Genomic DNA, 57,671 nt, shown 5'->3' with positions numbered 1-57,671 from the left:
TCCAAAGAAAAAGATTCCATGGATAACATAGAACATAAACATACTTGATTATTTTTCTGTAAACTGCTTTTAAACTGTTCTGTATACGCAGAAAGAACCTCTTCAAGAGAGTTAAGATGACAACATCTTTCATCTAAAGAAGCAAAAAAATGGTTAATATAATGTTCTAACACACTTTTTACAAGATCCAGTTTAGTTGGAAAGTAATAATGGATACTCGCTTTTCTGATACCAACTTTATTCGCAATATCAGCAAAGCTAAAACCATTTATTCCCCGTTCCTGAATCAGCTCTTCCCCTGCTTCAATAATTTTTGTTTCCGTATTTTCTTTTTTTGCCATTCAATCACCTTTATTTTTTTATTAACGCAGTCTTGCTGTAGCTCCGCCATCTACAGGCATCACTGTTCCTGTAACCCAGGAAGCTGATTCACTTGCTAAGAATAAAATAGCATTAGCAACATCTTCCGGCTGGCCATTTCTTTTTAAAGGATGGAATTCATTAAATGAATTTAAAACTTCCGGAACTTCCTCATCTGAAAGGAAATTATTATAAATTGGCGTTTCTACTACCGCAGGAGCTACTGCATTTACCCGAATATTATCTGCTGCTAATTCAACTGCCATATTTTTTGTCAGTGCATGTCTTCCAGCCATAGCAGCAGAGTAAGCAGCTGACGGTGTTGCTTCTACTGGTTGGATTGCCCACATAGAGCCAGTGTTAATAATTGCACCCTGGCCACGTTTCTTCATTTCCGGAATTACTGCCTGTGAAGTGAAAATGGTCCCTTTCACAATCACATCAAGATAAGACTGTACATCTTCCGGTGTATATTCGGTAAATGGAGTTGGAACAAACTTACCAGTATTGTTAACCAGTATATCAACTCCACCAAATAATTCAACTGCTTTTTGAACCAGCTCTTTAGAAGTTTCAGGGTTGCTAATATCACCTGCTACAAAGCTTACTTTTTGGCCGGTTGAATCAATTTCTGCGGCTGTTGTTTTCAATATCTCTTCTCTGCGGCCATTGATGATTACATTAGCGCCTTGATGATAGAATAATTCTGCCGCTTTTCGGCCAATTCCGGTACCTCCGCCTGTGATAATAACTGTTTTATTTTGAAATTGCATATTCGTTTCCTCTCTTTCATTTTATTTTTTCAATTGACATTCTACCTACCAGTAGATAGAATGTCAATTAAAAAAATTTACTATTAATGATAAGCTTATGCTTAACGTTATTTCTAAAGAAAGCTCATAATTCAAATGACTTATGAACTTTCTTACATTATAATTATAGACTATTTTTTTAATATCGCAATATTCAGAAAATAAATTTATGATTTTTATTTTGATACATTACTTGGTGAGAAGGTAATTTCTATTTTAAGTCATCAAATTTACGTTGGGTATTTCAATTAGAATAATTATTAAATCCTGCTTTTACAATAGATTCGGTAATCATAATACTATCTTTAACCGATTGAATCATACCACAATTTTTATGTGTTAATTCTAATGCTTTTTCTAACTTTTTATCGGTTGCGTCTGTCGCGATAACGGTAAATGTCAAATACATTTTTTCAATTCGATTAGCAACATTAGGATTACGTACAATGTTTGCTGTAACTTGAATATCGGAAAAAGTAATCCTCATTTTCTCTAATATTTTCTTTAATGCGAGACCACTACAGCCAGCAATAGAAGATACCATCATCTCGTAAGGCCGATACCCATGTTCACCTTGATTTGAAACTTGTAAATCCCCATATTCAGCAGACGTTTGAAATCCATGCTTATTCATGTTGTATTGAAGCATTTTATTTTCCCCCTTTTAATCTTAACGATAATGGTAGCTTAGCAATGTGAAAATTTAATGAAAATCAAAAGTATATGAGTAAGTTTTTCATAATTATAATGATCCCAAGAATCTAGACATGAAAAAACAACGCTAGGGCAGGCAATAACTCTTTCTTCCTGTTTGTAGCTTTCTATATCATGTTTCTGCTCCTAACACGAATAAAGGTTTAGAATTGTTTCAAAATAAAATATTTTTTCATTTTTCTGTCTGATGTCAGTTAGAATTAATATCTTCTTCTACTTGTTTCTCATCTAAAACTGAAATTTCTGTTTCTGTAATTATATGTCTTCCATCATTTATTGTAGCAAACCATGATATACTTAAATGTTTATGTATGGGAGAACCACAAATGATTAAGCAGCTGGAAATTGAATTAAAAGGTAACTTTCCTCATCTATCTGTGTATAAGTTAAAGGGTACTTATTTGGAAATTATGTCAGGTAATGCTTCAAAATCTAATGCGATTAAAAAGCTAGAAAAACAGTTTAACATTACCAGACAGGAGGTCATAGCTCTTGGAGATAACTTTAATGATATCGATATGTTAAAATATGCCGGTGTTGGGATTGCAATGGGAAATGCATCGGACGAAGTGAAATCAGCTGCAGATGAAATAACTTTAAGTAATGAGGAGGATGGGTTAAAACATGCTCTGAATAAGCATTTTGAATAACTCTCAGATTCATTTTGGAGCGGCTTGTCTTATAGGGCAGACTTATCTTAGTATTGATGTAAATAATAATGCTGTAACTCGTGATTAGCGCGCATCACGAGTTACAAAGGATTTCTATATAGTACTTAAAAACTGATTTGGCTTCAATCAAAATACAGAATTTAAATGGTGCTGCTAGGTCTTTAATACAACTTTAATGCAATTATCTTCCTTTTTATTAAAAATATGGTACCCATGAGAAGCCTCTTCTAAAGGCATCGTATGAGTAATAATTTTTGTCGGATCAATATTCCCGTTCTTTATCATATTGTACAAATCTGGCATATAGTGACGTGCAGGTGCCTGCCCCATTTTTATTGTAATGTTACGAGTGAAAAAAGGGCCTAATGGAAACATATTGTATAGTCCGCCATAAACACCTGTGATTTGTAAGACGCCACTCTTACGCACTGCTTTTGTAGCAATTTGAATCGGCCCTAAAGTTCCCCCTTGCAGCTTTAATTTCTGTTCTGCCCACTCTAGTGGAGACTTTTTACCGTCCATTCCTACACAATCAATAACAACATCTGCCCCGCCTTTAGTAAGCTCTTTTAGAGTCTCCCCCATATCATCATATTGAGTGAAGTCAAATGTTTCTGTTCTGTTTATCTTTTTGGAATGATGGAGCCGGTTGGTAATATAATCAACTGCAATGACACGTTCTGCCCCTTTATCCCATGCAAACTGTTGAGTCATTAATCCAACAGGCCCAGAGCCCAGGACAATAACTGTGTCTCCTTTTTTTACTCCTGCATGCTCCACACTCCAATAAGCAGTTGGAAGGACATCTGATAAAAATAATAAGGATTCATCTTCTAATTCACACTCTTTTGGAATTACAAAAGGAGTATAGTTGCCAAAAGGCACGCGCAGGTACTCTGCTTGTCCGCCCGGATAGTTGCCGAATTTTTCGGAATAACCGAAGTAACCTCCAGAATCATAATGGGGATTAGCGTTATCACACTGACTTTCTAAATCGTGTTCACAGTATTGACAGGTCCCGCAGGCTACGGTAAATGGAATGACAACACGGTCCCCTTTTTTTACTTTTGTAACATCGGGACCTACTTCTTCAACTATTCCCATTGGCTCATGTCCGATAATGTAGCCCTTTGGTAAAGGGAAGTTCCCTTGATATAAATGAAGATCAGAACCGCATATGGCTGTTGAAGTGACTTTTATAATCACATCTTCACGATCTTGTATTTTGGGAGCTTCTACTTTTTTGACGGCAACATCATATTTCCCCTGGTATGTGACTGCTTTCATAATATCCTCCTAACATGTATAAAAGAATGATTAGGGATCTCTTTTACTGCAGTATTCAAGTACTGCCTGAAATCATAATACCCTCCGCTTTAACCGTAACAAGGATTTGTATGCTTATTATTACAGATTTAAACGTTGTAGAGATCCAGCTTCTTTTATTATTCAATGTTAGCTTTCGTTATGTTTACATAGTTTATTCAAACAAACTATTCTGATCGTTGTATTGCTTTATTTTAACTGTTATATCCTTTAAAAATTGCCTGCAGATTTTATTATCTCTGCCAATCACCTTACTCCGGTTTTTTAATTCCTTTTAATATTTTAACTTTACTAATTTTATTCTTGTCGGCATCAAGAATCTCAAATGTTAAATTATCATGCTCAAAAACCTCTCCAATTTGTGGGATATACCCTAGTTGGCTCAGGCAAAAACCAGCTAAATTATCTTCTTCCTCTGGAATATTCGTTTGAAATATAGTGTTAAGGCGGCGTAATGAGATTTTACTGTCACAAATAATCTCATTCTCTGTTTGCTTTTCAATTATTATATCATCAACATCCGTTTCATCTTCAATATCTTGTCCGATCATTGCTTCAATCATTTCTTCCATTGTGATAATGCCTTCTGTACCGCCATATTCGTCATGGACAATTGCGAAGTGTTTTTTCTTTTGCAGCATCTGCTTGTACACATCGCTTACCTGCTGAAATTCATATACATGCAGAGGATTTAAATCAGCAAACGCTGTTACTTGCTTTTCCGGTTCTCGAAACCAGGAAACAAAAAATTTCGAATGAAAGACACCAATAATATTATCAAGATCGCCTTCGTAGACAGGATAACGGCTAAACTGATTTTGTAATAAAATTTTACCCGCTTCCTCAAAATTTGTATCTGCAATAATTCCCTGCACATCAATTCTGGGAGTCTGCAGTATGTCCGCAACATTTAAGTTGGAGAAGTCCAGCACTCCTTTTAAACCATAAACTTCTTCCCTTCCAAACGTTCCTTCTGTATGTCCGATATCCACCATCGCTCTCATATCTGCCTTAGAAATCGTTGTTTGATCATTATTATCTTGTCCAAGGAGTTTAATGGTTGTTTTGGTCAATAGATTTAATAAGAGGATGAATGGCTTTAATATCACGAGAATAATCATAGTTGGATAATAGACTATATGAGCAATTTTTTCAGGAAACGCTGCTGCAATTGATTTTGGCATTACTTCCGCCAGAATAATAATGAGTATTGTTAAAACGGCTGTGGTTATGCCTACATTCCAATTGTATTCGAGTGCCACAATTGTAACCAACGAAGGAAGTACAATGTTTGGTACATTATTTGCAATTAATATACCTGGAATAAATAAATCTGGGTTGTTAACCAGCTTCAATAAGCGTGCGGCTTTTTTATCTCCATTTGTTGCTTTTAGCTTCAGCTTCATTTCATTTGTTGCCGTCAACGCTGTTTCACTGCCAGAAAAATAACTGGAAGCGATAAATAGTAAAATAATTGCAATAATTAACATGGTCAAACTCTTTCACCTACTCTAATTCGATTGTTGTTTACATTTCAATAACTACTTTCTTTATCAAATTATATCAAAACAGGATAGGGATTCCAAAAATGATGATATGACTGTTCATATGTATAGAATGGCAAATCCAAAATGAAAGTTGACCTTTTCTCCATTAAGCGTGTTGTTTATCAAGAAATTTCATCTACGAAAGTCTTAATATGGACTCTTTATTTCAATAAACAAAGCAACGGTCTGGTTAAGCCGTTGCTCATTTACTTTTATTTAATTGTTTTCAACATTGTAGTAGTTTCTACAGACTTCTAGATCTTAATAACTTGTAGATATTTATTGCTTTACCCCAACAACAGATATCGAATCTATCTGAGTGTTTTCTGGAAGAAAAACTCGTATACAATACGAAAGCCAATTTGAATCAGATAGCATTCTGCTTCTATCGTTTTACTGATTGCCAGGATAATGCATATAGCAAGCTCCCGGTTTCACGTCTGATTTTATCCTTCTACAAACAATGGGAGCAATTGTTGTTTATTCACATCAACAAGGCCTAGATTGCTGATACGTATTTCCGGAATAACTGTGAGTGCTAGAGAAGACATTGCCATTGAAGGAGCCCGTCTGCCAACCTTAACGCCCATATCTATAGCTATATTATTAAAATTTATAATAGCAGGTGCGAGTGTTTCAACTGGGAGATCTGACATCAGTCCAGCCACGGGTAAATCTATCGCTGCTTTCACATCCCCATCATCGAATAGAACGAGTCCTCCGCCTGAGGATTCAAGATATTTAGCTGCATGATACATATCTTCTGCGTTTGTACCGACGACTACCAGATTATGGCTGTCATGAGATAATGTTGTCGCATATGCCCCTGTTTTCAGACCTGCATTCTTTAATATACCTACAAAAGGCTTTAGACCTTGACCATGCCGTCCGACTACTGAGGCAAAAACATATCCTTCTGGCAATTTATCGATTATTCCATTTTTCGCGGAAATTTCCAGTACTCCTTTTACTGTAGTGCCGATTGGGGTCATTTCTATCGTATTGATACGAACACTATCCATTCCATTTGGCATGCTGATATTAAAGTCATTCACTTCAATGTCGGGAATCTTTACAGTATCCTCTTTAAGAATTTCAGTTGTTGTCTTGATTCTATTGATTAGCTTGCCGCCTTTCACCTGATGAATACCTTTCGTAAATACATCTGTAACATCCATGTCTTCCAGTGTGTTTACCAGACAAAAATCAGCAATATATCCCGGACCTATACCGCCGCGATGTCTCAAATTAAAACGTTTCGCACCATTTAATGTTGCAAAACGCACGGCAAGCGGTGCGGGGATCCCTTCTTCAATGCATCTTCTGACAACACGATTCATCTGACCGCCCTGGTACATATCACTAGCTTCTATATCATCTGTGCACATAGCAAGGTTTGTTGTATATGGAACTTCACGCCATGCTTCAGCAGCGATATCCGCAAACTGGCTGACACTTGACTCGCGGATGTACACACACATGCCTTGGCGCAGCTTCTCAACAATTTCCTCCGTAGATCGGCTCTCATGATCAGAGTCGATACCTGCGGACATGTAAGCATCCAGATTCTGACCGGTTGTTCTTGGCAAATGCCCTTCATTATAGACACCCTTTTTCAACCCTTCTTCAACAATCCCCGTCATCCGTTCACTCTGGTTGATTACACCGATGTAATCCATAATTTCTGCTATACCGATGACACGCTCTTCCTCTAGCAGCATGCCAATTTCATCCGATCCAAACACAGCGCCGCTTGTTTCAAGACCTGGAACTGCCGGAACAGCAGAAGGTATTGTTACCAGAATATCAATTGGCAAGTTCTTCGTTGCTTCAATCATATATTTGACGCCATCCACACCGAGTACATTTGCAATTTCATGGGGATCAATAACTGCGGTGGTCGTGCCTCTTTCGATCAGCGCTTTGGCGAAGTTAGCCGGAGTCACCATAGTGCTTTCAATATGTACATGACAATCGATAAAACCGGGAACTGCAAATTTCCCACTGCCATCGATTTCCTTCTCTCCTGCAATTTCAAATATAGGGGCATTATCTGTATACCGTGCCACTGCAGCAAAGACATCTTCCTTAATGCCTATATCCGCTGTGTATATTTCAGCGGTAAACACATTCACAAGCTGAACACCGCGGATTACTGTGTCCATTGGAATATCTCCACGTGCAGCAGCAACTACCTGTTCTCTTGAATACATCATTATCTCTCCTCTTCTGCTTACCTATCGTGAAAAAAGATGGAGAGAATATCCCCACCTTTTAAAATTATCCATCTAATCTAATATTAATCCCCGGACCAATCGGCAGATCAAGCAGGAACCATACTATCATCAAGAGTATCCATCCTACCATCAGGGCAATCGTGTAAGGAATCATTGTTGAAATGATAGACCCAAGTCCAGACCTTTTATCATAACGCTTCATGAACCCAAGCACCATGATCAGGTACGGGTTTAAAGGTGTAAGTAGCGCTGTCGATGAATCACCGATTCGATATGCCAGCTGTGTAAACGCCGGATGGAAATCAAGCAGCATGAACATCGGTACAAAAACCGGAGCCATTAGCGCCCACTGGGCTGAACCGCTTGTGATGAACTGGTTCAACATCCCCATCACCAGAATGAATATAATAATCAGCGGTAAGCCGACAAAATTGACTGATTGGAGGTAATCAGCACTATTTACCGCGATAATTGTACTCAGATTCGTCCAGTTGAAGTATGCAATAAACTGCGCAATTGCAAAGACAAGTACAATATATGGCGCCATATCTTTAACTGCACTGGCCATGAAAACCGGGATATCTCCTGACTTCTTAATTGTTTTGGCTGATATTCCATATGTGACCGATACAACGATGAAAAATACAAATATAATCGGCACGATATTTGACAGAAATGGCGATGGAACCAGAACTCCGCCTTCCCCGCGCAAGACGGATGTTTCAGGCCAGATCAAGGCTAGGATAACGCCTATATAAACAAGTGCTGCAATCATGCTGTTCCTGAGTGCTTTTATTTCAATTCTGCCAACTTTCTCCTGCTTCTGTGCCAAAATACCTTCTTCAGCATACTTTGGATCATATTTTCCGAGCCTTGGCTCGATGACTTTCTCAGTTACGAGTCCAACCAGCAGGACAATCAGGAAGACGGATGTTGCCATAAAGAAATAGTTATCAATTGGTGTGATCAGCATATCCTGGTCAATTGCCCGTGCTGCTTCAGTGGTAATTCCGGCCAGCAGGGCATCTGTACCTGCGATAAGCAAATTCGCAGTAAAGCCGCCTACTGCACCGGCGAAACCGGCTGCAATACCGGCAACTGGATGCCTGCCCAAAGAGTAGAATACCATTGCTGCGAGCGGCGGAACAATGACAGCAGCAGCATCGGAAGCTATGTTACCCATAACCGCTACAAAAGCAATAGCATATGTAATCACTGCCCGGGGCGCTTTTTCAATGGTCAGCTTGATTGCTGTATCGAACAATCCAACCCCCTGGGCAACACCTATACCTAACATCATTGTAAGTACAAGCCCGAGCGGTGCAAATCCTGTAAAGTTCTCAAGCATTGTTTCCAAGGCAAACAATAGCCCTTCACCTGACAAAAGGCTCTTAGCCACAACTTCTTCCCCTGTACCCGGATGTGTAACTGAAATATCAAAGGAGGCAACGATTGCCGATATAATAATGATAATCGCTGCAAGATAAACGAATATTAAAAAGGGATGAGGTAACTTGTTACCGAAGCGCTCAATGAAATCCAGTACACGTTGGAACTTGCTTTGTTTATGGTTTGTATCTTCCATGGTACACCTCACTTGTTTAGTATCAATTTAATTTTGAAGGCACCACGCCTTGCGGGATAGGACATACATATTTCTTTCCACCCTTACGCCGGTCAAATTCCGCTTGAGCTTCTTTGATTTTCTCGGGATTATTTAAAACCGCCCCAGCAGTCTGTGCCATAACCTGCGCTGCATGCAACATTCCTTTCGCAGCATAGGTCGTCTTCCCCTGTGTAACTGTTTGCCACGTATGCATCTGTGTGCCGAATGCATAGCATGTTGCCAGGCACTGTACTGTTGGTGCTATCTGACTGACATCTCCGACATCCGTCGAACCGGGAAGAAGATTGTATGCCTTGGAATAAGGTATTGTATTCCCATATAATGCTCCCTCGGATTCAGGGGGTTCCTGTCCAGCTTTATGATATGCATCACTGATTTGTGATTCCGAATACTGGATTTCATCCGGAGTAAGTGATTCCTGAATCTTCTTAGCAAACTCAAGTTCATCAGCCGTGTATGACAGGCCGCCGATTTCTTGAAGCTGTTCCTCCATGACTTCTTCCAGCACATTATTGCGCAAAAAATTGGAGCATGCCTTTTCAAAGTGAATGCTGAGTTCGGTTTCTGTCATGAGTGCTGCGCCTTCAGCGATCTTCTTCACACGCTCATAGATGGCGCCAGCCTTCTCCACACTGACATCGCGCATCAAATATAGAACTTCGGCTTCTCCCTGAACCACATTAGGTGAAATGCCGCCTGTATTTGTAATGGCATAATGCAGCCGTGCAGTATCTTCTACGTGCTCTCTTAAATAATTTGCACCGACATTCATAAGTTCAACAGCATCAAGTGCGCTGCGTCCTAGATGTGGGCTCGATGCAGCATGTGTAGATACACCTTTGAACTTGAATGACACCTGATAGTTTGCTAGTGATTCATTCACCCATACTTGGGTGTATATCCACGGGTGCCAGCATATCGCAAGGTCAATATCATCAAAGACACCCTCACGTGCCATGAATGTTTTACCTGATCCGCCTTCTTCACCGGGACATCCATAAAAACGGATAGTACCTTCAAGATTATGCTCCACCATATAATCTCGTGCAGCAATAGCCGAAGCCATCGCACTTGTGCCAAGCATATGGTGACCGCAGCCATGTCCATTGCCGCCTTCTTCCATTGCTCGCTGTTCAGCAATTCCTGGTTCCTGACTGAGGTTGGACAGGGCATCAAATTCACCTAAAAACGCAATAACAGGACCACCGGACCCATATGAAGCTGCAAATGCAGTATCAATATCTGCAATGCCGCGCTCAACAGCAAAGCCTTTCTGTTCCAAATATGTTGCCAGCACTTCACTGGACTTTGTTTCTTCAAAGCGCAGCTCCGGATTATCCCAAATTTCTCTGGAAATTCTTATGTAATCTTCCTCACTATTTTTTATACTCTTCTGTACTGAATCATATAAAGACATACTTCATCTCCTTTTATTAATGTCATATCATTAAAATTTTTATGATTTCTCCGTCAAACTATTGGTATGGAGGATTTTTTCCACTCAAAGTCAAGCATACCCTCCTTTCTAAAATTTCCTATTGAGACAGGAATTTACTTGGAATGACAAGCATGAAAAGTTATAAATTTTTATGAAGCAAGAGACAGCTGCATCTTTGCACTATGATTTATGCTTGTAAAGATTCCAAGTTAAAGTCTCTAAAATCAGATAGCGTTTTCATATTTTCTTTGACGCTATCGATAATAACAATATATTCTCACAAAACATATGTACGAATAATGAGACATTTTATCATAGTCAGAATTCATAATCAACCATAGTAAAAATTGGTAACCGACTCGATTCGACATAAAAATTCAATTAGGTGAACAGTTATGATAAAGCAAATTGTGATGCCTCCGAACTCAATCTAGAGAAGAAGTTAGCTAGATTTTAAAATTTATTTTGATCCCAAAAACAAATGCATCGTGTTTCATAAAAACATAAAAAACCTCCATTGTTTCTTGAAAAAACGATGGAGGGAAAAATTTGAGAGGAATTTGAAAGGGTGAATATTCCCTCTAAAAGCAATATCGAACTATTTGTACTTGCAAACTTCGTGAAAAGCGTGGTCCATTTGTTATTTTTTCATAAAATATATTCTACTTAGCACAAACATAAGCAACTCTATGAATAGAATCTGGATTTTTCAATTGATCTACTATAGATGCAGCCAAATCCGCCCGGGTTATACGCCCCTTTCCTTTCTTAACAGGTTTATCAAAGCTTATTTGATAACGCCCTTTTGGAACGCCGTTAGTCAGATAAGGCGGCCGGATAATGGTCCAATCAACTGTACTTTGATAGATTTCTTCTTCCATTCGCTGCATGTCACTATATAAATTATGAAATATTCTCCATAAAACTTTAACAAGGATACGCTCTGTAAACGAAGATTCTTCCTTCGATTTAAGTGTTTCAGCAGATAAGCAAATCAGTCGATTAACTCCTGATTTCTTCATTTCTTTTATTATATTTGCCATACCTTCCGAGTAAACCGTTGTCGGCTGGCGGTGATTTCCGCCAAGAACTGATAATACGGCCTCTTTTCCAGTCAGCTTTCCTTCTATGGCAGCTGGATTTAAAACATCCCCTCTTATAACTTCCAGACGTGTTCCGGATAATTCTAACTTTTCCGGGTTTCGTACGATTGCTGTTACTTCATGACCTTCTAGAAGTAATTGCTTTACTAATGGAATTCCTGTATCACCAGTGGCTCCAAATACAACAATTTTCATATAAAACACCTCTCAATAATAAATGTTAGTTAGTAACAACTAACATTTATTATAAATTTTTTATTATGACTGCCATACCGGCAATAAGCGTTTGAGCAATAATACAAACAGCATAGATCCATGCTAAAATAAGAAACACTTGCCTGGAATAATAAACACGATTAGTGGAGTCCGCTAATTTTAAACACCTCCTTTACGGTTGAAGTCCATAACAAAATGTTTGTACACTATTTTTAATAAACTCCTCCTTTGCTACAGTGATAAATTTTTCTTTCCATAATGCAGTAGAAATAAAATAGCTGAACAAGGTCGCTAAAAATATAGATGCCTGCGTATAAGAATCTGTTTGCTTCATCTTCCCTTCCTCCTGCATGGTATTAAAATATGCCGTGATATATCCTTTTAACTGCTCTGTGTTGTCAGACACCAGATCGACTAATTCAGGCATTGATGCTCTTTCTTGAACAGCAATTAAACAAATAGATTCATAACGCTTCATAAGGTCAAGGTATAAATTGGCTATCTGCAGCAAATCTTTTTCCAAATTCCAAACAATGTCTTTATCAAGTATCTGCTTAAACCCGGGAACAACCGTATTTCTTTCAATCGCTGCCTCCAGAACTCCTTTTTTTGTTTCAAAGTGGCGAAAAATCGTCATTTCGCTTACATTAGCTGCATCTGCAATTTCCTTAATGGTCACTGGCTGGAATCCTTTTTCCTTCATTAATTGAAGTGCAGATTGTAATATCCTGTCTGATGTACTTAATTTATTCTTCGACATAACGTCACCTCCACTTTCAGAAATGTATGTTATTGATAACTAACATTTTATTGGTTACTATTCTATCTTTTCATACAAATAAAGTCAATGTTTTAATTTGAAGTTAGTTATAAACCAGTTGTTTTCGGTAATGCTTTAATCAGCAGGAACCTGAAGTGCCTCTTCCCTTCTGCTTTTTCATTACCGTTCAACTAACTGGCTCTATTAACCAATCTACCGCTTCCATAGCAGCGTTTCATAAATATCAGCTTTCAAAAAAAGAAGACTCTAGTTCTATCCTTATTCTAAAATGATTCATTATTCTTATCTGTTCTTCAGTCAGCTTTTCTTTATCCCAGTACATATGCATTATGTTGTATTCAAACAATTCTTTTAATTTAATAAATAAGGGCAGTTTATCTAACGTTTCCAAAGGCAGATCATTTTCCTCCTGATATCCCTCAATGATTGCTTTTGTAATACCCCGTCCGTATTCAGCTATGTTGCCTCCGCCTGCAAATGAATACTCCACTGCACTGTATATAGGAACTGCTAGATCGTAAATATAATAATGCTTTTCACAATCTTGAAAATCAACCATTGTTACATTCGAATTTTCATCCACCAATATGTTTTCCAGCCATAAATCACCATGTAACAACCCATAATTCGAATTATTTTGAGGAATTTGTTTTATAGTTGATAAAACCTCTTCTGCAACATCTCTGATAGTGGATTCTTCTTCAGGAATATATTTTAGAAAGTTGTATTCCTCATTATCATGCCAATCATTAATATGTTTAATTGGATACAGTTCTTCAAACTTTCGGGACAAACGATGCAATTTACCAATTTGTCTGCCTAATTCTTTTAGTATATCTACATTCCATTGATTTCTTGGTAAATGTACACCAGGCGCTGCTTTATAAAGCACTGTTAAGAGTTCACGGTTATTATAAATCAGTTTTTCTACTGTATTCCCATTGAAAGAAGATATTGTTGGTGATACTCCCAATCCTTTCTTACACAGGAAATCTGTATAATTAACTTCCTCCAGCTGTTCATCAAAGCTTTTATAGTTTGTAATTCTTGCAAAGTAATTGCCTTCTTCTGAAATGCATCGAAATATCTCATCTGTTACCGCTTCTGTCTTAATGAAACGAATTGGATATAGTTTATTAAGTTCTGTAAGTATCTCCTGACTCAAAATTATCCTTCTCCTCTTATAACAATCTTCCAATATATTATTTTAAAAATGTACTGGGCATAACAACAAGTTCTACCACTCCACGGGCACAAAGAACATCATTAGCAGACACCTCTGTATGCACCTTCCATCTTTTAGGATGGATTTCTTCAACTGTCCCAATTGCTTTTAAGGGAACATCCTGTGGAGTCGGCTTAAGGAATTCAACATTTAGGGAAGCGGTAACAAACCTTGGCGGTACAGTCCCATCGCCGATTTCATTTCCATTCTTGCGGTGTAATGCAAGTGCAGCAGATCCAGAACCATGACAATCCATTAAGGAAGCTATCAGTCCACCATAAATAAAACCCGGGATTCCCATATACTTTGATTCAGGTGTAAAGATAGTAACTGTTTTATCTCCCTGCCATCCGGTTCGAAGGTGATGGCCATCTTCATTTAACCGGCCGCACCCATAACACCAGGAGAAATCATCAGGGTAAATATCCTGTATCGCTTTTTCAATTTTTTCTTCCATTATTCATCCTCCTCGCATAATCAGCTTAAGTAAATCTATTGCATTATAAGTAAGCGCTTTATTTCATTGTACTATAACTACTATATAAGTTCTTCCTGATACACAATAATTTCTCGATAAACGGAAACTTCAATCAATAAAAATCCCTCCCTCTCATTTGGATATGCTTCCTATGAAAACAGTACGCCAGTATTCACTTTATTTAATACCTCAAAAAAAGAGCTGAATCAATTCCAGCTCTTATTCTGTATAAATTCAGCATTACTTTTCGTCATATTCATCTTCATCTACAACCATATAAGGCCGCATCATATCATAATCTTCATGCTCTAAAATATGACAGTGCCACACAAACTCTCCGCTATATGGTGCAAATTTAGCAATTACTCTGGTAATGTTAGCTGCTGGCGCCTCAATAGTATCTTTCCAGCCGCGGTTATTTGCTGCCGGCGATTGAGGCGGTCCTGTAAATATAATTTTTCCATCTATATTATATTGGTCCAGATCGAATGGTTGATGCTCCAACACCTGGAATTGAACCAGATGAATATGAATTGGATGAGAAAAATTTGTTGTATTTGTAAAACCCCATATCTCTGTTGATCCAAGCCGCGGATTTTCTGTAACTGGGTCATGCCAGTGTTTATTGCTTAGAAGTAATAAGGGACGATCAAATTCGTCAGAAGAACCGACTAATTTTAAATAGCGAATGCCCGAAACATCATTCTGTTTTAATGAAGGAATAACAGATAAAGCGGAAGGCAAATGACTGCTATCCTTATTTTTTAATGGCTTCGTAACTCGAAATTGCATAATCTCCCCAGTTTCGTCATCTGGATTAGCATTTGCTCCTAAATCATTTTTTAATATGATGGATTGACCGGCTGCTTTCGAAAAATCAATAATGACATCAATTCGTTCTGCCGGCTGAAAATTGATTTCCTCCATTTCGACTGTACTTCTAAGCAATCCGCCATCAGAACCGATTTGTTGGAATAATGTATTGGAATCAAGCCGTAATCGATAAGACCGTGTATTTGAAGCATTCAAAATCCGGAAGCGGTATTTTCTCGGTTCAACCTCCAAGTAAGGCCATATCTTTCCGTTAACTAATATTTTATCTCCATTGAAGGCAGGCAAAATAGAAGGGTTTGGCAGATTAGCAGCTGCATCATCAGGCTGTGATGGATAAAATAATGAACCATCGTCGTTAAAGCTCCGGTCTGTAATCATAAGCGGAATCTCATAGTCCCCCATCGGCAGGTTTAAAGCTTCCTCCTGTTTATCACGCAAAATGTACATTCCTGCAAGTCCTGCATATACATTTAATCGTGTAATTCCCATCGCATGATCATGATACCAAAGCAGACTTCCGCGCTGATGATTTGGATACGTGAATGTTTTTCTCGAAAAAGTAGGCCCGGTTTCCCGAAAGTTATTTGTATACCACGCTTCCGGATGCCCATCGCTTTCTGGTTTTGTCTCAATACCATGCAGATGCACCACAGTGCGTACAGCAGGCAGTTGATCAAGTCCATGAATTGATACATCAACAGGAAGCAGATGTTTACTTGGCAATTGATTCAGCCATGTTACGTGAACAGGTTCATCCCGATTTGCTTCAATCATCGGTCCAGGAAATTGACCGTTATAACCCCATAAGGTTGTTGGTGGTAAATCCCGATGTACTTTCTTCCTGAATTGCTTCATCGTCATTTCATAATGAGCTCCATACTTCGTTTTTTTATAAGGCTTTAGAAGCCGTATTTCTGGAAGTAGATCAACAAATTTTTCTAGTTTGCGACGCAATTGTATTCACCTCATTTCTTTCCTATGAATAGTAAATGTAACTATATGCAAAAAAGGAAAGGCTGATGTACCTAATAAACTAAATTAATTAGGGTGAATATAACAAAATGATTATCATCTTTCGTTGCCAATATGGAGCTTCTGCAATGATTTCAAGCTAAACAAAAAATATCGGGATATTCTTTTTGTTTATTATCTTCTTTTTCGATACCAATCAAGCATGTTCATCATCTCCACATTTCTTATTTCCTCCAGTGTACAGCTGGTCGCCCGCCCATCTTTTAAAAATAAATAAATCCGATTATCAACATATCCGGATATCTTACATTCTAAATCTTTATAGTAGTTACCATTTCTGATAACATTTGCTTGAATACAAACAGGAGAATCCGTTACAAAGGCCTGATACAACACACCGGCTATTTCTTCTTCGTCCATCTTTTCTTTTGCTTTCACTTCTATCAGCTGATCATCTATTTCTTCTTTTTTCAGTGCTTCGGAATGGTCTGATAGCATCATTCCTAACCATTTCATAATACCTCTGTCTCTATATCCAATTTTTTCAGGTGTGAAGCGCGTTATCGATATTTGCTCCATATCACTCTTCCTTTCCAGATCGGTGACCGCCAAGCAATTTCGCACGGTATCTCGCCATTCCGCCGTCAAGTAAGCTGGAGGCATGCAGCAACGAAGTATAACCATACTTTTCTCTGACAAAATCAATCGTCCTGTCCAGCTCTTCATTTTCTACCGCTTCTTCTGGCGGCTCAAATAAATCCAGCTGCAATAATTGCTTTGGCTGAATTTTTCCAAAGGTGACGTTAACAGTCCTTACAGGTGTGTTTTTTTTATAATACTTATTAAAGATAAGCAGCATATACTCTTTCAATTTTTTTGAGGAATCGGTAGGCTCAATCTTCATCTGATGATTGAATCCACCTTGTGCTACATCTCTGGAGTATCCAATATACAGCTTTACTACACCGGTCATTAGATTGTATTTTCTTAATCTTGCTGCATTCTCGTCTGTCATTTCCCGGATAACGGTTTCCACATCATGTTTAACTGTATAGTCTCTGTTTAATATCTGATTTCTGCTGAATGATGTGCTTTTAGGTTTATAACTATCCGATAACCGTGTCCGGTCGATCCCATGTGCATGGCAAAAAAGCTGTTCTCCAATGACTCCGAACCTTTCCTTTAATTTATCAATACTGTATTGAGACAAATCATAAATATTCCTGATACCTAACCGATTTAAATTTGCTTCTGTTTTCTGGGCGATTCCCCAGAAATCCGCCAACGGTTCAATTTTCCATACTTTATGAGGCACATCCTCGTAACGCCATTCACCAACAAAGCCACGCTTTTCGTCGTGTTTTGCCTGATGATCAAGCGCTAATTTTGCTAAAAGAGGATTATCCCCTATCCCCACTGTCAGCACTAAGCCTAATTCTCTCCATACATCACGCTGGATTTTTTTTGCTATCTCATGCGCACTTCCAAAAAGCTTTCTTGATTTAGTCACATCAAGAAACGACTCATCGATTGAATAAACAAGCAAATCCTCTTTCGTTACATACCGTTTAAAAATACGTAATATTTCTAGGTTCTTCTCCAAATACAATGCCATACGAGGCTCAACAATTTCTATATTTGCGTGAAGCGGGATCTCGTAAATCCTTGTTCCGGTTTTAACCCCGTATTCTTTTTTTACCAGAGGAGACGAGGCTAAAACTAAACCGCCCTGATTATCCGGTTTCGATACAACCGCAATCCGCGCTTTTAAAGGATGCTGCTTGCGTGCAGCAGCTTCTGCGCTTGCAAAAAATGATTTGACATCGATGCACATAATATCCCGGCGCGGTTCATTAGAGTAATCCGCCATCATAATATTTTTCATCATACTCTCTCCTGACACGAATGTATGTTTGTACTTAAAGTATACGAACTTACATTCGTGTAGTCAAGATGAATACGATGAAATAGGCGTGTTAATATATGGAAAAGAAAAATTGTAGGGAGAGTGAATGCTTTTAATTTTTAAAGTAAATATGCCTGTTCGACATAATTAAATGAATACATACGTATCTTTGTTCCTTGTTTCTCCCTTGTTAATATAATCCTTAAGGATGAATTACAATCCTTTTCCCTTGAAAATCGGAACAGTTCCAGACATTTTCAATATCTTGAAGCAAAACACTTTCCATGTCCATATGAAGTTTACCTTCATTTAGCCACTTCCATATCAGATTTGTTCCTTCCTCTATGAATGCAGGAGTTATACCTGCAGCGCCTCCGGAAATTTCAAGACCAGAGGTCCGTAGAGCACTTGCGGGAAGCTTGAGATCTGATCCTGCCTTTTCCCCTATTTGAACAAGGTGCGTTCGATGTCCATTTAAGCTTATTTCTTTTGGTACGATCGATTTTAGGAGTGTTTCTGTTGGAGGCCCCCATAAAAAATCCAAAATAATATCTATCCCTTCATCTACCTCCTTTTTAAAGGATGCAGATAAATTATCTTCAGACTGTTTAAGGTTCAACACTGTATCTGCACCCAATTCCTTGATCCGCTGCAAAGATTCTTCGTTCCGGCCGGTGCCGATGACGCGCCCTGCACCAAGGAGTTTTGCGATTTGAACAGCAAGCTTACCTGCAATCCCGGTAGCGCCGTTTATAAGCACGGTCTCGCCAGGCTTCATCTTCGCTCCCCATTTAAGCGGAAAAAGTGAAGTCAATGCGGCAGGTGGAAGAGCAACTGCTTCTTCGGCGCTGACTCCATCAGGAACCAGGACAATGGATTCTTTAGAAACAACTGCTTTTTCTGCCATGGCGCCATATGGAGATTTTGCACCCGAAAATCCAACCAGTTTTCCATCGGAACGCTCGCCCACACCTCTAAGTCCGACGATAGCCGGTAATTCAGAAAGAAATTGACGGCTCGCAAAATGCTCCCCTCTCGCTATCATCTGATCAACATTTTCAAGAGCTACAGCTTTCACATGGATTAAAACTTCATTTTTACCTGGAGACGGATCTGCGAAATCTTCATAACGTGGCGTTTCTCCAAATTTGTGCAGTACGGCTGCTTTCATGATAAAACCTCCTGTATAAGTTTACTTAACACCGTTAAATTTAACGGTGTTAAGTAAACTTATACTCCTTTTATGATATACTGTCAAGAGCACATACAGCTAAAGAAAGGAGTACACTATGGCACTAAAAAAACAACAAATTATAACAGAAGCTTTAGAGCTGCTTAATAAAAGCGGACTTGAAGGAGTCACGCTAAGAAAGCTGGCAAGCAGATTAAATGTCCAAGCTCCTGCATTATACTGGCATTTTAAAAATAAACATGCTTTGGTGAATGAAATGGCTGAAGCTATTCTGCAGATGGAGTTTCATGATCTGAAAGAGGCAGAAAATGAAGAGCCCTGGCAAGATTGGCTGCTTAATATATTTAATCATTTACGTAAAGCAATGCTCGCATATACTGATGGAGGACGTGTCGTTGCAGGAGCACACCTTTCGTTAACGATGGCTAATTTATCTGAGACTGCAATAAAATCCCTGGTGAATGCGGGAGTAGAGTTGCGCCAATCACGTTTGATTGTTTTAACTGCAACCCGCTTTACTTTCGGCCATGTTATTGAAGAACAAACGAGGATCACTGAACAGGAGATGCAAGAACTTCATATGGAATCATTTAATCAGGAATATCCTACACTGACAGCAGGTATTGAAGAATATTTTTCAGCAGGAAAGACAGTTAATGACCTTTTTAATGATGGTTTGCGAATGATTATTGGTTAGTTGATTTGATTTAAATGCTTACGTTATTTGGAAAAGAGAGTTTTTCTTTTCACACGTCTATCTTCTGTCTAATTACAGAAAAAAGCTGCATTCAGTATTATACTAAACGCAGCTTTTCTATCATTTATGGGTTATCATTTAATGTTGATTAAAAAGAGAATTGTCTTGCTTAAATAGAAACATCAGATGGTAAAAATTCAGCCCGCTGACCTTCATGCTTGTCGAGCATAATCTGTTCCGGCTGGATGCCCTGCTCACGCAAAACCTCAATGTTCTCCGCCAGGAATTCGTCACTGCCGACAACATAAAAGAGCCCAGCCTTGTCTTCAGCAAGATTTTTCACTTCTTCATAATAATCTTTACGATTATCTACGAACTGTGATGTGAATTTCTTGTCAGGTGCGGGTTCAAAAATATTAGTGAATAGGAAATCTCTTGATGAATCAATGTTCAGGGAATGAATTTGATTGACGTTGTCGGCACACTCGAAATAATCCAGTACGAGTGGTCTGAAGGTTGCCAGGCCAACCCCTGCTGACAGCAGATACACATTTCTGTCTTCTCTTTTAAGCGGTACATTCGTATGTGTTTTAAATACAGCAACTTCCTGCCCAACTTCCATCTCTCTTAAAATCGTTTTAAATTCAGAGCACTGCTCTTTGATACGTGTTGTGATACCGATTAAATTTTCATGCGGTAAAGTGGAAATCGACATATGGCGAATCAGACTGCGGTTTGGTTTATCTCCCGCATTAAAACCCTCCAGTGCAAGATGAATATGGGAACCCTCTTCCCATGTATAGTCTTCCGGGCACTCAAGCATATATGTTTTAACCTCAGGGGTTTCATCAATAATCTCATTTATTTTAGTCCAGTATATTTTCATTATATATTCTCCTTCTCCATTATATTTATCGTTACTATCTACTATACAATAAATGATAATAATTCTCAATTAAATGAATTGATTATTTTAGTAAATTTATGCAATTTAAATTTACTAATGATGCGGAGAGTAATTTCAGGTTAGTAAATATCCTGGCAATCCGGTCTTTTGGAAATGTTGACCATATCAATTAATGAAGAAGACAGTATACTATCAGATAAATCCTGCTGATATTAAGAAAATAGCTAATCCATGCGTCTGGGTTTGTGTCAATTTAGTTTTAGTTTTTTTAAAGAATTCTAAGCAGTTATAGGATTCATGCAGGATTGATTAAAAGAAAATAAGTATATTACATTTGTATAAATGTTATTAACTCTTTTCAAGTAATTCAGCCGCCTCCAAAGCTGTCGGGATTTCAATTACATTCTTTTCAGCAAATTCATAACCTTGTGGATCACCACTTGCTATAATTTCTTGAGCAGCCATTTCAACATCGTAGGATGTAAAGCGGAATTCAATTCCTTTTGGGCTAATTAAAATCCAATATGCTCCTGGTTTATCTGCAAACGGCATTCCTACACTGCCTGCATTAAAAATTTGTATGTCACGCAACTTTCTTTCAAATTGCATGTGAGTGTGCCCACAAATGACAATCTTTTGCTGAATGTCAGAAAAAATATTATCGAGCTTTTCCTGCGGGGTAAGCGATGTAAATATTTCTTCATCACTTCTTGGTGTAGCATGACAAAAAAGAATATCGCCCAATCCATCAATAGGAATGGTTACTGTCATTGGTAATTCGGACAGGAAATCCCTTTGAAATTGGGTTAACTGTTCAGCAACCCATTGTGTCCTCTTACGACCCTGTTCTGACATGGCAGAAGGAAGTTTTTTACCGTCAAAAGCCATTACCACCTCTCTATCTCCATTCCCACGTACAAAGTTCAGTTTTTCACCTAAAGGCAAAAGTCGTTCCAAGGTCTGCCCTGGCATTGGTCCAGAAACAATATCTCCTCCAATCACAATAGAATCCGGGTCGAGTTCTTCAATATCATTCAACACAGCATTTAACGCTGGTAAGTTACCATGGATATCATAAATTGCTGCAATAACCATTTTTTAATCCTCCATTCTAGTATATTTATCTCCATAATATATACGAAAAACTCAAGGGAAAGGATATGCGTTATCGAAAATTCTTAGAAAAAGGATTTTATTTTATCTATTTTTTAAATAACTTGAAGTTGTAAAATAATAGGATTATTATAAATATATTGAAACCCTTTTCAAAACGAGGTGATTAATGATACAAAAACTATTTTAGTACAACCGGATTTTTGATTTGCAAAAAACAAATTCCGATAAGCTATAGTTCAAAAATTATATCAGCTTAATAAAAGTCAGAATGGTCCCCAAAATATATCATCTTGAGAAGTTTTAAGCATGGTCACAGGAAATCTACCGAAAATCTTTTACAGCAAACTGAAACCGCAGAGAATTATCAAATCAAAAGTAAAACTATTAAACGATAATCTGAAAGGAGTATACTTATGCCCAATAACCATGCAAATTATTTAACAATAGAAGAAATAATAGCTTTACCAACATTCCAGGATGTTGCCATCAGCGAGGATGGACGGCGTGTAGCTTATGTAAAAAGCACAACGGACTGGGACAATAATACATACCCTCAGCATGTCTGGATTTATGACAAACATACCGATAAAAATTATCCCTTAACAATAGGTGAAAATGAAAGTACGCAGCCTTGCTGGTCACCGGATGGGCAAACCCTTGCTTTTCTCAGCACAGCTGGTGAAGGCGACAAAAAAACAAAGCAGATTTTTATCCAAACTGACGAGGAAACAGCAGCAATACAGATTTCTCATGCCGAACATAATATTGATTATTTTAAATGGGCTCCAGACGGTAAAGGCCTTTTCTTCACCGCAAAGCGCCCTGAACCGGATAAACTGAAAAGCCGCAGTGACATGTACGGAGAATTTTCCTATGTGGATCAAGATTTTCATTATAATGCATTGTACTTTCTGGATCTTGATAAAGGGAAACAACATGCCAAAGTGCTGGACATGCTGCCAAAGGACTTAAGGGAAGCGGCAGATGAAAACGGTGAAGATAACAAAGATAAGGCAATTACACCATTGACGGAATCGCTGGATAGGTATATTTATTATTTTGATATTTCACCAGACAGCCGGAAAATTGTCTTTAGCTCTGCCCCTACTCCCAGATTCACTGACCTGTTAAGCCAGGAAACTTATTTGTTGGACCTGGAAACCAATGAATTTGTAAAATTAGATATCAGCCCTTTACAAGCGGGACCTGTTCTATTTTCCTATGATGGGTCAAAAATTTGCTATAGCCGCCTTACACAGAAAAAAATATACGCAAACGTTATGCTGGAAATCTATGATTTAAAAGTCAAACAAGTCAAACAGCTTCCACTGAACATCGATGAAAATATTTCTCCTGTTCGCTGGACTAAAAATGGTATCCACATTACCTGGCTGGAACGGACCAATTACATGACCGGGCTTATCGCAGAAGATGGCACATTGACACCGCTTTTTGATTCATCTGACATAGTGGTGACTTACCCGGCTATTACGACGGATGGCAAGCATGCTGCATATGTTAAGGCAACTTCACAAGCAGCTGCTGAAGTATATCTTGATAATAAACAGCTGACCAAGCAATATAAGCTTTACGAAGGAAAAACGAAAAGTAAAAAAGAAATTATTTCCTGGAAAACAGAAGATGGATTGGAAATTGAAGGCATATTATCAAAACCGGCTGATTACGATGATTCGAAGACCTATCCGCTTGTACTTGCCGTTCATGGCGGCCCAACAGGCATATCATTAGCAACCCCGACCACAAATAGATATCAGCCAATCGAACAATTTATAGAGAAAGGGTTTGTTGTTCTGGAGCCTAACTACAGGGGCAGCGCCGGCTACGGAGAAGCCTTTCGCTCGGCAAATTTCCGGAAGCTGGGGCTGGGAGACTATCAAGATATTATTTCCGGAGTCGATTTTTTGGTTGACAGCAAGGTAGCAGATCCGGAAAAAGTCGGCATCCTGGGCTGGAGCCAGGGCGGCTATATATCTGCTTTTTGTGCAACATACAGCGACCGGTTTAAAGCCGTTTCGGTCGGAGCCGGTATTTCCAACTGGATGACCTACTATGTCAATACGGATATTACTCATTTTACACGCTACTATTTAGGAGATACGCCATGGAATGACGAAGAAATCTATCGAAAGACCTCGCCTATGACTTATATTAATAATGCTTCAACACCAACCTTGATTCAGCACGGTGAAAAGGATCCCCGGGTTCCTGTTCCAAATGCCTATGAACTATATCGCGGCTTGAAGGATGTCGGTGTAGAAACAGAGCTGGTCATCTTCAAAGACATGCTGCATGGTTCAGACAAGCCGGGCATCCACCGCGCTATTCTTAAACAAAATCTGGATTGGTTTGCGCATCATATTTTAGATGAAGAGCCGGATGGAGATCGGGTATATTAGTTTTTTCATTCAGTATAAAAAAAGCACTTTGAAATAGAATTAAATAAAAGCGGGTGATGATGCAAAATATAATGTATTATCACCCGCTTTTTTCAACTGTAAATAAAAAAATCTCTTTATTTCTACTATATTAGTCTAAATCATCTAATCTCAATAAAGTTTGACTATTTCATCTAATTTTTGTTATATTCGATTATATAATCAAACTTATTACTACATTCGATAAGGAAGGAGCTGTTTCTTCATGGCAAATGAAGTCTCTATCTTCATTATGGATATAAGTAATTCATCAAAAGAAAATATCGGAAATGAATTAAGCGAATACCTGGAGCAATTAAAAAACTACATTACCGAATGGACAGAGAATACAGCTGTCACAAAGGTCAGCCACCGCGCTGGTGATGAATTGGTGGTTGTAAGCAGCGGTTATGCTTCGGCTTATACACTTGCTTTCTATCTAAGCCGTATTTGGCGGTTTCCCGATCATAAGCCCTATTTCGGGTTATCATTTGGTGATATTCAAGAGGATATCAGCGAAATAAACATAGAAACCTGGATTCACCCCTTAATGAAACAAGCTAGAAATGCCAATAATCATTTAAAAAAACAGACGAACAGATTACTGTTTCACTTTGAATTACCTCCTTTATCAGAGGGACAGAGCTTTACTGTTTTCAGTCAGCAGTTCGAAGCCTTAATAAATACCAGTTTAACTTTAAAGCAGGAGCAAATAAATGAACAAACCGAAATACAGTCTCTCGTCTGTTCTTTATATGCCATACTCGGTCAACAGAATAAAGTAAGTGAATATCTTGGAAGAACAACAGCTACGATATCCCATCATATGAAACAAGGAAAAACGCATCTTATTTTGAATGCTTTTTATAACATTGTAAAGGTGCTGGATTCATTAGGTGTACAAGATTGGCAGGCTCAGACGGATAAACTGCAGGAAAATATCAGACAAAATATAAGGACGCATCTAAATGATTATTTTCCTGAAGAAAGGAGTTTGTCATGACTATATTATTGCTGTTACTTGCGCATCTGATTGCTGATTTTTGGCTGCAAACGGATCAGATGGTGCAAAATAAAATAAAACATTTGAAAAAACACTTACTTCATCACCTGGTGACAACAGGCATTGCGCTGGCGATAATATGGGGATACCAATATGAATTTCAACATATAATCTACTATTTTATCCTGCCCTTTGCCTTTATTATCCTCACGCATCTTGTGATTGATTTGTTAAAAATAAAATTAGTAGATTCTATTCCAAAAAGTCCGACGGATAATATAAAAAGACTTGGATATTTTCTATCAGATCAAGTCTTGCATATCATCATGATACTCATAGCTTGTATCCTTTTCTTTCATATGACAGCTGCAAAAATGACGGCGGAGCTCTTTGATTTGTTGCATGGGGCAAGCAGTTTAAATCCATTCCATACCGTATTATTTATGATTATCATTTATATTTTAGCCACAAGCGTCAGCGGGCATATTGTAAAATTTATCATCGGCTCCCTGCCCTCTGAATTTGCTAATTTTGAAGGCGAGCTGACATTAAAAAATCAAATCGCTGCCGGAAAGGAAAAAATTCACGCGGGAGCAGATAATCGTTTCACAGAGGAATATCATTATTTTACCTACTCTACCCCGCTTCGTTCGCACGGAAAACTTATCGGCTATCTGGAAAGATTACTAGTGATTATATTAACAGCGGTTGGTGCGTATCCGTCAATTGCTTTTATTATTGCAGCCAAATCCATTGCGCGGTTCAAACAGTTAGATGACCGGAACTGGGCAGAGTATTTCCTGCTAGGTACGTTGTCTTCTATTTTCTTAGGGTTGGTGCTTGGCCTTGTTGTACAGGGGGTTCTTATGTAAAACCCAAAATCTTTGGAAATGAACAAAGCCCTTACGTTTAAGTTATACCTTGAACATAGGGGCTTTTTATTATGATATATACCATACCCTTAACCTGCTCCCTTCATTATTGCAGGTATAAAGGGTGTCCAATCTGGCTCTATTTTAAACGATGAAATGATTTTGTTTGAGCGAATTGTTCAAAACCGATAGACTTGTAAAGCTCACATGCATCTGGGGAGGTACAAACAACAACCGCTGTTTTTGCCCCCTTTTCACTCAAAGCATTGAGAGCAAGCTTGCTGACTGAACTCGCTAAACCCATTCTCCTAAATCCCGGATTCGTTCCAACAGGTTCCAGTAACCCCACCTTGTTAACTTCATCATACCAAATTAAACAAGATGCGATGAACTCACCATTTGGAGATTCTATTACCCAATCAAGCGAAGGATCATAAGGATAGGTATTCATAACGTTCAAGTAACTTTCTTCTGTGACTCTGGTTTTATCAAATGCAGCCCTATGCACTGCCACACGATTTGTTAAATCCTCAGAACCCTTGATATGGCGACCCTTAAATTTATCTGGTAATTGAACAGGAAAGGAACAACTATCCAATGAAATTTTTGTAAGGACTTCTGGATTTTCTGCTAATGGGGTGAATAAAGAATCTTCTAAGGCAGAAATAAGATGCGATTCCGTTTCCAGGACAAGCACTTTTTGCTCATTGGTTTTAGTTATTTTATTAAACCAGTCAATAACATCCCTGGCCACTTCAGGAAAATCAGGATGAACTTGACATATTAACTCACCAGGTTTTTGAATCCATCCCCAAGCAACGGGATTCCCATCCAATTCCCAAATTGCAGTATCCCAATCATCCTCGCGCCCAGCATGTCGGTAGCGTTGCCAAGCCAGATCGCCTATATGGTAATTAGGTTCCAGTGGCCATATAGCTTGTGTGAGTTTCTGCATCCGTTTTAAATCATTTGAATCCTTGTAAGTTCGAATGACAGGTTTACTCATTTATCTAACCTCCTCGAGAATTATTTTTCTACCCTAGCATTTATTATGAAATCTATATCAGCATTTATAAATTGAAATAATAACTAGGAAACAAAGTTTCCATGCAAAGAAATATTAACAATTTACTACTCACCAAATTATCCAATGCTATCTTAATCACTCTGCCATCGCCCCTGTTGCAATAGAAAGCCGGTTCCAGCTATTAATTTGATTAATCAACACAATTAAGTCCAGGTATTCCTTCTCCGTATAATGTATTCGAACACGATCAAATAAATCTTCCGATACATCATTTTTTGAAATCAGCGTAATTTGTTCCACTAACTCTAAAGCAACCTTTTCTTTTTCAGAATAAAAAGTACAATCCCTCCAGGCACTGACACAATATAATCGCTGTTCTGTTTCCCCTATCTTCCGGGCTTCTATTGTATGCATATTCAAACAAAATGCACAGCCATTTATTTGTGATACCCGGATTTTAATTAGCTCCTGGAGTTTACGGTCAATGTTACTTTTTCTCGTGTACTTTTCAATCTCCCTCATCATCCCCACTGCCTCAGGTGCGAGCTCAAAAAAGTTCATCCGCTGTGTCATATATAGTCCCTCCAAGTTATTTTTTATTTCCTGCAATCAACAATTTTCTTCACTCTACACTATAATCTAGTGTTTTTTGAACATGTAAAGAAACTGTATCCAAAAGCGGTATATCACAATCATCACTCGACAAAAGTAATGGTAATTCTGTACAACCAAGTATAACAGCATCCACATCATAATTATTAATTATTTCAATAAAACGGCTTTTCGTCTGGTTGGAAAAATGCTGTATAACCAACTCATCAAAAATAAAGGAATTGATTTCGTTTTGATGCTGTTCATTCGGCGTAATGACTTCCGGCCCATATTGTTTAAATATGTCTTGATAAAAGGTAGATTGCATGGTGTATTTAATGCCCGTTAAAAGCAATTTGGCATATTTTTTCTCCATTGCTTTTAAAGCTGTTGATTCAACAATGCTGATCATAGGCACATTAACAAGTTGTTCTATTTCTTTAAATACAGAGTGAGGAGAATTGGCAGCCATTATCACTACCTCAGCCCCGGCTCGTTCCAACCCATTTATTTTCCGGAAGATATAATCTATGTACTCTTCTTTTCGATGCTCGTTCTCTAAGTCTGTGAAATACTGAAAATCCAGACTATGAATCAGAATTTCGGGATAATAATAATCCTGATACTTTTCATAATATAAATCTGTCAGCCTCTTATAGTAATGAATTGTTGATGCAGCACTTATACCGCCGATTATCCCAATCTTCTTTTTCATTGGCCCTCCTCCTTATCTATATTGCTTCTTTGGGAACGCAGAGCAAAGGATTGATTATCAACAGCTTTTGAAGTTGCCAGGATACCGTCTAAGTGGTCATATTCATGCTGAAGCAGCTCTGATAAATCATCTGTCAGCTCCATACTCTGTTTCTTCCAATCGATATCCCGATAATGAATCGTACACGCCTTATATCTTTGTACTTTGACAAGCAGATCCGGAAAGCTCATGCAATCATCCCACACCTCCATTTTTTCATGATTGGTAATCACTAATTCCGGATTGATAAATACAAACGGTTTGTCAATATACATGTAAATCATTCTTTTAAAAACTCCGATTTGAGGTGCCGCAATGGCACGCCCTGCATCATATTTTGATTTGAAATCCAACAATGTATCGTGAAGATCCTGGACAGCAGGCAACAATTCATCCATTTCCTCTTCTGCCACCAAAGAGCTGATTTCATGTAATTTCGGATTTCCCAATAATAGAATTTCTTTTACTGCCATGCTTCTCCCTCCTTTGTTTATATTATAAAAGCAAGATAGTATAATAGACAAAACGAATAATTAAATAGTTACTATTGACTTTTTCGATAGGAGGAAGAAAAATGCATTATGAGCAAATAAGGACCTTCTTAACAGTCGTTGAATTAAAAAACTTCACCAAAACAGCAGAGCAGTCCACAGTGACAGCACGTATTCAGCAGACAGAAGCATTCTATGGACAAAAGTTATTAGTGAGACATAAAGGTAATATCGAACTGACTGCCATTGGTTATAAACTGCTGCCTCTGCTGCAGCGTCAAATGGATTTATGGGAACAGACGAAAAAGATTGCTGAAGAGGAGTTAGAGGAAAGCTTTCAAATCACAATTTCTGCTGCTTATTCACTTTGGAGAAAAATGAATACGAAAATCATCAAAGAATTACATCAAGTGCATCAGCCGGCACACATCCATTTGCGAACAGATCATTCCTCTTTTGTCATTCAGCATGTTTTAGATGGATCAACAGACTTTGGTATTGTTTATAATAAGCCGATGCGCAAGGAAATCTCTTCCATACTGATTCAACAAGATACCTTTCATTTGTATAAGCATAAGGATTTGAACATAAGTAAGCCCGCAGGATTCCAAGAATTAGCTAATCAGACTTGGATTTATCTGAACTGGGGGCGTTCGTTTCAATCATGGATGGAAAATGAGAACGAGCAAAGAGCCAAACCTAGGATGGAAGTGGGACATAGTGATTTAGCCATTCAATTTATTATTGATTTAAAAGGGATTGGATTTTTGTCTGATACGGAAGTGAATCAATCTGATTATGCAGATTGTCTGGAGCAAATAGAATTCAAAAGTAAAGTTTCTATTCCTTCTCAATCCATATTCCTCCTATTTAAAGAAAGCAGAAGGAATGAGTCAGCTATGAAGGCAACCATTGATATATTTCAACATCATAAACAAGCTTGAGATTTGTTTTGGTCAAAAGCTTAAATAAAACAACTCAAATGTCTATGTGAAGATACATCCCGAACGTTTAAAAAAGGACAGCACGCACCCAATTAAATCAGAGTACATGCTGCCTTTTTTTCACTTAAATCTTCTATTTACCAGCATTACGCTTCAATTCTATGAACTGCTCTTCCGTCAAGCCATTATTACCAAACTGAAGCAATTCTGGATCGTGAAAATCACTTCCACCGCTTCGATACAAATTGAATTTGGAAGCAAATTCTTCTGTCAATTTATAATCAATTGCTTTCATTTTTGAATGATTAATTTCTATTCCCTGCAACCCAAAATTCACATACTTTTCAATTTCGTCATAATTATCGTATACACAAGGATGAGCCAGCACTGCAATACCACCATCTTTTTGAATAGCTTCAATGCCTTTTTTAACATCTATATATTCCATTTTCATATCTGTTTCAATAGAGGTTTTGGAAGCAAATAACTGTTTATATTTTTCAGGATTCATATCATCCGAATATTTTTCCTTTAAAGCCTGGTAAAGATGCATTTTAAAAACAATATTATATTTAGAATACTTTTTGGCATCTGCATAGGTGATATAGTAATTTTTCTGCTTCAACTCTTCGATGAGTTCTTTATGATAATTATCGCGTGCCTGTAAGGTTTTTGTACACAATTTTTCAATATGATCTGTTTTTTCAATCCATAAGCCGAGCACATGTACTTTTTTATATACATCAAAATCATAGCAGCTCATTTCCACACCGCGAATCGCCTCTATGCCTAATTCCTCAGAATATTGCTTAACCTCTGCCCAATGATCGACTGTATCATGGTCAGTGATAGCAAGTGCTTTTATATTTTTTTCTTTCGCTCTATCTAAAACATCCTTTATTTCACATACTCCATCACTATGGTTGGTATGAACATGTAAATCTGCATAAATCATTTAACTCTTCCCCTTTCAAATTATTGCTAATAAATCATCTGCCGCTTTGACATTCTTTTTATTTACAGGAACAACATCTAAATAATCATCGCTATTTGTAATAATGACAATCGTTGTTGTTTCATATCCAGCCTTCACTATTTGGTCTATATCGAATTCTATAAGTAAGTCCCCTTTTTTAATAACCTGTCCTTTTTCAACAGATGAATGGAAATACTTTCCTTCCAATGAAACGGTGTCGATTCCTATATGAACCAGTATCTCTACGCCATCATCCGTGGTTAAGCCAACGGCATGGCCGCTGCTGAATGCTGCACTTACTACACCATCACAAGGGGCATATAATTTCCCGTTTTCCGGTTTAATTGCAATGCCTTTTCCCATAATGCCACTGGAAAAAGTCTCATCATTAACATTTTCCAATGGAATCAATTCACCATCTAAAGGACTTTTTAATTTGGTATGTTTTTTAGCAGCTTCATCATTTTTAACCATATTTGATTCTTGGGACTTTTCTTCAACCGGATCATCAAATCCGATAACAAATGTTGCTATAAAGGTTACAACTGCTGATATAATCAGTGTAAAAATAGCCAGCAGAATATTGTTTTCCTCTTCTGAAATCCACATAGGTAAACTTAAAAGACCTGGAGTAACATAAATAAAAGCTTTGAGTTTCATGATACCTGCAAACAACCCTGCTGCTGCACCACCGATCATACATGCATACATAGGCTTTTTCAATTTTAGGTTAACCCCATATAAAGCAGGCTCTGTAATTCCACCTAAGAAAGCCGCCATACTTGAAGAAAACGCCAAAGATTTCAATTGAGTATTTTTACTTTTAATGGATACGGCAAGGGAAGCAGAAGCCTGAGCCATATTGGAACAAAGGGCAACAACACGAATAATTGGGTCGAATCCTCTGGTCGCTACAAGATCAATACTAATTGGACTTAATGCCTTATGAATACCGATAGACACTAACCAAGGATATACCATTGCCAATAATGGAATAGCAATAAAGCCGCCATGATTATAAACAAACATGCTTCCTTGGGCAATTAAAGAAGAAATGAAATCGCCGACCGGACCGACAATAATTAGTGCTAAAGGTACGCTGATTAAAGCTACCAGCAACGGTTCTGCGAATACTTTAATCATCTCAGGCACTATTTTTTTAACAAATCGTTCTACATAAGACATAATCCATACAGCAAGCAGGGCCGGAACCAATGTTGCTGAATATTTAACTAAGGAAACACCAATACCTAAAAATGTAACAGGATCTCCTTCTGACACTAAAGCCATCCAATCAGGATGCACCATCACCAGACCAAGAAACGCACCTAAGTACTGGTTGGCCCCAAAAATTTTAGCCGCAGAAAAACCGATAAATGCGGGCATGAAGTAGAACCCTGTATCAAACATTAAGTTTAAGACAATATACGTATCCGATTCTGTTGTTAACCAGCCAAGCATCGTTAGTACAAGCAATAATACTTTTCCCATACCGCAGCCGGCAAGTAACGGAATTATCGGCGCTATCGATCCAGTAATTGTGCCGATAACTTTATCAAAAACGGACCTATCATCATTTTTCTTGCCATTGTCGCCCGAACCGATACCGATTACTTTTGCTAAATCATTATAGACACGATCCACATTATTTCCAATGACTAATTGGTATTGTCCTCCTTTTTTAACCAGGGACAATACTTCTTTTATGGATTTAATTTCTTCATCATCCGCTTTGGAATCGTCCTTCAAAGTAAACCGTAAACGGGTAGCACAATGAACGACATTATTTATATTGTTCTTTCCCCCTACTGCCTTTATAATTTGATTTACTAATTTTTCATTTTTCATGCTTTCTCCTCCATTTTTAAATGTATTAATGAAGGTTTAGCCAACTTAATGTCACCATCCTCTGCCAGAGCTATCGTTCATCAATCACCGCCTTAAAGGTTATTATTGAAGCTATTGCTTTATTATTTTTGCTATATGAATGGTTAGATACAATAGTTCGTCATTATCCAGAATATAATCATATTTTTGTTCCACATATTCTTTTATCTTCAAGGAACATAGATAAGGCTGCACATATTTTTCTTTAATAATTTCTAATAAATCATTATCCAGCGGATTTTCTTTTTTATTATTTTGTAAAAAAATACGGTGACCAAAAAACTTTAAATGTGTAACAAAACGATGATATGCAAGCGATTCCACGTCAAATTCGATGGAAAAATAATATTTAACGATATGGGTAATCTGTTGAATAAAGTTTGTTATTTGATAGGAATTATGCACCTCTCCATCTAATTCAGCACTGACAATATGGACAGCAATAAAACCCGCTTCATCCTCCAGCATCGAAATGCCCGTTTCGTTTTTTATCAGCATCACAGCCTCTTGTCCAATTTCAAACTCCTTTTGATAAAAATGTTTGATCTCCCATTGTAATTTATTTTTCAAGGGGATCCCTTCATGATATCTTTGAATACTCGTATAAATATGATCCGTTAAAGATATATAAATACTGTCATTTAAAGGAGTTTCAAGCTTTTCCTTCGCGATATTAATAATCTGTTCGGATAAATCAATGTATTTTACCGGAATCTCATCTATCATCTCAATTATTCGGCTGTGAATTGTCTGAGAGTCAGCGGAAAACGTTTTATAAACTTTATCCTGATCGATGGAATCACCATTCTTTTTGTTATAAGCAATCCCTTTTCCCATTACAATAATCTCTTTATTATTACTATCTCTTGTAATAACAGCACTATTGTTAAGGATTTTTCTTATTTTCATTTCATTGGCCTCCTTACCTGCACTATATTGTATTAATTTACATTTTTGTATCTTTATTGATGTCAGAATATAAAAAAACCTATTTACAAATAAAGATATTTGTAAATAGGTTTTGTGTAGCTCAGAAGCATGCTATAACAATCCTAATCGTTACTATCATATAGAAATTATATTTAAATTATTTCGTTTTTTTGTATAAAGATTTGATTATAAAAAGCGCTCTCTATGTCACCTAGTATACCATGGGCAGCTTTGATGTCAAGCGCTTACGAGAATCAACTGAACCTTTTGAAAACGAATCACCGATTACTTGGTAGAGTAAATAAAAAAAGAAGACCCCTAAACAAGTAAACTTCGCTTTAATTAACAGGCCCCCTTATTCAGACAGAAGATATTGATTTTTTATCTCATCTTCAACATTTATAAAGATAGAAAGGAAAGATGTACTTATTTCCCTTTAATCCCATTCACATTATAAAGAAAACTTGGGCGCTCCCAAAAGCGCTGCTTCGCCATTGCATCAATAAATTTCTGGCCAAACTGAGAATCTGTATCCATCACAACGCCCGGCATCCCTTCAATTCCCATTTCCTTCAATAAGTGAGCACTCTCTTCCCTCGCACCTATTGGCTTGAAGTGATTGTACATATTCATAATAAAGGTACGGGCCTGATGATGGAAATAGTCATCCACTCCAGTTCCACCAACCAGGTAGGCACCCTCATAGCTTAAAGGTGACCCTGTCAGGAAGTTTTGGTCGACATCATACGTCATTCCTTCACTGCTCTTTACTTCACCCAGGTTGTTGCTTACAGTCACTACATGTATTCCTTCTTTTCTCCACTGCTTCAAAAGTGCGTCCACTTCCTTTCCAGGAAAGCCTTCCGCCAGAAACACAGCTACTTTTAGCGTTTTCGCCACGAATTTCGTATTCATCAAGCTTACAGCTGGTGATGATTTCGTAACCTTGGATTCTTCTACATCCGGTACAGTAACCCCGACTTTTATCGCAACCTTTTCGGCGAGTTCTTTACTGACCCTCGCCAAGCGGTCAACCATCTGCTGACGTACAGGTACATGAAGACATCTTCCAAGTTCAAAGCTGTAAGCACCGATAATATGCTCCCGCTCCACCGGCGTCATGCTGTTCCAGAAAAGCCTCGCCTGTGAGTAGTGATCCTTGAAGAAATCTGCTGTTTTACGCAGCTTCAATCCTTCTACCGTCGAAGGATAGGTTACAAAACCTCCCTTTTCCGGCGGTACTTCAGCTGGTGTATTATCTGCCAATATGTTTTTGTGATAAGAAACTTTCCCGCGGTCAATCACATAACGTGAAGCACCATCCCGCTGATTGTTAAAAACAGGACACACCGGCTTATTGATCGGAAGCTGCTGGTAATTCGCTCCAACCCGTGCCTGTTGCGTATCCGTGTACGAGAATAAACGTCCTTGCAGTAGCGGATCATTAGAGTAATCAATTCCCCGGACAATATTCCCTGGATGAAATGCACTCTGCTCTGTTTCCGAAAAGGCATTATCAACCGTTTTATTTAACGTTATTTTCCCTATCTTCTGAAGCGGAACTTCCTCTTCTGGCCAGAACTTCGTCGGGTCTAAAATATCAAAATCAAACATAAATTCCTGATCTTCCGGAATAATCTGTATCGCAAGCTCGTATTCTGGATGATTTCCCATTTTGATATTTGTCCAAAGATCTCTGCGGTGAAAATCAGCATCCTCACCCAGCTTTTGTGCCTCGTCCCAAATTAATGGATGAACCCCCAGCATTGGCTTGATATGAAACTTCACAAAATGAGCGACCCCTTCTTTGTTAACTAGACGAAATGTATGGACACCGAATCCTTCCATAGTACGGAAATTCTTAGGAATTGCACGATCAGACATAATCCACATAGCCATATGGGTTGTCTCCGGGTTGCTTCCCATAAAATCCCAAAACGTGTCATGCGCCGTTTGGCCTTGCGGATATTCGTTATCTGGCTCCGGTTTAACAGAATGAATCAAATCAGGGAATTTAATTGCATCTTGAATGAAAAAGATAGGAAAATTGATAGCAACTATATCAAAATTTCCGTCATCTGTATAGAATTTAATAGAAAATCCGCGCACATCCCGAACGGTTTCATTACAGCCCCGTGAACCAATTACTTGTGAAAACCGCACAAATAACGGTGTTTTTTTAGAAGGATCCTGCAGGAAATCAGCCATCGATACATCACTCATAGATTCATACAGTTCAAATTCACCATAAGCGCCCGTCCCCCGTGCATGAACAACCCTTTCTGGAATCCTTTCCCTATCAAAATGTGCTATCTTTTCTCTGGCAAGAAAATCTTCAAGCAAAGTCGGTCCGCGGTCGCCGGCGGTCAATGAATTTTCATCATCCGCTATCTTTTTTCCTTCATTGGAAATCATCTCTTGATTACGTGTCTCTCTTATATGGGATTCCAGCTGTTTTTCCTTTTTGTTTAGATCTTTCTTTTCTTTCATACAGATTCATCTCCTAACAATGGTAATAGTCTCTATTTTTAACCAAGAAATGAAAAGTATGCACTAGGAATAGTTTTCTGTATAAAGATAGAATGCCTTTATTGTATGTATCGTTAACTTCTATTTTATTTTGATTATTGTATTCAGTTAAAGAAGCCACCTGTTCAGTACAGACGGCTTCTTTAACTGATTTGGGAACTATACATATTTCTCCATAATAACGTAGGACTCGCCATTTTTCACAAAGCTTGAGCATGTCCGGACAAGACCAAACCTTTGATAAAAACTCTCCTTGTTTTTTCTGGCATTACACCAAATTCTCTTTATATCGTATGTTTTTGCTTCCTCCAATACTGCCTCTAGCAATCTACTTCCATATCCTTTTCCTTGTTCTGATTTCAGCGTCGCAAATTTTCTAAATTGAGCTTCGTCTTTATCTACAAACAGTGAAACAACAGAAATCAGCATATTTTCTTTAAAAAGGCCAAAATGAATACCTGCATCATCATCTTTTAATTTTATGTAATCAAAATCCTCATTTGGCCACATCACCTCATGTCTTAGCATCCAAGCTTTCTCTTTCTTTATTTTAGTAATTTGAATTTCCATGTTCCCCTCCTCTTTGCCATGGTTCTTAGCAAGAATCTACTTCTAAAAAATCCCGATCATACGGTTCGCATAGTAGAGCGTAACCACAGTCAGCAGCAATAAGATAATATTTTCTGCCTTTCCGCCGGTTCTCGCAGTAATTGGAAAACGAACCGTTATCCTAGCAGGATATAATAGCTTAATTCCCTGTTTGGTACTGGCATCTAATAATAAATGTGTGGCCATACCAATCAAGAGGCCCACGGTAATGGAGGTGTTACTGACTACTTCCGATAAAATAAGTGCCACTAAAGCTAGAAATAATAAACTGTGTGTAAACGTCCGATGTCCAAAGATTGTATTGATAATTTTCGAAATCGCCGGAAACCTCCGCCCGATTTTGCTGCCGCTATGGCAAATATCCGGAAGTAATCCACCGGCAGCTCCTGCTGCAATGAACCATTCGGGCTGGTAGGCATCCGTTATTGCCACAATAGCTGTCGTTACAGTGATGCCGGCCATGATATGTGTTTTCCCTGTCATGCTCTTTTTCTCCTTTATTTGTAAATTACATTCTATTATCATAACACCTCTACAAGAAAAAGAACATACGTTTCTTTCATTTCATTTCTGTTATTTAAAAATGCAGCAAACATTGATTGTCTGCTGCATCAAAATATTTTACTATTTTGTTAAATGATAGCTCGTATCCAAAAGCTGAAAGATTTCATCCTTTGAAAGAGTACCGTCTAATACAATACTTATCCAATGCTCTTTATTCATATGATAAGCTGGTAAGATTCCGCTATCTTCTCTTAGTATAGATGCTAATCCAGGGTCGCATTTGACATTTAAAACTTCAACAGCCTCTTCTCCTTCTATATTCAACTTCTCTTTATCAACATCCATCAGCAATCCAAACCATTTATTATTTTTCTTGTGCCGAAGCACAGCGTATTTTGGGAATTTAGCCCATGGATAATCTGGATCTATATCGTATTTTCTTTTCGCATAATTTAAAACCGCTTCTCTGCTCAACGAAATCACCTTAATCTAATTTAGAATAAATGAAAAGATTACTTTTACCTATTTTACCAGCAAAGACAGGCTTGTTAAAAGTGATTCCATTATTTGATATCTAATCTTTTTAATTTTCGTATGGAAGTACGAAAGTTTACACTTCTAAACACCAGCATGAAGGCTAACGCAAATGCAATATACGTCACGCCAACGAGAAAAGAAGTTTGCAGGGGAGGCAGCCACTCCGTTAAAAACCCTGCGCCGATCATGGCAATGCCCATGGAACTATTCTGAAACATGGATAAAGTACCGAATAAAAATCCCCGTTTAGAAGCAGGCAATATCTTCATCAAAACAGTATCAAAGCAAATATTGCTTATCCCGCCTACAAAAGTTATTAAAATGGCAAGCGCTAAAGCTTGTATAAAAAAGAATGATTGACTAAGTAATATGTGACCTGCCCCTTCCAGTAAAATCATCACAACACCTATCGCAATATATTTTCTGCGTATCCATTTAACTATGGTTGAACTTAAGACAAAACCTATACCCAGAGCTGAATAGATTAAACCAACGCCTAAATCTCCTTTATCAAAAACCTCCAATGCAATTAAATTAAATATGACATTATCCACACCATTTGCAAGCGGCATAAGCAGCATAACCATTAAAAATACCCGTAATAAAGCAACTCTTACAATAAGAAACCTGCTTTTTTTTAACGAAGATTCTGCCACTTCCATTTTTGAGCTCTTAGCCGTATTACTTTTTGTCAAACGCCATATTAAAATTGCTGCTAACATAAGAAATGCCGCATGGAAGATAAATAAAACATGCATATTGGATATAAAAGCGATTATACCTCCAAGCAGTGAGCCAAAAACAAGTGTTATCCCTACAATATTTTGTTCCAAACCATTCACAGAAACTAAATTTCTTTTTTCGACGATATCGGGAATAATCGAAAATCGAACCGGATTATATATTGCCTGCCCGCTTGCAATAATAAATGTACTAAGATACAACAAGCCCAGTTCTTCTGTCATCGTTGCCCAGATTGGAAGTAATGCGAACGGAGCTCTTAAAAGGTCTGTCCAAAACAACAGCTTCGCCTTATAAAAACGGTCGGCCAGGTATCCACTAATGGGGGCGAATATAATTGTTGGCAAAACAAGCAAAGCCATCAGTAACCCTAAAGCAGCTCCGGACTCCGTTAATAGATAAAGCAGCGCAAAGGAACCAACTTGAGCGAACCGTCCCCCAATACCATTTAATACGGAACTCCAAAATATAATTTGATATTTTGGTTCCTTTTTCAATATTTGAAAATTATACAAACTATCCCCCCCTAACAAAATAGACACTCATCTAATTAGATATTCGAAAAATATGACCTGATTATACAGGCCACATTTCAACCGGATTAAGTTCATAAATACCATCTTGGCGATACATAAAATGAGCCATTACAAATTCACGTCTAATTGTAGCGAAATCCTGATGATATTGCTGTATATGCTCATTTATTTCTTTTTCTTTATACGTTTTTCCATGTTCCAGGCCACGTAACATATATTCTAAGAGAATCAGCTTCTTCTTTCTTTGTGCAGGCAACGCCTTTAATTTTCCATTACCATCAATGAAGTTTCGAATGACCTTCGCTTTTTCTCCCTCTGTTATATCAAATTTTTCGAACATTTCATTATCTCCTATCCGAGTAATCTCTAGTGCCATTCGTTCAAGCTTATCTTTGTTTAAATAAAAATAAATTGTGTTCTTATCCCGCCGTTGATAAACAATATCAATCTGTTTTAATTTTGTTAAATGATGCGAAATTGTTGGCGGCTTTAATCCTAGCTTTCCCGCAATTGCTTGACCATGAAGAGGCCCTTCTTTTAATAAGCTAATAATGCGGATTCGAGTTTTGTCTCCAATTGTTTTGTGAAAGTTTACGATTCGATCTAATTGCATTATAATCCCTCCCAAGCTAATTAGATTATAATCTAATTAGATATATATGAAAAGCCCTTTTTTAAAATAATGTTTTGAAAACTGCTTTAGAGGCTAGGAAAAATGGTGAATAAACTGGATAGATCAAACGAGTAAGGAGCTTTAGCTGACTAATCTGTCAGTCTTTTGGTGATGATGAAGGCAATCCATTATGTGTTTAAATATACCTGTAGTGCGGCAGCCGGAAGCTTTTTTGACAAATGTTGCAGCACTATTAGATGACGACGGGAAAATCAATAACAATGAAACGGTACAATTTCTCCAACTCTTTGTGGATACCTTTGTCCAACTAATAACGACATGTAAAGCAAATTAGACTGGACATAGCCTTGCTAACTATGAAATGATATTTGTAATAACTGATATTATCTAGAGGGAGAGGGGTATATGGACTCGGTTATTTTTGATTTTAACGGCACTTTATACAGAGATACAGCGCTTCATGAACAAGCTTGGCAGAAATTTATCCAGGAACTATTAGGCTATGCACTTTCTGATGAGGAATTTTCCAAAATTCACGGACGCTCCAATCATCTGACGATGGAGCGGTTATTAGAACGTTCCTTAACCAAAAAAGAAGGAGAAGATTTATCCAATCGTAAAGAAGCAATCTATCGAGAGATTGTAATAGAAAAGAAGCATAACGAATTAATCCCAGGCACGGTTGATTTTTTCAACTTGCTGAAGGAAAATGGCACACCTATAAATATTGCAACTGCTTCGACAAAAGTCAACGTGGACTTTTATTTTGAGTTTTTCCAATTGAATCGTTGGTTCGACTTAGACAAAGTTGTATATGATAATGGGAAGCTACCCAGTAAACCAGCACCAGACCAATATATTCAGGCAGCATTAAATATTAATACTGTTCCCAAAAAGATGACCATTTTCGAAGATTCACCCATCGGGCTGCAGGGTGCGGCTAATGCCAAAGCAAAACGGATTATTGCGATGTCTACCAATAATAATCATGCAGAGCTGGAACAAACCGGTGTTGTGGACTTTATTATTGATGATTTTACGGATGAACGGTTAAGAGAATTGTTTAATTGAGCTAAATTGTGCTTTAAACTGAAAAAATGTAATACGAATTAGAACCTCTAGATAATTGGAGGTTCTAATTCGTATTATATTAATAATCATATTAAACCTTAACAGAGCCCCCGTTAATACTACAATAAGCTCCTCTCTTCCCTTTCATACAAACGAGCAATCTCATCTAAAGCAAGCCGGTGATGAGCATGCCCCTCATCAACTCCATACCCTGCCGCCACCACGGATAAAATACTCCCCTTTATCTTCAGCATTGCTTTTACCTTTTCCAAATCAAAACCAAGCATTGGCACGCTGGATATACTATAAGCGGTGAGTGCCAGCAGCAGATAGCCAAGCGCAATATATCCTTGTGATTGCAGTACATCAGGAGCCACCTCCAGTGTTTCTAAGAGAGCTTTCTTGTCGCTTCTCTTCTTATCCGGGCTCATTTCCGGATGGAGGACATCCTCCACTTTCCCGTGCACATCCAGCAAATCACTATATAATACAATTACGCAGGAAGCTGTATTTAATTGCTTTTGATAACCGGAATATTGGTAGAGCTTTTGAATCATATTTTTATCTTTCACTATTACAAATCTCCATGGCTGCGCATTGAATCCGCTTGGCGCCAGTCTTACATGATCGATAATTTTGAATATCAGCCTGGTGTCCACCTCCTGTTCTGTAAAGCTGCGGACACTCTTTCTCTCCTGCATCCATTTTAAAATCATTTCTGAATCCATAAAAAATCACTCCTATCTCATTAGCTACGCTTCATTATGATAGAAGTGATTCTTGTCTGGGCGGGAATATTAAGATCTTGTATCGATACAGACGGCTCTTCCTTTACAGATATTTGCTGCTCTCTATCGCTTCGTAAATTAATTGAACACCCGCATCAATCTTTCCCTCCTGAATGCTGGTGGTATTCAGCTTTAAAAATTTATGGTTCTGCTTATAGCCTGCTATATAATTTGTTTTATAGTCATCCACTAAAACATGACGTTTAGTCAACTCTTCATGGAGCTTGTTCATATTAATCTGTTTCGGCAGCCTGATTACTGTATGCATCTGATGGTTATCATTAAATTCATATCCGGAAAAATAAGTTCTCAAAGCACGCCGCAGCATTTCTGCTTTATGCTGATGCTTAGAAACTATTTTATCTTTATGATGGGCATATAACCCGCTCTCCATGAATGTCTGCATAATAACCTGACTTAAAGAACTCGTATGAATATCAATAATTTCTTTAAAGCTTTGAAAGGACTCAATGAATTCCTCAGGCACGACAGCAATACCCAGCCGTTGTCCCGGGAACATAATTTTAGAAAAGCTTTTTAAATAAATAACACGCTGATCATTATCTATTTCATAAAGTGTTTTATAGCTGCTGTTCCCTTCAAAGTCACCTAAATAATCATCCTCTATGATATAAAAATCATATTTTACCGCGAATTCCAAGAGCTTCTTTTTTTCCTGCTCACTCATTGTTGTCCCTAGCGGATTATGAAGCCTTGGCATTAAGTAAACATAGCCTGGGCGCTTCATTCTAATCGTTTTCTCTAATTCTTTTAAATCAATCTTATCCAAATCCCGATAGCATGTGACGTAATCCAGGTGAAGGCGTTCCACCAGATTGATTATCTGATGATAGGTCGGCTGCTCAATCAGAATGGCTTGTTTTCGGGTCATCATTATTAAAGCGAAAATATGCAAAGCTTGCTGGGTACCACTTGTAATCATAATCTGGTCTTTTTTTGTGAAAATCTGATCCTCCATCAGCAGCTTTTGAAATAAATGCTTCAGCTCTTCATTACCAGTCGTTCTACCATAAGTAAATAATTCTGTTTTTTCATTTTGAACGGCAGCTTCCAGACATTGCGAATAGCTGTCCAATGGAAAATCTGTCCAGGAGGTAGAGGCAGTGGAAAAATCATATTTTCCTTTACATGCTACTGAATCTGTTTTTCTGGAAATAATAAAATAACCTACATTTGGTTTTGCATAAATTCGGTTCATATCGGTTAAATATTGTAATGCCTGAGTTACTGTAACTTGGCTTACTTCAAAGGTATCCATTAATTTCCGTACAGACGGCAAGCGCTCTTTATATTCTCCCTGCTCGATGTGGTCTAGAATTCTATTGGCTATGAATTGATATTTCTTCATAAGCGTCCTCCTTTCCCTATAACTAGATTACCATGAATGTATTTTCGCTGTGTTTTCCTTTGCCTTATTTGTATCGATACACTTGTAAAAAGAAATTCCGTCTATCAAACACGCCTCCTTTATTCTGAAAAAGAAGGAGGAGAAAGCCATGAGAAAAAATAGAGCATTACTGGCAGCAGCTGCCTTTTCCATTATTATTGGGTTGTCCTTTATGTTTGTTAAAATTTCTTTGACATATGAAGGGCAACTACTTATATTGGCTCAGCGTTTTACATTTGCCTTTTTAGGTGTCCTTTTATTTCTGGCAATAAAACCAATCCATTTACGTTTGGGTCGCAGGGAAGTTTTAATCGTGGCAGTGATTTCATTATTTTACCCGATTATATTTTTCAGCAGTCAGATACTTGGACTAGATCAGACAACAGTGACGGAAGCTGGAATTATCCAGGCGATCGCCCCGGCTATAACGGTTCTTTTGGCGAGTATATTTCTTAAGGAACAAGTCCGGAAAGTACAGGGAATAGGAATTGTGTTTAGTATAGCAGGAGTTGTTTTCCTGCAGCTGATGAACAGCTCGGGAGGCTATGATTTTCATCTGATTGGCAATCTGCTGATTATCGTATCTATTCTGGCAACGGCGATTTGGCAGGTAATGTCCAGAAGCGCAACAAAATCTATCGCACCAATTCAAATCACGATATATATCATGTTTATTGGTTTTCTGTTCTTTAATGCCGTCTACTTTATAAATGGCGGTTCTGCCGAGGAATATATCGGTTCCCTGACAGAGATTCCATATTTATTATCTATCTTATTTTTGGGTGTCCTGTCTACATTTGGAACTTCTTTATTGTCTATTTATGCTGTTTCCAAATTACCGGTAATCCAGGTCAGTGTATTTAATAATGTTGCTACGCTGATCACTATCCTTTCTGGAGTACTGATTCTAAGCGAGCCGTTTCATTATTATCACATTATTGGTGCTGCTGTGATTATTTTTGGGGTTATTTTGGTAAATGTGAAAAAGAAAATAAAGTATAAAAAAGCAGCATAGCAAATAAAAATCAGTTCTATCCTAAAAAATGCTGATTTTATATAAAAACATTTTAGCCTTCTTTACAGCAATCTGTTTTGTATCGATACAATGGGTATTTTTTTAGCACAAAAAAATGAAATTCTTATCATAATAAAGTTTCATACACCAATTAGGAGGAATATAGATGAGTAATTTGAAATCAGAAGTAAAAACAATAACCGTACTTGGTACAGGAATTATTGGAACAGCTGTAGCTAAAAATCTGCAGAAAAGCGGTTTTGAGGTATGCGTTTGGAACCGTACACGTTCAAAAGCCAAAATGCTTCAAACGGTTGGAGTTACTGTATGTGATTCTCCGCTGGAAGCCGTTCAGGATACAGATGTCATTATAAGTCTTTTAAAAGATGGTCCGGTGATATTGGAAGTCATGCAATCTTTAAAAGAATGCTTATCAGAAGGAACCATTTGGATTCAGATGAGTACGGTCGGGCTGGATATTGATGCATTAACAGCCTTCGCTAAACAATACGAGCTAATCTTTTTTGATGCTCCTGTACAAGGGACAAAACAGCCGGCAGAACAAGGTCAGCTTATTATTCTTGCTTCTGGATCAATATCCCATAGACAGGCAGTTGAACCAATCTTTGAAGCAATTGGAAAACATACCGTGTGGGTTTCCGAACAACCGGGAGCAAGCAGCCGGTTAAAATTAGCACTAAACAGCTGGGTCTTCGCTTTGACACATGGTGTTGCCGAGAGCCTTAGCCTTGCAAAGGAACTGGGCATTGACCCGAATTTGGTTGTGGATGTTGTAACCGGCGGACCGATGGATAATGCTTATTTCCAGCAAAAAGCACAATCCATATTGACGGATGATTATACAACAAGCTTTTCAATTGCAAATGCCGTAAAGGATGCTGGATTAGTAGTATCCGCTGCGGAAAAGCAAGCATTGCAGGTGGATATTACACGTGCCGGCCAACAAAGATTTCAACGTGCACTTGATCAAGGACATGGTGATAAGGATATGGCGGCTTCCGGTTTGGTTGGCATAAATAGGTGAGTAAATCGGATAGATCAGATGGGCAAGAAGCATTCTATACTGCAAAACTGCCAATATGGAATCTCATTGCACTATCAGTTGCGAGTTTTCTCGCAATTACGACAGAAACTTTCTGATAATATCGATATGAGAAATCACACTATCAAATGCTTCTATCATTGCTTGATAAAAACGCTCTTATCAAGCAATGATAGAAGTCTATTTCTTTTTGCTTCGGTCTTGGTACAAACAGCAATCGTACGCTCCAAATCTTTAACCGGGATAAGCTGGACATTCAGGTACTCGATACTTTTAATCAGTAATGCCGGTACAATGGTAATCCCCTCCCCTGCTAATACATACCCATACAGAAAGTCACCAAACGGAACCTCTCTTGCAATCTGAGGAGTATCACCATATTGCTTTGCAAAATCTATTATTCGACTCCGGGAATCACAGGGACTGGTATGCAGAATAAGTGGAAACTTCTTGATATCCTTCCATTCAAGCATCTGTGATTTAACTGGCATATCCTGCTCAGGTATAACAGCATAATAATTCTCCGTAAATAATTCCGTTATAAACAGATCCTTTGTCCAAAAAGAAGCATCGATAAAAGCCGCATCAATCTGTTCGTTGATTACTGACTGGACAAGCGCTTCTGAATGATTCTGAATAAAAACAGAATGATCCGTATTAATAACATCCGGGAGAAAAGAGGTTGAAATACTTGGCAAACAGCCAATCGTAAGTTTATCAGTTTGCTGCATTTTCATTAGCTTCTCTCTCGTCCTGTTCATTTCCTGCAGCAAGGATTGTGCCTGCTGGTAAAAATGCTGCCCTGCTTTGGTCAGTTCAATTCCCTTCGAGCTTCTTGTAAGCAATTTTGTATTTACATCTGCTTCTAAGCTTCTTACTTGTTTGCTTAATGCAGGCTGAGAAATATTTAAACGATTGGCCGCTCTGGTAATGCTTTTTTCCTCAACAATCGCGATATATGCTTCTAGCCAAATTTGATTCATTCCATCACCTCATAACAATTGATTATGACTTTTATAACCAATCTGTATTTCCGCCGTCTCTATGTTCACTATACAATAAACAAAGTATACAGGCAGTTTATTTGTTTTTGATTTAATATAAAAATGGTTTTATTCCTTTAGTTATCATAACGTATTGGAATAGAAAGGAGAAATTATGAAAGCAGTCGTTTATCAAAGTCAAAAAGGATTATCTTATCAGGAAGCGGAGAATAAAAGACCTGAACCAGGAGAAGTAAAAATCAAATTAAAATCTGCAGGGTTAAACCGTCGTGATTTATTTGTGATGAACCAGAAACGTTCCCAAGAAACATCTTATATCCCGGGATCAGATGGTGCGGGAATCATTACAGAACTCGGAAAAGATGTTACAGGTTTTAATCTATATGATGAGGCCCTTATTAACCCAAGCCTTGATTGGCATGCATTGAAAGATGTACCTGAAACACCGCATATCTTGGGTAGCCCATCCAATGGCACTTTTGCCGAATATATTGTGATCTCTTCAAAAAATATCGTAAAAAAACCGGCTTATCTTTCATGGGCCGAAGCAGGCGTATTATCTTTATCAGCTCTTACTGCTTATCGGGCACTGTTTACCAAAGGACAGCTGAAAACTGGGCAGCATCTTTTTATTCCTGGCATTGGAAGCGGCGTAGCAACCTATGCTTTACTGTTCGCCAAAGCAATTGGTACAAAGGTAAGTGTTACTTCACGCGATAAAGCTAAGCTTCATAAAGCCAAAGCTCTCGGAGCAGACCAGCTTCTCCCGACAGAGAGTGATTGGAAGACTGAGCTGAGAGAAGATAAATTTGATGTCATATTAGATAGTATAGGGGCAGCACTCTTTCCCAAATATTTTGATGTATTAAAACCGGATGGGAATTTGGTTCATTTTGGGGCAAGTTCCGGTGACAATATTACACTTTCTCTACGCTCACTCTTTTATCCACAATTTAATATCCTCGGAACCTCAATGGGAAGTGCAGTAGAATTCGAACAAATGATACAATTTATATCGCATTACAGCATAAAACCGGTAGTGGATAGTGTTTATCCGCTTATTGAAATCGAACGGGCAATGGAGAGAATGCAATCCGGAAATCAATTTGGAAATATAAGTTTAGCGATGGAATAAAAAGCAGGGCTTTCTTTTGGCATCTATCACACAACCAATATTTCCCTCCCCTTCTTTGTTATTCATAATTGATTATGCTACTATGAAAAAGGATATCAAATCTAGAAGGAGGCTCAATACGTATGGCTTTAGAAAATTTTGATCAATTACTGGAAAAATACGCTGAATTAATCGTAACTGCCGGAGTGAATGTACAGGAAGGACACACTGTTGTTGTATCCATCGATGTCGACCAGGCTCCATTAGCACGTAAAATAACGAAAGCGGCTTATGAAAAAGGTGCCAAACGCGTTATTCTTAAATGGGGAGACGATAAAGTTTCGAGACTTGGTTTTGAACATCAATCAACGGAAACGTTAACAGATATTCCTGATTACCGAATCGAGGAAATGAATTACATCGTTGAACAAGGTGCTACCCGTATCAATGTTGTTTCCAATGATCCTGATGCCTTAAAAGGCTTAGATGGTGAAAAAATTGCTGCAACTCAAAAAGCAGCCGGTGAAGCCTTTAAGCCAATGGCTCAAGCAACACAGGCAAATAAACTCTCCTGGATTGTAGCAGCAGCTGCCAGTCCGGCATGGGCAGCAAAAGTCTTTCCTGAATTAAATTCAGCTGATGAACAGACAGATGCATTATGGGATGCTATTTTCAAAGCCGTTCATTTATATGATGACGATGCCATCCAGACATGGGAAGAAAAAGATAAAACCCTGGAAACAAAAGCAGAAACGTTGAATAAAGAACAATTTGTAGCGTTACATTACACTGCTCCAGGTACGGATTTAACTGTCGGCCTGCCGAAAAATCATCGCTGGGAAGGAGCTGGAAGCTTTAACTCTCGCGGCGAGCGTTTTATCGCCAATATGCCGACCGAAGAAGTATTTACTGCTCCGGATGCTAACCGGGTAGATGGTGTTGTTGTTTCAACCAAGCCATTAAGCTATGCCGGTTCTGTCATTGAAGGGATGGAATTCCATTTTAAAAATGGGAAAGTAACCAAGGTTACCGCTGAAAAAGGCGAAGAGGTTATTCAAAAATTAATCCAGCAGGATGAAGGTGCTTCCCGTTTAGGAGAGGTTGCGTTAGTTCCTGATGCCTCCCCTATTTCTCAATCTGGATTAACTTTCTTTAATACATTATTTGATGAAAATGCTTCGAATCATTTAGCACTGGGTTCTGCATATGCGTTCAGCTTAATCGGCGGAACAGATATGACAGAAGAAGAGCTAAAAGAAGCAGGTCTTAACCGTTCGACTACTCATGTTGACTTTATGATCGGTTCGAATCAAATGGATATTGACGGTATTAAAGAAGATGGCAGCCGTGTTCCTGTTTTTAGAAAAGGCGCATGGGTTTAATTCGTTTGTCGATTTGACTATTAAAAAAATCCAACTACGAATATAGTTGGATTTTTTTCTTTATTTACATTTAAGGTGATAATAGGATAACTGCCAAGCATCTTTATTAAGATTTAATCTGTTCTCTTTTTAAAAATATCTTTAACAAATTCCTCTTTGAAATCAGTATATTCATTGACTCCTATAGAAGAATTCTTAAGATACTCCAACTTTATCTCTAAATACTGTTTTCTTGCAGCCTCATTTGAATTTAAATAATCCCTAAAGAAAATTAGATTATTCCATAGCTCCTTTTGATACTCAACCAAGTGAATAAAATGCGTTTTTACTTCATAGGTGTCATCCGTAAACTTTGCTAATACAATTTCTCCCGGTCTCTCCGCTTTCAGTCTTAAGAAGCCCGCTCTACTAAAACCTTTAAATAAGGATTTATCTACCTTACTTAGATCGTTAACGCCCACCAATATATCAATGATTGGTTTTGCGGCCATTCCTTTAATCGCTGTACTGCCAATATGCTGAATCCGATTTTCATCAAGGGCTGTTTTTTCTGCCAGTTCTTCTTTCACTCTCATAAATTCTTCGTTCCATGCAGGTGTATAGTCCATTAATTTCACTTCATCACTGTTCAGACCTAATTTCACGGCTTTCACCTCTCGTATTTTGTTATGAATATCTTTCTTAGCCCTTTACTATTTAAAACGGGAAATCATTAAGTTTTATCAGCGTTATTTCTTTATTCTCCCAATCACTTCTAATAAATGCATAGCAAATGGAGTCTGAAACAGTACCATTCTGCAACTATGCTTATTGCGATTATTTCATTTATTCCTGTTTTTGGACATACCTTATATTTTAATATATTTATATGCCTAATGGCTTTTATTGTTATTTTTAAACACAGGAAAAATATACAAAGATTGCTTTCAGGAACAGAAAATAAACTTACTTTTTGATTTTTTAAAAGATTGAGTACTCCTTTATTCCTCAAACGTTGGCTCTTTTCTTCGTAATAACTGGCTCAAAACTCCGTACAGGTGACTCAATCCAACCGCAATAATTAATATTACTTTCTTTATAGTATTAAGAAAATTTTTTATTTTCCCTCCTGGCTATAAAGGGAGCATCATAATCCCTGACACCTTGTCAGGGTCAACCACTTTTTACTTTGCAATTTTTTATGTAATGAAAAAGCCTTACTGTTTTTAACAGCAGGCCTATCGTTTGATATTATAAAATTATACCCTCTATATAAGCAAATTCTCTTACTACAGCCCTACTATCCCCTGGAGAATTGTAGTAAGAGATTTGGTTAAATAAAAAGGAGTTTGTATCATCTTCCAGGTTCATCTTAGAATATTCTCTTCCGGCATTAACCCGCTTCTTCTTGTTGATAGTAATTCCTTTTCGTTTTATTCAGTACAATGATGTTAATGATTACTCCCAGGAATAAAAACGCAATCGATCCTACAATATACGTTGACCGAATCTCGAATAGTTCAGCTGACAACCCAATTGTAGCTGTAACCAGGATAATGAAGAAAGCCTCTATCAAACCAAAAACGCTTGAGAATCTCCCCATCATCTCTACCGGCACGTTATTTTGATAGAAGGTTAAAAATCCTGTATTTGCGAATGACAAGGAAAATGTTAATAGAAAAAATCCAATAGCAGCCAACAAAAAATCACTCGAAAAGGCAAATATTAAATAACCAACTGAAGAAGAAATAGCTCCAAATCCGATGAGAATATTTAGTTTCAAATACTTCGTAAATAACGCATTTATCAAAGAACCGGCGATAATCCCCATTCCTGCTATACTCACAAGAAAGCCATAAGTACTTTCAGTTAACGAAAGAACCTCGGTAGCAAATGCAGCTTCTAAAGAATCCAGCGCACTCATAAATACAATAACCCCACTAAAAAGAACATATACCAAAGCGATATGCGTATTTAGTTTACTGAAGCTGACAACTCTTTTCCAATCATTAAAAATGATTGTCATACTGACTTTTTCTGAAATAACTTTTTCATTTAGTAATTCCAAGTTAGGAAGAAACAGGATAATGACCGCTGATATAAATAAAGCAATTGCATTTAATTGAATTGCTAAATATGGAGAGCCAAACATAAACAAAACACCCGCAATGGAGGGTCCCAATATAAATCCGCATGAATTAATAAAATTTCGAAGTGCATTAAATCTTTGCCGGTCTCCTTTAGGAACTAACTTCGTCATATAAACCATCGAAGTTGGCGTAAAAATGGAGCCAGCAATATTAATTATAAAAACGAATACGTAAATCAGAGTGATTGAATCCATAAATGGCAGCACAAGTATGAGTATAGCTCTTATTACATCTAATGAAATCATTAAATTTCTTTTATTTAACCGATCAATAAAACTGCCAGACCAAAAATTTGTGCATAATGTTGCTACAGGTATTAATATATAAATTACGGATACCGCTAATGGAGAAGCCTTCATATCCAATACAATTAAGTTAAGCGCAATTAAATAAACCCATGCCCCTAAATTTGAAATCCCAATGCCTGATAAAAGTAATAATGGATCTTTCCATCTCATAAACTTCACTTTAAGCCCTCCAAATTCAAGATTTTTTATTATTTCCTAATAAAAAAGAATCTCACCCCCAAAGTTATTAACTTTGAGGACGAGACTCCTTGAATTTAGAAGTTCGTGGTGCCACCCCACTTTGTTTCCATGTCGCCATAGAAACCTTTTCAAGTACAACATAATCCTAAATGATGTTTATACTCTATCTCTATAACGGGAGAACCCGGCACACTATCCATCATCTAAAACTTCCAATGTGCGGCTCCGAGACTTGATTCAATGTATGATTACATCCTCCATTTCCAGCTGCTGGAGTTCTCTGTTATGCTTGAATACATTTACTCTTCTCTTCTTTGCCTTTTGCATGCATTTAATGGATCAAATAAAATTTATTAGTATGAATAATAGCCTAGACGTTTGTCTTTGTCAAACTTTTCCTTAAAAATAAAAGTAATGAGAATACCGATGTGAATGCGCATTCTAACTCTCATAGAAGTATTATACTTATACTATATCACTTATGAAAGAAAATGCTTTAGAGCTCAAACATACCATTTTCGATAAAAAAAGAGGCCTAATTTATCTCTTAAATTTCAGGAGAGCAATAGGTCGCTTCAACAACTTTCTAAAACTGAATAAAAGGATTTATATTTGTCGTTTATACCTCAAGGAAATGTAATCATCCTTTTCCGTATTGTGGTACCCTTTTTGTTCATATTGGAATTGGAAATCCTTTGCTTCATAGAAAGGAATACCCTTGTTTAAAATTCTTTGGCTACTATAAAAGTCCCTTATTACTGTCTCAATATACTCTTTGAGTAAATATCACTGTATGTTGCCCAATAGCCTTCTGTACAAACTTTCGCTATCCCCTCTACGTGTGCAGAGCTTCCTTTACAAATTTCCATCCTGAAAAATTCTCCCTGTACTTGTTAAGTTATACTAAGCCGTTAATTAGGTCAGCACCTTCAAATTTTTCAAGCATTGATTTTACTGTTTTAATTTGCTCTTCCGCCTATTGTTGGTTGGCCGAATTCATCTTGCCAGCTAACTCCTTGCTCTATTATCTTCTTTTGCCTGAACTAAAGACTGTTATTATGATTTGTCCCCTTTCAAAAATAAATTATAGTATGCACAATATCCGGATAAATAATGTTCCACATCATCAATTCGTGTCCGGAAGGAATGGTGTCGTATGAAGAAACTGCCGACGATTCTTTTCGGATTTTTAAAATACATTGCTAATTCCGGATAGAAAAAACCATTACGCTGATATTCTGCCCTTCGATGGATCGTTGCTTCTAATTTTGATTCATCAAAATCCAATTCATCAATTAAGTCATTATAACCGTCTGTTTTCATACGACTAACCATTTGATAAGCTGCCATCATCAGCTCCAGGAAGGTTGGATAAGTTGTAATTCTTTTATAAATATAATCCAGTCTATTTTGTACATTCTGCAAACCAAATTTGTAATATTTACGTTCTGGTTTATAAAGTGTTATTTCATTGGTACAATAGCTTAACCAGTGATCATGATGTTTCCAATGATTGCTTTCAATAAAATATTCAAATGCTTTTTCAACAGTATGTAACCACTGTTCATCACGATCGATTTTATAAAGGCGCATCAACGCAAAACAAGCTTCACCATCATAATAAACAATACGAAACTCTTCTTTTAACGCAAGGGATGGATAATCTAGTATATGAACAAATTTACCATTTTCCTGTTGCATTTGTATAATACCACGTGCCAATTTTTGTGTAAGCGGAATATACTGTGTATCGTTAAAGACCTCTGTATACTTTGTCATAGCCAGTACAGCTGTCGCAATTGCACCGAGTTTGATTTCCTTATTATCAGGCTTTTCGCCATCAATAACATAAGCTATATTTTTTTCTTCATCAATATATACTTTTTCCCTGATAAGATACTGTATCCCTTTTACAATCGCTTCCGCAGCTTCTTCTGTGGGCTGGAACTCATAAGCCTCAATCATTGAATAAATGGTGCTGCAATGACGGAGACTATTATAATGTTTTATCTCCTTATCAAAATAAGAAAAAAAGCCATAGACAAATTTACCATTTGGTTTACTCAAACTAGCTAAATACTTCTGCCCCTCATTGACTAACATGTTAACTTCTTCTGCATTTAAAGGGGTATTTCTTCGTCCATTATCATGAATACCATGATGTAATTTATAATATTTTCCATTTTCATAAAAATAACCTTGCGTCTCAAAAATATATACTTTTTCAACCACTTTAAAATTTACTGGTTTTAACTTTGGTCTATGCTTACTAATATAGCTTTGCAAATTTCTTTCATGAATAAAACCACGTTTTGTCTCCGGATCAATTTGAATCACTGCATTTCCATTTAGCTCTTGCTCTAAAAAGGCATGTTTAAAGTCTCTATTAAAGCTTATACCTTGGCGAAAATAATTCTTTTTAGTGTTTGTAATACGATTGATAAATTCTGTGATAGTTAAAGGAGTCACTTTAGTAACAATGTCAATTTTTAAGGAAATAAACATCTCTTTTAAATTTTTTAAATAAGAATATCCCAGATTTTCTATATTTGTCCAAACTTGAGAAAAACTTTTTCCACTTGCATTTAATACCGTAGCGCGTTTATCGTCGAATCCAATTGATAAAAAGATATTTAAAGCAGGCTGACTATTGATATGTTGGAAAAATTCACTATCCTCTATGATATTTTTCTTCAGGTGTTCAAGATGTTCTTTGAAATATGGATATGATACTTTATCTATGGTAATCATTATGCCCTCCTATGCTTTTATAACCTATATTGCTGAGTTTAAACTATACCCTGTGAAGCATAGATCTTTAGCCTTGTTACGAGATTATAAGTAGTTTACTTATTTGCTCTTGTAACACGGTAATTATATCTCCAATAATGGTTTACTCATTAAATTGATTAAAGAATATTTTGAGGAGAAGTAAAATAGTGATAAAGATAATGATACGGGAAATAGATATTCATTAATATCCCTAGTTTACCTAGATTTATTTTAAGCTAATAACTTCTATTTGAAATTCATATGACTAAAACTATTAGTCAATAATTATTGTAAAAAACCTATTCCAATAGATTTAATGAATAACCACCCATCCTGATTTTATTGCAACAAGTACTGCTTGTGTTCGATCAGAGACGCCCATTTTACTCAGGATACTGCTTACGTGGTTTTTAACTGTCTTATCACTAATACCTAAAGTATTTGCCATTTTACGATTATTCGCCCCTTCCGCCAATAATTGTAAAACTTCACATTCCCTTACAGTAAAAAGATGTAGTGGTTTTCGATATTCCATGTTTCTTTCTACAGATAAAATTCTATTATCATTATCTAACTTACGATAATCTCTTAAAATATCGTAAGCTATTTTGGGATCAAAATAAGTGTTGCCTCTACTTACTGTTTTTACGGAATCAATAAGAGATTCTTTACTTACCTCTCCTAATAAATAACCCTGTACTCCATGTTTAAGTGCATAATCAACTTGGTATTTATCAAATTCGGCAGCAAGAACAATAACTTTTGCAATCGAAAATCTATTGGTTATTTCCTTTATCTTATTTAGATTATTTAATTCTGGTTTGATTAATTCCATTAACACAATGTTATTTTTTAAATATAAATATTGTTTTATCTCTTCTATTTGATCGCTTGCAGAAATAACTCGAAATTCTGATTCACATTCTAAAATACGTTTTATCCCATCCCTAAATAGTTTATTTTTAAAAGATAATATAATGCTTGAATCCATGTAGTAACGTTTCCTCTCTTAATAACAATTCCCTGTCATATACTTCGATTTATCATTTAAACATTGATACTTTTTAGATTAGAATTATCAAACTAAATAAGGTTATTCAGCAATTCTTTCCACTTATTGGCTACTTTATCTTCTGTATAATCAGTTGCGGAATGTATTGCTTTTTGACGGTAAGTATTTTTCTCATCATTAGATTTATTTAAATAAGCAACAATCTTTTCAGCAAATTTCTCTTTGTCACCAAATGTAATGAGAAAGCCATTTTCATCTTCTTGAATCATTTCATCAACACCGTAGCGAACATTGTAACTGCCGACTGGACAGCCACATGCTAAACTCTCTAAAACACTCATTGTAAAACCCTCTGCCTGGCCGGCAAATAGAAACAGCTCGCTAGAAGCATAGACATCCTCCACTTTGTCTACATAGCCATTAAATTTCACATTATCCTTCAATTCGAGTCTTTGAGCTAATTTCTTTAATTGCTGCTGTTCTTTCCCGCCTCCATATATTTCTAATAACACATCTGGAATATGCTTCTTTACTATCGCAATAATTTCTAACAAATGATCAATATTTTTTTCAGGTGCTAACCGACTGACAGAAACTAATTTATTAACCGTAGGCTTTTTTTCGGATAATGTGTCGACTAACAGGCATGGATGTGGAATAGCAGTTAAATTTTGAATGCCATATTGTTTCTCAATGTCTCTTTTTTGATTGTTCGTTAATACAACGATATTATCAAAACTATATGGACTGTTAAGAACTTCTTTATAGTTCTTATTTACTTTAGAACGAAACGTAGTATTTGAGAAAAATGTAGAATGGAAAACAGAGATTGTCTTCACATTTAGCTGCTTATTTTCAATAAAAAGGGAACTATATCTTTTGTTTCGATCGATAATAACAACATGCTCTTCTTGATCGATTATTTTTTTCAAAAAATAAAGGATAAGAGCCTGTTCATCAGGAAGAACTGCTTTAAATACAGAATTTTCATCACTGATAAGATATGGACCATCCTCATATTTTGTTATAACTCGTTTACCATATACATCAAAATATTCCGTCATGTAAACAGTGTTATCCTGACGTAAATATTCTGTATGGGATAATTGACCAAATCGATTAAATCGATCACGGACGATTTTCTTCCCGCTATCGAAATAGTTAATATAATCTAACTGGTTGTTTGATCTATAAATAATATACTTCACGAGGTTATTATTAGTATCAAACATACGAACATGAAATTTTCCATTCGATGTTTCATTTTCATAACCATAAGCCTGCTCTCTTTTTATCTGAAAAGGAGGGAGTTCTTTTCCTTCTTCACTTCGCTGAAAATATTCGAATAAATTTATCATGGAAATGTTCTTATCAACAATACCATTTGCAATATAACGTTCCCAATTTGTATGTATATTGGTATTTTTATTTACGGTGACAAATACTGGTTCCACTTCTAAGTATTTCACAAACATATTTCCACGTTTCATTGCTGATTTTTCAACGCCAGTAAGTTGTTGTCCGATATTGGAATGTAAGAAATAAACCTTTTTTCTACTCAATGATATTTTCCTTTCCTTATCAAAACTTATCAAGATATGAGATAAAATATATAGGCAAAAGCAAATATCGGCCGATATTTGCTTTTGCATGAATGTTGTTTATTTATTCACTTGTTTTCTTTCTTCTTGAAAACATTGTTGTTCCAATTCCAGCTGCTACAGCCACTAATCCAATTAGTCCAATTGTCCACATGGATGTTGCTGTGCTTGGCAGCTTCTGGCCTTCTCGTTGACCTTTACTACTTTCTGTCTCGTAGCCTTGACCTGATTGACCTTGTGATGTGTTAGATCCAGAACCCGAACCATTTCCTGGCGTAGCGGCATCTGAATCTTTTCCACCATTTTCATCTTCACCGGAACTGCTATCTTTAGGAACCGTTACTTGATGCTCATCATTTACATTGCCTGCTTCATCTGCAGCAACTAATGTTAGAACATCACCCGCTTCTACTGCATTGCCTGCAACTATCAGCGTATATTTGCCTGTTTCCTTATCAAAAATGACTTCTTCGATATCAACTTCATTTCCATCTTCATCAATTAGTTTAATATCATCTAATTCTTCATCGGATGTAAAGGAAATCTCATATCCATCATCACTGTTTCCGTCGATTGTTACATCGCTAAGTTCCGGTGCATCCGTGTCGGCATCGCTATCCGAATCGGAGTCGCTATCTGAATCGGAATCACTGTCTGAGTCGGAA

The 57,671-nt window shown here is 37.3% G+C and carries 53 protein-coding genes and 1 other annotated feature (1 of these 54 running past the window's edge); of the genes, 13 read left to right on the top strand and 40 right to left on the bottom strand.

What is annotated here, in order from left to right; translation table 11 throughout:
• The 3 genes from OSO01_RS19170 to OSO01_RS19160 form a co-directional block, all read right to left on the bottom strand.
• Positions 1-341: the 5' portion of a TetR/AcrR family transcriptional regulator gene (locus tag OSO01_RS19170; protein WP_147212094.1), read on the bottom strand. 223 nt of this gene lie to the left of the window's left edge; 341 of the gene's 564 nt are visible here — the first part of the coding sequence; it begins with the start codon at positions 339-341; its stop codon lies off the left edge, out of view.
• A gap of 21 nt (positions 342-362) precedes the next feature.
• Entirely contained in the window at positions 363-1,133 is a 771-nt protein-coding gene (locus OSO01_RS19165; protein WP_147212093.1) for an SDR family NAD(P)-dependent oxidoreductase, read from the bottom strand.
• 283 nt (positions 1,134-1,416) lie between these two features.
• Positions 1,417-1,821, bottom strand: a complete 405-nt coding sequence (locus OSO01_RS19160) for an OsmC family protein (RefSeq protein ID WP_147212092.1) — start codon at positions 1,819-1,821, stop codon at positions 1,417-1,419.
• Positions 1,822-2,089: 268 nt separating this feature from the next.
• On the opposite strand from OSO01_RS19160, the gene OSO01_RS19155 reads away from it, so the two are divergent.
• Positions 2,090-2,536: an HAD-IIB family hydrolase gene (locus OSO01_RS19155; RefSeq protein ID WP_307725860.1), complete on the top strand. Its 447-nt coding sequence runs from the start codon at positions 2,090-2,092 to the stop codon at positions 2,534-2,536.
• Positions 2,537-2,710: 174 nt separating this feature from the next.
• Here the strand turns inward: OSO01_RS19155 and OSO01_RS19150 are convergent, their stop codons facing one another.
• From OSO01_RS19150 to OSO01_RS19090, 13 genes are all read right to left on the bottom strand, one after another.
• Complete coding sequence (locus tag OSO01_RS19150; protein WP_147212090.1) at positions 2,711-3,844, bottom strand: zinc-dependent alcohol dehydrogenase; 1,134 nt, start codon at positions 3,842-3,844, stop codon at positions 2,711-2,713.
• 290 nt (positions 3,845-4,134) lie between these two features.
• A complete protein-coding gene (locus OSO01_RS19145; RefSeq protein WP_147212130.1) occupies positions 4,135-5,373 on the bottom strand; it encodes a hemolysin family protein in 1,239 nt (412 codons plus the stop codon).
• Between the two features lie 503 nt (positions 5,374-5,876).
• Entirely contained in the window at positions 5,877-7,646 is a 1,770-nt protein-coding gene (locus tag OSO01_RS19140; protein ID WP_147212089.1) for an adenine deaminase, read from the bottom strand.
• Positions 7,647-7,710: 64 nt separating this feature from the next.
• Positions 7,711-9,252 (bottom strand): AbgT family transporter, encoded by a 1,542-nt coding sequence (locus tag OSO01_RS19135; RefSeq protein WP_147212088.1) that lies wholly within the window; start codon positions 9,250-9,252, stop codon positions 7,711-7,713.
• Positions 9,253-9,274: 22 nt separating this feature from the next.
• Entirely contained in the window at positions 9,275-10,711 is a 1,437-nt protein-coding gene (locus tag OSO01_RS19130; RefSeq protein WP_147212087.1) for an amidohydrolase, read from the bottom strand.
• A 683-nt stretch (positions 10,712-11,394) separates the two neighbouring features.
• A complete protein-coding gene (locus OSO01_RS19125) occupies positions 11,395-12,030 on the bottom strand; it encodes an NAD(P)-dependent oxidoreductase (RefSeq protein ID WP_147212086.1) in 636 nt (211 codons plus the stop codon).
• A 193-nt stretch (positions 12,031-12,223) separates the two neighbouring features.
• Positions 12,224-12,811 carry a TetR/AcrR family transcriptional regulator gene (locus OSO01_RS19120; RefSeq protein WP_147212085.1) on the bottom strand — a complete coding sequence of 196 codons (588 nt, stop codon included), beginning with the start codon at positions 12,809-12,811 and terminating at the stop codon, positions 12,224-12,226.
• A 244-nt stretch (positions 12,812-13,055) separates the two neighbouring features.
• Positions 13,056-13,997, bottom strand: coding sequence for a phosphotransferase enzyme family protein (locus OSO01_RS19115; protein WP_371863311.1), 942 nt, complete (start codon positions 13,995-13,997; stop codon positions 13,056-13,058).
• A 37-nt stretch (positions 13,998-14,034) separates the two neighbouring features.
• A complete protein-coding gene (locus tag OSO01_RS19110) occupies positions 14,035-14,514 on the bottom strand; it encodes a PaaI family thioesterase (RefSeq protein ID WP_147212084.1) in 480 nt (159 codons plus the stop codon).
• A gap of 261 nt (positions 14,515-14,775) precedes the next feature.
• Entirely contained in the window at positions 14,776-16,323 is a 1,548-nt protein-coding gene (locus tag OSO01_RS19105; protein WP_147212083.1) for a multicopper oxidase family protein, read from the bottom strand.
• Positions 16,324-16,515: 192 nt separating this feature from the next.
• Complete coding sequence (locus OSO01_RS19100; RefSeq protein ID WP_147212082.1) at positions 16,516-16,920, bottom strand: hypothetical protein; 405 nt, start codon at positions 16,918-16,920, stop codon at positions 16,516-16,518.
• A 1-nt stretch (position 16,921) separates the two neighbouring features.
• On the bottom strand, positions 16,922-18,226 hold the full coding sequence (locus OSO01_RS19095) for a Y-family DNA polymerase (protein ID WP_198048585.1): 1,305 nt from the start codon (positions 18,224-18,226) through the stop codon (positions 16,922-16,924).
• A 223-nt stretch (positions 18,227-18,449) separates the two neighbouring features.
• Positions 18,450-19,418, bottom strand: a complete 969-nt coding sequence (locus OSO01_RS19090; RefSeq protein ID WP_147212081.1) for a quinone oxidoreductase family protein — start codon at positions 19,416-19,418, stop codon at positions 18,450-18,452.
• 118 nt (positions 19,419-19,536) lie between these two features.
• On the opposite strand from OSO01_RS19090, the gene OSO01_RS19085 reads away from it, so the two are divergent.
• The gene (locus tag OSO01_RS19085; protein WP_147212080.1) at positions 19,537-20,136 is read left to right on the top strand and encodes a TetR family transcriptional regulator; all 600 of its coding nucleotides are present in this window, start codon (positions 19,537-19,539) and stop codon (positions 20,134-20,136) included.
• Between the two features lie 169 nt (positions 20,137-20,305).
• On the opposite strand, the gene OSO01_RS19080 is transcribed toward OSO01_RS19085, so the two are convergent.
• Positions 20,306-21,022, bottom strand: coding sequence for a dihydropteridine reductase (locus OSO01_RS19080; protein ID WP_147212079.1), 717 nt, complete (start codon positions 21,020-21,022; stop codon positions 20,306-20,308).
• A 369-nt stretch (positions 21,023-21,391) separates the two neighbouring features.
• Entirely contained in the window at positions 21,392-22,138 is a 747-nt protein-coding gene (locus tag OSO01_RS19075) for a metallophosphoesterase family protein (RefSeq protein WP_147212078.1), read from the bottom strand.
• Positions 22,139-22,572: 434 nt separating this feature from the next.
• On the opposite strand from OSO01_RS19075, the gene OSO01_RS19070 reads away from it, so the two are divergent.
• From OSO01_RS19070 to OSO01_RS19060, 3 genes are all read left to right on the top strand, one after another.
• The gene (locus OSO01_RS19070) at positions 22,573-24,576 is read left to right on the top strand and encodes a S9 family peptidase (protein ID WP_147212077.1); all 2,004 of its coding nucleotides are present in this window, start codon (positions 22,573-22,575) and stop codon (positions 24,574-24,576) included.
• A gap of 244 nt (positions 24,577-24,820) precedes the next feature.
• Positions 24,821-25,597: a hypothetical protein gene (locus OSO01_RS19065; RefSeq protein WP_147212076.1), complete on the top strand. Its 777-nt coding sequence runs from the start codon at positions 24,821-24,823 to the stop codon at positions 25,595-25,597.
• Positions 25,594-26,469 (top strand): DUF3307 domain-containing protein, encoded by an 876-nt coding sequence (locus OSO01_RS19060; RefSeq protein WP_147212075.1) that lies wholly within the window; start codon positions 25,594-25,596, stop codon positions 26,467-26,469. The genes OSO01_RS19065 and OSO01_RS19060 overlap by 4 nt, the downstream gene beginning before the upstream one ends.
• Positions 26,470-26,608: 139 nt before the next feature.
• Here the strand turns inward: OSO01_RS19060 and OSO01_RS19055 are convergent, their stop codons facing one another.
• The 4 genes from OSO01_RS19055 to OSO01_RS19040 form a co-directional block, all read right to left on the bottom strand.
• Positions 26,609-27,475, bottom strand: a complete 867-nt coding sequence (locus tag OSO01_RS19055) for a GNAT family N-acetyltransferase (protein WP_147212074.1) — start codon at positions 27,473-27,475, stop codon at positions 26,609-26,611.
• A 156-nt stretch (positions 27,476-27,631) separates the two neighbouring features.
• On the bottom strand, positions 27,632-28,069 hold the full coding sequence (locus OSO01_RS19050; protein ID WP_147212073.1) for a carboxymuconolactone decarboxylase family protein: 438 nt from the start codon (positions 28,067-28,069) through the stop codon (positions 27,632-27,634).
• Between the two features lie 49 nt (positions 28,070-28,118).
• On the bottom strand, positions 28,119-28,802 hold the full coding sequence (locus OSO01_RS19045; protein ID WP_147212072.1) for an aspartate/glutamate racemase family protein: 684 nt from the start codon (positions 28,800-28,802) through the stop codon (positions 28,119-28,121).
• The gene (locus tag OSO01_RS19040; RefSeq protein WP_147212071.1) at positions 28,799-29,314 is read right to left on the bottom strand and encodes a peptide deformylase; all 516 of its coding nucleotides are present in this window, start codon (positions 29,312-29,314) and stop codon (positions 28,799-28,801) included. Before OSO01_RS19040 ends, OSO01_RS19045 begins: the two co-directional genes overlap by 4 nt.
• Before the next feature lie 101 nt (positions 29,315-29,415).
• On the opposite strand from OSO01_RS19040, the gene OSO01_RS19035 reads away from it, so the two are divergent.
• Positions 29,416-30,276, top strand: coding sequence for a LysR family transcriptional regulator (locus tag OSO01_RS19035; RefSeq protein ID WP_147212070.1), 861 nt, complete (start codon positions 29,416-29,418; stop codon positions 30,274-30,276).
• Positions 30,277-30,409: 133 nt separating this feature from the next.
• Here the strand turns inward: OSO01_RS19035 and OSO01_RS19030 are convergent, their stop codons facing one another.
• The 9 genes from OSO01_RS19030 to OSO01_RS18990 form a co-directional block, all read right to left on the bottom strand.
• Positions 30,410-31,231 carry a PHP domain-containing protein gene (locus OSO01_RS19030; protein WP_147212069.1) on the bottom strand — a complete coding sequence of 274 codons (822 nt, stop codon included), beginning with the start codon at positions 31,229-31,231 and terminating at the stop codon, positions 30,410-30,412.
• A 15-nt stretch (positions 31,232-31,246) separates the two neighbouring features.
• Complete coding sequence (locus OSO01_RS19025) at positions 31,247-33,100, bottom strand: PTS beta-glucoside transporter subunit IIBCA (protein ID WP_147212068.1); 1,854 nt, start codon at positions 33,098-33,100, stop codon at positions 31,247-31,249.
• Between the two features lie 111 nt (positions 33,101-33,211).
• On the bottom strand, positions 33,212-34,048 hold the full coding sequence (gene licT, locus OSO01_RS19020; protein WP_077602913.1) for a BglG family transcription antiterminator LicT: 837 nt from the start codon (positions 34,046-34,048) through the stop codon (positions 33,212-33,214).
• A 447-nt stretch (positions 34,049-34,495) separates the two neighbouring features.
• Entirely contained in the window at positions 34,496-36,559 is a 2,064-nt protein-coding gene (locus OSO01_RS19015) for a catalase (protein ID WP_147212067.1), read from the bottom strand.
• 198 nt (positions 36,560-36,757) lie between these two features.
• Positions 36,758-37,162 carry a GNAT family N-acetyltransferase gene (locus OSO01_RS19010; RefSeq protein ID WP_147212127.1) on the bottom strand — a complete coding sequence of 135 codons (405 nt, stop codon included), beginning with the start codon at positions 37,160-37,162 and terminating at the stop codon, positions 36,758-36,760.
• Between the two features lie 48 nt (positions 37,163-37,210).
• The gene (locus OSO01_RS19005; RefSeq protein WP_147212066.1) at positions 37,211-37,690 is read right to left on the bottom strand and encodes a metal-dependent hydrolase; all 480 of its coding nucleotides are present in this window, start codon (positions 37,688-37,690) and stop codon (positions 37,211-37,213) included.
• A gap of 141 nt (positions 37,691-37,831) precedes the next feature.
• Entirely contained in the window at positions 37,832-38,194 is a 363-nt protein-coding gene (locus OSO01_RS19000) for an MmcQ/YjbR family DNA-binding protein (RefSeq protein WP_147212065.1), read from the bottom strand.
• A gap of 80 nt (positions 38,195-38,274) precedes the next feature.
• On the bottom strand, positions 38,275-39,504 hold the full coding sequence (locus tag OSO01_RS18995; RefSeq protein ID WP_186813709.1) for an MFS transporter: 1,230 nt from the start codon (positions 39,502-39,504) through the stop codon (positions 38,275-38,277).
• 61 nt (positions 39,505-39,565) lie between these two features.
• A complete protein-coding gene (locus OSO01_RS18990) occupies positions 39,566-40,138 on the bottom strand; it encodes a DUF2087 domain-containing protein (protein ID WP_147212063.1) in 573 nt (190 codons plus the stop codon).
• A gap of 190 nt (positions 40,139-40,328) precedes the next feature.
• On the opposite strand from OSO01_RS18990, the gene OSO01_RS23455 reads away from it, so the two are divergent.
• Entirely contained in the window at positions 40,329-40,493 is a 165-nt protein-coding gene (locus tag OSO01_RS23455) for a hypothetical protein (RefSeq protein ID WP_156985282.1), read from the top strand.
• A 71-nt stretch (positions 40,494-40,564) separates the two neighbouring features.
• A complete protein-coding gene (locus OSO01_RS18985; RefSeq protein WP_147212062.1) occupies positions 40,565-41,230 on the top strand; it encodes an HAD family hydrolase in 666 nt (221 codons plus the stop codon).
• Positions 41,231-41,349: 119 nt separating this feature from the next.
• Here the strand turns inward: OSO01_RS18985 and OSO01_RS18980 are convergent, their stop codons facing one another.
• Both OSO01_RS18980 and OSO01_RS18975 read right to left on the bottom strand, forming a co-directional pair.
• Positions 41,350-41,958: a nitroreductase family protein gene (locus OSO01_RS18980; RefSeq protein ID WP_147212061.1), complete on the bottom strand. Its 609-nt coding sequence runs from the start codon at positions 41,956-41,958 to the stop codon at positions 41,350-41,352.
• Between the two features lie 103 nt (positions 41,959-42,061).
• Positions 42,062-43,387, bottom strand: a complete 1,326-nt coding sequence (locus OSO01_RS18975) for an aminotransferase-like domain-containing protein (RefSeq protein WP_147212060.1) — start codon at positions 43,385-43,387, stop codon at positions 42,062-42,064.
• A gap of 148 nt (positions 43,388-43,535) precedes the next feature.
• Between OSO01_RS18975 and OSO01_RS18970 the strand changes: the two genes are divergently transcribed.
• Both OSO01_RS18970 and OSO01_RS18965 read left to right on the top strand, forming a co-directional pair.
• Positions 43,536-44,441: a DMT family transporter gene (locus tag OSO01_RS18970; RefSeq protein ID WP_147212059.1), complete on the top strand. Its 906-nt coding sequence runs from the start codon at positions 43,536-43,538 to the stop codon at positions 44,439-44,441.
• A gap of 166 nt (positions 44,442-44,607) precedes the next feature.
• Complete coding sequence (locus OSO01_RS18965; protein ID WP_147212058.1) at positions 44,608-45,486, top strand: NAD(P)-dependent oxidoreductase; 879 nt, start codon at positions 44,608-44,610, stop codon at positions 45,484-45,486.
• Positions 45,487-45,641: 155 nt separating this feature from the next.
• On the opposite strand, the gene OSO01_RS18960 is transcribed toward OSO01_RS18965, so the two are convergent.
• Positions 45,642-46,487 carry a LysR family transcriptional regulator gene (locus tag OSO01_RS18960; RefSeq protein WP_147212057.1) on the bottom strand — a complete coding sequence of 282 codons (846 nt, stop codon included), beginning with the start codon at positions 46,485-46,487 and terminating at the stop codon, positions 45,642-45,644.
• A gap of 175 nt (positions 46,488-46,662) precedes the next feature.
• Here OSO01_RS18960 and OSO01_RS18955 point away from each other — a divergent pair, with 175 nt between their 5' ends.
• Together OSO01_RS18955 and OSO01_RS18950 are read left to right on the top strand one after the other, a co-directional pair.
• Entirely contained in the window at positions 46,663-47,643 is a 981-nt protein-coding gene (locus tag OSO01_RS18955) for a zinc-binding dehydrogenase (protein ID WP_147212056.1), read from the top strand.
• A gap of 122 nt (positions 47,644-47,765) precedes the next feature.
• On the top strand, positions 47,766-49,004 hold the full coding sequence (locus OSO01_RS18950; protein ID WP_147212055.1) for an aminopeptidase: 1,239 nt from the start codon (positions 47,766-47,768) through the stop codon (positions 49,002-49,004).
• 113 nt (positions 49,005-49,117) lie between these two features.
• Here OSO01_RS18950 and OSO01_RS18945 read toward each other — a convergent pair whose 3' ends face one another.
• Positions 49,118-49,648 (bottom strand): GrpB family protein, encoded by a 531-nt coding sequence (locus OSO01_RS18945; protein ID WP_147212054.1) that lies wholly within the window; start codon positions 49,646-49,648, stop codon positions 49,118-49,120.
• A 117-nt stretch (positions 49,649-49,765) separates the two neighbouring features.
• On the opposite strand from OSO01_RS18945, the gene OSO01_RS24185 reads away from it, so the two are divergent.
• The gene (locus OSO01_RS24185) at positions 49,766-49,960 is read left to right on the top strand and encodes a glycerol-3-phosphate acyltransferase (RefSeq protein WP_503826207.1); all 195 of its coding nucleotides are present in this window, start codon (positions 49,766-49,768) and stop codon (positions 49,958-49,960) included.
• A 416-nt stretch (positions 49,961-50,376) separates the two neighbouring features.
• Here the strand turns inward: OSO01_RS24185 and OSO01_RS18930 are convergent, their stop codons facing one another.
• From OSO01_RS18930 to OSO01_RS23955, 5 genes are all read right to left on the bottom strand, one after another.
• Positions 50,377-51,591: an MFS transporter gene (locus OSO01_RS18930; RefSeq protein ID WP_147212126.1), complete on the bottom strand. Its 1,215-nt coding sequence runs from the start codon at positions 51,589-51,591 to the stop codon at positions 50,377-50,379.
• An 81-nt stretch (positions 51,592-51,672) separates the two neighbouring features.
• Positions 51,673-51,945: a binding site (T-box leader), on the bottom strand.
• A 732-nt stretch (positions 51,946-52,677) separates the two neighbouring features.
• Complete coding sequence (locus tag OSO01_RS18920; protein ID WP_147212053.1) at positions 52,678-54,372, bottom strand: hypothetical protein; 1,695 nt, start codon at positions 54,370-54,372, stop codon at positions 52,678-52,680.
• A gap of 334 nt (positions 54,373-54,706) precedes the next feature.
• A complete protein-coding gene (locus OSO01_RS18915) occupies positions 54,707-55,384 on the bottom strand; it encodes a LuxR C-terminal-related transcriptional regulator (protein WP_147212052.1) in 678 nt (225 codons plus the stop codon).
• 92 nt (positions 55,385-55,476) lie between these two features.
• Complete coding sequence (locus OSO01_RS18910) at positions 55,477-56,967, bottom strand: glycosyltransferase (protein WP_186813708.1); 1,491 nt, start codon at positions 56,965-56,967, stop codon at positions 55,477-55,479.
• A gap of 103 nt (positions 56,968-57,070) precedes the next feature.
• Positions 57,071-57,671: LPXTG cell wall anchor domain-containing protein (locus OSO01_RS23955; RefSeq protein WP_147212050.1), on the bottom strand; the 601-nt coding region annotated here is incomplete at its 5' end.

The organism is Oceanobacillus sojae, from assembly GCF_007991515.1.
GTDB lineage: Bacteria > Bacillota > Bacilli > Bacillales > Amphibacillaceae > Oceanobacillus > Oceanobacillus sojae.
The sequence above is the reverse complement of the archived record's forward strand: the minus strand, read 5'-3'. Positions and strand labels throughout refer to the sequence as shown.

What these genes read in the sequence shown, in the direction of transcription:
- OSO01_RS19140 (WP_147212089.1), bottom strand. Translation starts at nt 7,646, where the DNA reads ATGATGTATTCAAGAGAACAGGTAGTTGCTGCTGCACGTGGAGATATT.
- OSO01_RS18930 (WP_147212126.1), bottom strand. Translation starts at nt 51,591, where the DNA reads ATGAGATGGAAAGATCCATTATTACTTTTATCAGGCATTGGGATTTCA.
- OSO01_RS18980 (WP_147212061.1), bottom strand. Translation starts at nt 41,958, where the DNA reads ATGGATTCAGAAATGATTTTAAAATGGATGCAGGAGAGAAAGAGTGTC.
- OSO01_RS18970 (WP_147212059.1), top strand. Translation starts at nt 43,536, where the DNA reads ATGAGAAAAAATAGAGCATTACTGGCAGCAGCTGCCTTTTCCATTATT.
- OSO01_RS19080 (WP_147212079.1), bottom strand. Translation starts at nt 21,022, where the DNA reads ATGAAAATATACTGGACTAAAATAAATGAGATTATTGATGAAACCCCT.
- OSO01_RS23455 (WP_156985282.1), top strand. Translation starts at nt 40,329, where the DNA reads ATGTGTTTAAATATACCTGTAGTGCGGCAGCCGGAAGCTTTTTTGACA.
- OSO01_RS18975 (WP_147212060.1), bottom strand. Translation starts at nt 43,387, where the DNA reads ATGAAGAAATATCAATTCATAGCCAATAGAATTCTAGACCACATCGAG.
- OSO01_RS19015 (WP_147212067.1), bottom strand. Translation starts at nt 36,559, where the DNA reads ATGAAAGAAAAGAAAGATCTAAACAAAAAGGAAAAACAGCTGGAATCC.
- OSO01_RS18955 (WP_147212056.1), top strand. Translation starts at nt 46,663, where the DNA reads ATGAAAGCAGTCGTTTATCAAAGTCAAAAAGGATTATCTTATCAGGAA.
- OSO01_RS19035 (WP_147212070.1), top strand. Translation starts at nt 29,416, where the DNA reads ATGCATTATGAGCAAATAAGGACCTTCTTAACAGTCGTTGAATTAAAA.
- OSO01_RS19025 (WP_147212068.1), bottom strand. Translation starts at nt 33,100, where the DNA reads ATGAAAAATGAAAAATTAGTAAATCAAATTATAAAGGCAGTAGGGGGA.
- OSO01_RS19045 (WP_147212072.1), bottom strand. Translation starts at nt 28,802, where the DNA reads ATGAAAAAGAAGATTGGGATAATCGGCGGTATAAGTGCTGCATCAACA.
- OSO01_RS18965 (WP_147212058.1), top strand. Translation starts at nt 44,608, where the DNA reads ATGAGTAATTTGAAATCAGAAGTAAAAACAATAACCGTACTTGGTACA.
- OSO01_RS19130 (WP_147212087.1), bottom strand. Translation starts at nt 10,711, where the DNA reads ATGTCTTTATATGATTCAGTACAGAAGAGTATAAAAAATAGTGAGGAA.
- OSO01_RS19005 (WP_147212066.1), bottom strand. Translation starts at nt 37,690, where the DNA reads ATGACAGGGAAAACACATATCATGGCCGGCATCACTGTAACGACAGCT.
- OSO01_RS19060 (WP_147212075.1), top strand. Translation starts at nt 25,594, where the DNA reads ATGACTATATTATTGCTGTTACTTGCGCATCTGATTGCTGATTTTTGG.
- licT (WP_077602913.1), bottom strand. Translation starts at nt 34,048, where the DNA reads ATGAAAATAAGAAAAATCCTTAACAATAGTGCTGTTATTACAAGAGAT.
- OSO01_RS19110 (WP_147212084.1), bottom strand. Translation starts at nt 14,514, where the DNA reads ATGGAAGAAAAAATTGAAAAAGCGATACAGGATATTTACCCTGATGAT.
- OSO01_RS19070 (WP_147212077.1), top strand. Translation starts at nt 22,573, where the DNA reads ATGCCCAATAACCATGCAAATTATTTAACAATAGAAGAAATAATAGCT.
- OSO01_RS18915 (WP_147212052.1), bottom strand. Translation starts at nt 55,384, where the DNA reads ATGGATTCAAGCATTATATTATCTTTTAAAAATAAACTATTTAGGGAT.
- OSO01_RS19085 (WP_147212080.1), top strand. Translation starts at nt 19,537, where the DNA reads ATGGCACTAAAAAAACAACAAATTATAACAGAAGCTTTAGAGCTGCTT.
- OSO01_RS19135 (WP_147212088.1), bottom strand. Translation starts at nt 9,252, where the DNA reads ATGGAAGATACAAACCATAAACAAAGCAAGTTCCAACGTGTACTGGAT.
- OSO01_RS19075 (WP_147212078.1), bottom strand. Translation starts at nt 22,138, where the DNA reads ATGGTTATTGCAGCAATTTATGATATCCATGGTAACTTACCAGCGTTA.
- OSO01_RS18990 (WP_147212063.1), bottom strand. Translation starts at nt 40,138, where the DNA reads ATGCAATTAGATCGAATCGTAAACTTTCACAAAACAATTGGAGACAAA.
- OSO01_RS18950 (WP_147212055.1), top strand. Translation starts at nt 47,766, where the DNA reads ATGGCTTTAGAAAATTTTGATCAATTACTGGAAAAATACGCTGAATTA.
- OSO01_RS19030 (WP_147212069.1), bottom strand. Translation starts at nt 31,231, where the DNA reads ATGATTTATGCAGATTTACATGTTCATACCAACCATAGTGATGGAGTA.
- OSO01_RS19090 (WP_147212081.1), bottom strand. Translation starts at nt 19,418, where the DNA reads ATGAAAGCAGCCGTACTGCACAAATTTGGAGAAACGCCACGTTATGAA.
- OSO01_RS19040 (WP_147212071.1), bottom strand. Translation starts at nt 29,314, where the DNA reads ATGGCAGTAAAAGAAATTCTATTATTGGGAAATCCGAAATTACATGAA.
- OSO01_RS18920 (WP_147212053.1), bottom strand. Translation starts at nt 54,372, where the DNA reads ATGATTACCATAGATAAAGTATCATATCCATATTTCAAAGAACATCTT.
- OSO01_RS19125 (WP_147212086.1), bottom strand. Translation starts at nt 12,030, where the DNA reads ATGAAAATTGTTGTATTTGGAGCCACTGGTGATACAGGAATTCCATTA.
- OSO01_RS18960 (WP_147212057.1), bottom strand. Translation starts at nt 46,487, where the DNA reads ATGAATCAAATTTGGCTAGAAGCATATATCGCGATTGTTGAGGAAAAA.
- OSO01_RS19145 (WP_147212130.1), bottom strand. Translation starts at nt 5,373, where the DNA reads ATGTTAATTATTGCAATTATTTTACTATTTATCGCTTCCAGTTATTTT.
- OSO01_RS19050 (WP_147212073.1), bottom strand. Translation starts at nt 28,069, where the DNA reads ATGACACAGCGGATGAACTTTTTTGAGCTCGCACCTGAGGCAGTGGGG.
- OSO01_RS19150 (WP_147212090.1), bottom strand. Translation starts at nt 3,844, where the DNA reads ATGAAAGCAGTCACATACCAGGGGAAATATGATGTTGCCGTCAAAAAA.
- OSO01_RS19065 (WP_147212076.1), top strand. Translation starts at nt 24,821, where the DNA reads ATGGCAAATGAAGTCTCTATCTTCATTATGGATATAAGTAATTCATCA.
- OSO01_RS19055 (WP_147212074.1), bottom strand. Translation starts at nt 27,475, where the DNA reads ATGAGTAAACCTGTCATTCGAACTTACAAGGATTCAAATGATTTAAAA.
- OSO01_RS19095 (WP_198048585.1), bottom strand. Translation starts at nt 18,226, where the DNA reads ATGAAAAATATTATGATGGCGGATTACTCTAATGAACCGCGCCGGGAT.
- OSO01_RS18985 (WP_147212062.1), top strand. Translation starts at nt 40,565, where the DNA reads ATGGACTCGGTTATTTTTGATTTTAACGGCACTTTATACAGAGATACA.
- OSO01_RS19120 (WP_147212085.1), bottom strand. Translation starts at nt 12,811, where the DNA reads ATGTCGAAGAATAAATTAAGTACATCAGACAGGATATTACAATCTGCA.
- OSO01_RS19160 (WP_147212092.1), bottom strand. Translation starts at nt 1,821, where the DNA reads ATGCTTCAATACAACATGAATAAGCATGGATTTCAAACGTCTGCTGAA.
- OSO01_RS19100 (WP_147212082.1), bottom strand. Translation starts at nt 16,920, where the DNA reads ATGGAGCAAATATCGATAACGCGCTTCACACCTGAAAAAATTGGATAT.
- OSO01_RS24185 (WP_503826207.1), top strand. Translation starts at nt 49,766, where the DNA reads ATGCATAGCAAATGGAGTCTGAAACAGTACCATTCTGCAACTATGCTT.
- OSO01_RS19165 (WP_147212093.1), bottom strand. Translation starts at nt 1,133, where the DNA reads ATGCAATTTCAAAATAAAACAGTTATTATCACAGGCGGAGGTACCGGA.